Origin of the sequence: Thauera butanivorans NBRC 103042, assembly GCF_001591165.1 — a bacterium.
GTDB lineage: Bacteria > Pseudomonadota > Gammaproteobacteria > Burkholderiales > Rhodocyclaceae > Thauera > Thauera butanivorans.
In genome coordinates this window covers 1-55852 of record NZ_BCUG01000010.1, presented here as the reverse complement: position 1 = coordinate 55852, position 55852 = coordinate 1, and the positions used below count along the sequence as shown (strand labels likewise).

Below are 55852 nucleotides of genomic sequence, written 5' to 3'. Positions count from 1 at the left end.
GCGGACACTCGCCATCATGGATACCTCTGCCCCTCCCTCGCCCCATCCTTATCCGCTTGCCATCATCGGCGCCGGCGCGCTCGGCCTCGCGTTCGCGGCGCGCCTTGCCGACTCCGTTCCGGTGGCGGTGATCGCACGCGACAGCCAGCGCGCCGAAGCCCTGCGCCAGGGCGTCCCCGTCGGCGCCCGCCTGCGGCGGCTGGACGTGTTCGGGCCGAACGAAGCGCCCGCGGCGGACTGGGTGATCGTGCTGGTCAAGACGGGCGACACCGCCACGGCGGCGGCCACGGCGCTGGCGATGAAGCCCAGGGGCGTACTGTCGCTGCAGAACGGGCTGGTGGAAGACTTGCTGCCTGCCACCGGCCCGGCGCTGCTGGCCGGCCAGGGCGTGACCACCGAAGGCGCCTGGCGCGATGCGCATGGCGTGCACCCGGCCGGCGCCGGCGAGACGCTGTTGCCGCCCGGTTTCGAGCCGGTTGCCGAATTGCTGGTGGCCGCGGGCTTCGTCGCCCGCGTGGCGCCGGACATTGCCGCCGCGCGGCTGGCCAAGCTGCTGGTCAATGTCGCAATCAACCCGCTCGCGGCGCTGTTCCGCGTGCCCAACGGCGCGCTGCTGCAGCCGCCCCATCGCCTGCTGCTCGACACCCTGGTGTACGAGGCCTGGCCGGTGCTGCATGCGCAGGGGCTGGCACTGGACGAAGCCGCCGCCCATGCCCGCGTCCATGCGGTGGCGACGGCAACGGCCGGAAACCGCGCCAGCATGCTGCAGGACGTGCTGGCCGGACGGCGCACCGAGATCGACGCCATCACCGGCGTATTGCTGAAGCTGGCGGACGAAGCCGGCCTCGAACTGCCGGTCCATCGCGCCGTTTACACGCTGATCAGGACATTGGAAGGAACAGCCGCGTAAGCCCAAGGCGATGAACTCCGTATGGTGTACCGTATCGGAATACATGGCACAGCACACGGCGCGCTTGCGCTGCCATCCTCGCCCCGGGAATCTCCCCATGCCACTTGCCGCCCCCTCGCCCCGCTTCGACGCCGCCGCCTACCTCGACTGGGAAGCCCGCCAGACCGAAAAGCACGAATACCTCGACGGCGAGGTCTTCGCGATGGCGGGCGCCTCCAGGGCGCATGCAACCGTGGCCGGAAACATCTTCATGGCCCTGCGCAACCACCTGCGTGGCGGCCCCCGCAGTGTGTTCATTGCCGGCATGAAGCTGCACGTGCAGGCGGACAAGGCCTTCTACTACCCCGACGTACTCGTGACCTGCGCCGAGTCCGACCGCGCCCAGGACCAGTACATGAGCGCCCCCGTCCTGGTGGTGGAAGTCCTTTCCCCATCGACCAGCGCCTATGACCGGGGCGGCAAGTTCGCCTCGTACCGCAAGCTGCCCACGCTGCGCGAATACGTGCTGATCGACCCCGAGCGCCTCAGCGTCGACCTGTTTCGCCGCCACGAAGACGGCCACTGGGCACTCTACCCCGCCGAAGCCGGGCAGACCGTGGCCTTCGACAGCGTGGGCCTGAGCCTGCCCATCGAAGCCTTGTACGAGGACGTGGACCTGCAATCGGGGCAGGCGACGGGCCATCCATGAGGCAGGCTCGATTCTGCGGCGGCCGGCGTGAGCGTCATCGGACCTTGGAATGATCCTGTTGATACGAACGTCGTTTCTGAGCCACTGCGCCCATCACCCGAAGCCCACATCAGCGAGTTGAAGGACGTGCAGTCGCTGGAAACGCGTCATGCGGCCTTCACCGAGTCCTGAACCACGTTGCGGAACAAGGCTTCGAGCGTGTTCTGCGGCTGCACGTCCAGTATCACGCCATGGACATTCTCGATGGCAAGCAGAGCCCGGCCGAGTTCGGTGCGCGGGAACAAGCCTTTCCACACGCGGCCGGCGTCGTGCTCGAAGCCCGGCAGCCCCGTATCGCCGAGGTAACGCACCAGCATCGTGTCCTGGCTGGCCAACAGATCGGCCACGCCTTGCTGGGCGCGAACCTTGCCGCGATCGATCATCACGAAATGGTCGGCCAGGCGTTCAACGTCGTGCAGGATGTGGGAACAGAAGAACAGCGTTCCGCCCGCCTGGCGGTACTCCTGCATCAGATCGGCCACCTGACGCCGGCCGATGGGGTCCAGGCCGGACATCGGCTCGTCAAGCACCAGCAGCTTGGGCTGGATGGCAAAGGCATGGGCGAGCGTGGTGCGCTGCGTCATGCCCTTGGACAGATTGCGGATGCGCTTGTCGGCCGCGTAGGCGATACCCAGCTTGTCCAGCCAGAGCCCGGTGCGGCGGGTGTTTTCCGCGCCGCCGATGCCGTGCAGGCGCAGGCCGCTGCTGACGACCTCGCGCGGGGTGAGCTGCTCGTACAGATACGGGTTTTCTGGCACATAACCCACGCCCAGGCGCGACAACGGATCTTCCGCCGGCCTGCCCATCAGGCGTGCCTCGCCCGCGTCGGCGCGCAGGGCGCCGAACAGGATCTTGATCGTCGTGCTCTTGCCCGCGCCGTTCTGGCCGATGAAGCCGACCGACTGCCCCAGTTCCACCGCAAAGCTTACGCCGTCGAGCGCCCGCACGGGCTTGCCCTTGAGCTTGAAAGACTTGTCCAGGCCGCTGACTTCGATTGCCTTCATCGCTGTTTCTGCTTCGTCATGTGATCCGCCAATTGCGCCTGCCCGTCGGCATCCAGCGCATAGCCCGCGCCGAGGGGGTCGTCCGGCAGCGCCTGCAGCGTGCCGTGTCCGATCAACTGCTCGATCTGCCGGGGCGCACTACCGTTGCGGCGGCGGTAGTCGGCCACGGCCTCGCGCAGCGCCAGCAACCCTTGCAGGCGCCGGTAGCGTGCCGAAAGCAGGGCGCGGAAGTTTTCGTCGCGGCTATCCTCGAACATCTTTTCGAGGATTTCCATCGCCACGCGCGGATCGTCTCCACGTTCGTACCAGGCCGAGGCCATCGCGCGCAGCGCGGGTGCGTTGCGCGGATTGCGCGTGGCGGCGATTTCCGCCCACTGGCCGGCCTTCGCCATGTCGCGTTCGAAATACATGGCGTTGAAGGCATAGTAGAAGGCCGGCCACATGTCCCACTGACGGGCGTTGCTGGCGCGCAGCAGCACGTCCTGGCCGGCCTCTACCTGACCGTTCCACGGCAACATCGCTGCGGCCAGATAGTAGTTGTCTTCGTGCAGGGGGTTGAAGAAAGCAGCATCCATCTGGAGCTGACCCTGCACGCGGTAGGTTTCCGCCTCACGGACGCGCACATCCACCATCAGGCTGCGAAACACGTTGAGGTTTGCTGCAAGCCAAGGGTCGCCGACGGAATAGCTCAGTTGCACCAGCTGCGGCAGGCGGACCCTGAGCAGGTCTTCCTGGTCGAAACGGGGGTGGCTGCGCAGCTGCAGATTGGCCCACGAGAACAGGACCCAGCCCAGCAGACAGATGCACAGCAGGCGAAGCGTCTTCATCGCTGCCACTGTCAGGTGAAGTCCCGGCGCTGGAATAGAGTCACTGCCAGCGCCAGCATCCCCAGCACATAGGCCAGCGCCATGGCCGCCGCCCACAGCATGGGGGCGGCGGCAGGCGCCAGATCGTACAAGGTGAATACCCGCCAGTCGAGCCGTGACAGGTCGGGTAGCCACAGGTAGGCATGGTCGAGCAGGGGGCCGAGAATACGCGCCTGGTCCGCGCTGGCAACCTGGGTGCTGCGCAGATAATCGAAAGTCGTGCCCAGACCGCGCGCGGCGAGCGCAAAGGCCAGCCCCATCAACAGGGGCAGAAAAGGTGTGGTCGACAGGCTGCACAGCAGGATGGCAAAAGCCAGCACCACCAGCAGGTCGAGCCAGATGCCCAGCATCACCAGGGCGTAGCGGTAATCCAGTTGCGGCATGGTGGTCTGGACGTAGTCCCAGTTCGCCACGCGCAAGGCCAGCCACAAGGCCATGCCCAGCAACACGGTCGCGCCGGCACACAGCAGGGCCAGCGAAACGAAGCGGGACACGAGAAACTGGCCGCGAGTGTAGGGATAGGCCAGCATGAAATAGACTGTCTTGCGCTCTACGTCCTGGGCCAGCAGCAGTTGCACCCACATCAGCGCGAGCAGCAGTAACACTAGGCGCAGTCCGGAGAGGCCTACATCCAGACCCACCGTCATCGGCTGCCGCCCGGAGAAACCGGAAGCCAGCAGCGCAGAACCGGCGACAAGCAGTCCGAGCAGAAGCAGGGCGCGGGTGGCTTTGAGGCGCAGGCCGGTCAAGAGGCCATTACGGATGAGCTCAAGCATACATACCGAAACTTATTGCGAAAAGAGAAACGAAAACCCCCTCGCCAGGGAGGGGGTTAATGACGCCAGGCGCCTTGTTTAATTGGTATCCGTATCTTATTCCTTGCAACCGTTGGGCTCTTCGGGGTCAAACCGATCACTAAGAGCATCTGACAGCGCATCTTTCACTTTTGCTTCCGCAGCCGTCAGCGGATCGCCGCAGGAGGTCACGCTGCCGCCATTGCTATGTCCGGTGAAGACGTTGCGCCCATTGGTATTGGCGGTTCCGACACTCATCCAAGCCCCTTGATCTGTGTCTTCCCCGGCATTCATGATCACATTAGCCGATAGCGTAAACTCAAACTCGTTCTTGACAAAATCACGGTCCTCACGCGCGGCTGCAACCGTATACGTATACGCTTGAGCTTGAGCTTTACGCTCTGTAGCTGTGCCCGGCGCAAATTCGATCGGGTCAGCCATCACAGAATTAGTCATGGCGATCAATGCCACTGCGGTCAGAATCTTTTTCATTCTCTTTGCTCCGATCAATTATTGCGAATTGGCAATACCGGCGGTCAGAATATTGCGGTTGTCAGACTGTGCCGCCTTGTCGTGGCCCTTGGCCTGGTATTCGGTGAATTGCGGAATGGCGATAGCGGCCAGAATGCCGATGATCGCCACGACGATCATCAATTCGATCAGGGTGAAGCCCTTTTGCACCATTTTCATTTTGTGCTCCTGGTTGGTTGGAATGCCGAGGGTGTCCGGGCTGTAACGTGTCCGCCACCTTCTGGCTTTCCTTCCGCAACTGCCGTGCCAGCCCGCAAAAATCCAGAAAAGGCTTTTTTCCGTTAAATAGATCACGCGACGTCCAATCCCCTTCCCACTGACCCGGGACACGAGGGCGTGACACACCCGCTTGTGTCCCGGGTCAGTGTGACAGGCGCGACGGCTGTTTTCCCCCGGAGCCGTCTGCCATTACACTCGCGGGCAGATACGCGGGAGTGACGTGCCGGAAGCCGCACGGCCTTGCCCACCTCCTGATTCGACATCCGCCCGGAGCATTCACATGTCCTTCATCAGCCTCAATACCGCCGCGTCGCTGACGGGCCTGACCAAGCGCACCTTATGGCGCCGCATTGCCGCCGGTAACCTCATGGCATTCAAGGGGGGGGGGAGGGGGGGGTAGCCTCGAAATAACCCGTGTAAAGCTCTCCGAGGTCGCTCCATGGGCACGTTTCAAGCTGGAGGACGACGACCTCGATTGCGTGCGCGCGGCCGATGAGGGCGATATAGAAGCGCAGTGCGACCTCGGTTTGCTGCTGCTGTCGCACGGCATGGAGGCGGAGGCCTTCGGCTGGTTCCAGAAGGCCTCGCGGCACTTTCACCCCGAGGCCATGCAGTGGCAGGGCCGCTGCCTGATTTCCGGCTGGGGCGTGGCGCCCGACCGCGAGGCCGGCATCATGTGGCTGCGCCGCGCCGCCGCACGCGGCCATGCCACTGCCAGCCACATGGTGGCCTGGCTCGACGCCCACCCCGGCCCCGCGCTGGAAGGCGCGGAACTGGAGGCGGTGCTGGACAGGATCGAGCAGAAGGTGATTCTGGGGGCGCTGAGGGATACGGCGGAGTGAGGTGGGCGCAGCAGTACCTGCTCAGGCGTGCTGGCCGGACGTCGGACAGCGCACCGAAATCAACACCATCACCGGCGGCGCGGGAACTTCAACGGATGCCGCCCATGCACAGGTACTTGATCTCGACGAAGTCCTCGATGCCGTAGCGCGAGCCTTCGCGGCCGATGCCCGACTCCTTGATGCCGCCGAAGGGTGCGACCTCGGTCGAGATGATGCCTTCGTTGATGCCGACGATGCCGTATTCCAGCGCCTCGGCGACACGCCACACGCGGCCGATGTCGCGGGCGTAGAAGTACGCCGCGAGGCCGAACTCGGTGTCGTTGGCCATGCGGATCGCCTCTTCTTCGGCATGGAAGCGGAACAGCGGCGCCACCGGGCCGAAGATTTCCTCGCGCGCCACCCGCATCGCCGGCGTCACGTCGGCGACGATGGTGGGTTCGAAGAAGGTGCCGCCGAGCGCATGGCGCCTGCCGCCGCAGACCAGCCGCGCGCCCTTGTCGAGCGCATCGGCGAGCAGGGTTTCGACCTTGGCGACCGCGTCCTCGTTGATCAGCGGGCCTTGCTGGACATCGCCCGACAGTGCCGGGCCGACCTTCAGCTTCGCCACCGCTTCGGCCAGTTTGGCGGCGAAGGCGTCATGGATGCCGTCCTGCACGATCAGGCGGTTGGCGCAGACGCAGGTCTGGCCGGCGTTGCGGTACTTCGAGGCCATCGCGCCGGCGACAGCGGCATCCAGGTCGGCATCGTCGAAGACGATGAAGGGTGCATTGCCGCCAAGTTCGAGCGACACTTTCTTGACTGTGTCGGCGGACTGGCGCATCAGCAGCTTGCCGACTTCGGTCGAGCCGGTGAAGGAGATCTTGCGCACCAGCGGATTGGCGGTGAGTTCGCCGCCGACTTCGGCCGCCCTCGCGGTGGTGACGATGTTGAGCACGCCCCTGGGCAGGCCGGCGCGCTCACCGAGCTCGGCCAGCGCCAGCGCGCACAGCGGCGTGTCCTCGGCCGGCTTGATCACCATCGTGCAGCCGGCGGCCAGCGCCGGGCCGGCCTTGCGCGTGATCATCGCGATGGGGAAATTCCACGGCGTCACCGCCGCCACCACGCCGATCGGCTGCTTGACCACGACGATGCGCTTGTCCGCGCCGTGCGCGGGAATCACGTCGCCGTAGATGCGCTTGCCTTCCTCGGCGAACCATTCGAGGAAAGAGGCGCCATAGGCCACTTCGCCGCGCGCTTCGGGCAGCGGCTTGCCCTGCTCCGAGCTCATCAGCAGCGCCAGGTCTTCCTGGTGCGCGAGCATCAGTTCGAACCACTTGCGCAGCACGGCGGCGCGTTCCTTGGCGGTGCGCGCCCGCCAGGCCGGCAGGGCGGCGGCTGCGGCCTCGATCGCCTGCCGGGTCTCGGTGCGCCCCATGTCCGGCACGCTCGCCAGCACGCGGCCGTCGGCCGGATTGTTCACGTCGAAGCGGCTGCCGTCGGTCGCATCGCGCCAGGCGCCGTCGATATAGGCTTGGGTGCGCAGCAGCGCGGAATCGGTCAGTTGCATGGCACGGCCTCCGTTGATTGGTGTATCCAGTCGCTGATGCGGCTCAGCGCCTTACTCGTACCGGGTGGCGCGCTCCACGCGGCGCTGGCGCACGCCTTCGGCAAGCGTGTCGAGCACCTTCACGCTGTCCTCCCAGCCGATGCAGGCGTCGGTGATGCTCTTGCCGTATTCCAGCTCCTTGCCCGGCACCAGGTCCTGGCGCCCTTCGGTGAGATGGGATTCGACCATCACGCCGATGATGCGGTCCTCGCCGGTGGCGAGCTGGCGGGCGACGTCGTCGGCGACGTCGATCTGCAGACGATGCTGCTTGCGGCTGTTGGCGTGCGAGAAGTCGATCATGACCTTGCCCTGCACGCCGCTGGCGGCGAGTTCCTTGCATGCAACATCGACACTGGCGGCATCGTAGTTGGGTGCCTTGCCGCCGCGCAGGATGACGTGACAGTCCTCGTTGCCGCGGGTGGTGACGATGGCCGAATGGCCGGCCTTGGTCACCGACAGGAAGTGGTGGGGCGACTGCGCGGCCTTGATCGCATCGACCGCGATGCGCACGTTGCCGTCGGTGCCGTTCTTGAAGCCGACCGGACACGACAGGCCGGAGGCCAGCTCGCGATGCACCTGGCTTTCGGTGGTGCGTGCGCCGATCGCGCCCCAGGAGATGAGATCGGCAATGTACTGCGGCGTGATCATGTCGAGGAACTCGGTGCCGGCCGGCAGGCCGAGTTCGTTGATTTCCCACAGCAGCTTGCGCGCCAGGCGCACGCCGTCGTTGATGCGGTAGCTGTTGTCGAGGCCGGGGTCGTTGATCAGGCCCTTCCAGCCCACGGTGGTGCGCGGCTTCTCGAAATAGACACGCATGACGATCAGCAGATCGTCCTTCAGGCGGTCGGCCTCGGCCTTGAGCCGGCTGGCGTATTCCATCGCCGCCGCGGGATCGTGGATCGAACACGGGCCGATCACCACCAGCAGACGGTCGTCGGCACCGAACAGGATGCGATGGATGGACTGGCGCGCCTCGTAAGCGACGGTCGCCGCCCTGGGCGTGGCCGGGAACTCGCGCAGCACGTGCGCCGGCGGCACGAGCTCCTTGATTTCCTGGATGCGGACGTCGTCGATGTGGATCTTGGTGGAAGCGGGCATGGCAAAACTCGGCATCTCTGGCTGGAAACAGCTTGTGATTCTAGCTCGCATTTCCCGCAACAGGCGGAGCAGATACAGCGCCCGGTTTGCCCTGCCTATCCCAAATGCGTGATCTTTTCCATGAGTCGCCGTAGTTTGTTGCCGATCCGGCACATCGACATGTCACATACGTGACCTGTTGTGGGATCATCGCCGGTTCGATCGGGTAGGTGGAACTCATGGGTGAGAAATGGCGCTGACTGTGCTCGGACACCGGCCGAAATGCCGAGCCCTCTGTGTGGCGGGATTCGTGGCGTCATGCTGCATGCCGGTGCAGGCAGGCGCGAGCGAGGACGTGCTGCGCCTGCTGCCGCTGTCGCTGGAAGAACTCATCCAGACGCCGATCGTCACCGCCTCGCACCGCGTCGAGCGGCGCGACGACACGCCCGCCCACGTCATCGTGATCACCCGCGAGCAGATCAGGGCCCGCCGCTATCGCGACCTGGGCGAGTTGCTGAGCGATCTGCCCGGCGTCGATTTCATGGCGGGCAGCCGTTCGTCGATCTTCAACAACTTCAGCCTGCAGGGCTTCAACAGCAACAACCAGCTGCTGATCATGCTCGACGGCGTCCGCGTCGACGACCCAGCCGGCGGCAAGATCGCCGTGGCCCGCAACTTCTCGCTGTACATGGCACGCCAGGTCGAAGTGGTCTACGGGCCGGCGGCGGCGCTGTACGGTGCCGACGCGGTGGCCGGCGTCATCAACATCATCACCGACCAGGGCGGGCAGGCCGGCGACAATTGGGCTTCGGTGGGTGCGGGGCGCTTCGACAGCCGCGAAGCGCAGTTCCTGCTCAAGCTCAAGCCGGCCGAGGACGTGCGCTTCACCCTGGGCGGGCACAAGCAACGCAGCGACCGTGCGCCGCTCGATCATTATTACCCGGACGATTTTCCGGCGGCGGATGCGCAGGATTACGACGGCACGATCGTCGTGCCGGCGCAGGCCCGCCGCCGCCACGTCGATGGCATCGAAAGCCACAGCCTGTTCGCCCGCGCCGACCTCACCGAACATCTGACGCTGGGCTACTACCGCAACGGCTTCGGCCAGCCGACCAGCACGGGCGACCGTACCGACATGGCCCTGTACGACCGCCGTGCGCGCTGGGAAACGGTCTCCGAGACCCTGTACGCACGGGCACGCTTCCAGTTGACGGAGGACATCGAGGGCCGCCTGCTGATCGACCATGCGCGCCAGGAAGCCGACCCCCACTCCAACTACCTGAACAAATACACCGGCTTCGGCACCCGCGGCTACAACTATGCCAAGGCCACTCGTACGGGCATCCAGCCCACGCTGCACTGGCGCATCGACGCCGCGCACGACCTGCAGATCGGCATCGGCTACCAGGATTACGAGGGCATGCTGACGCCCAACCTGCCGCGCCCCTACCGGAGATCGCTGGGGACGCACGACCAGGGCCTGAACTACGCCAACACCGATCTGCCGATCCTGATCCCCTCGGCAAGCCACCACAACGAATTCGGCTACCTCCAATGGCAGGCGCAGTGGACACCGCAGTTCACCACCATGATCGGCGTGCGCCACGATCGCCACTCGGGCTACGGCAGCAGCCTCAACCCGCGCCTGGGCGCGGTGTGGCAGCCAGCGGACCGGCACGTCCTCAAGCTGTCCTACGGCGAAGCATTCCGCGCGCCTTCCTACGACGAATCGCTGTCGGCATACGGCGCCTTCAGCGGTGCCAAGGATGCCGAGGGACGCTATATCGGCAGGGGTTTCCGCGCACCGAACGAAAAGCTCGAAGCCGAACGCACACGCACGCTCGGCCTGACCTGGGACTGGCGTCCGACGCCGTCGCTGAACCTGGTCACCCACCTGTACCACAGCCACATCAACAACCTGATCGCCACGCTCAACGAGAAGGTGCCGACGCAGTACATCCCCGGCGCGGTGCTGAGCGAAACCACGATCAAGGGCAATGCCGGAAAGGGCCACCATACCGGCCTCGACATCAGCGGCCAGTGGCAATTCCGTACCGCCGGCGCCTGGCACGGCGAGGTCTGGGGCAGCCTGAGCTACATCGACGGCACCCTCCAGGCAGGCGACGACGACCGGAACTGGGATCTACCCTATGTCGCGAAGCACAAGCTCAAGCTCGGCAGCACCTGGCGCTACGGCGACACGCTGACGATCACGCCGCGCCTGACCTGGGTCGGCAAGACCACCACCGGACGCAGGAATCCCGCGCGGCCGGGCCGTCACCTGACAGCCGATGCCTGGTGGGCCGCCAGCCTGCACGTGGGCTGGCATCGCCTGCTGGACGGGCGTGCCACGCTGTGGCTGGACATCGACAACCTGTTCGACCGGCGCTACCACGTCGCCCACGGTGCCGCCGACAGCACCCTGCTGACGATGCCGCAGCAGCCGCGCAGCTGGATGGCGACGCTGGAGTATCGCTTCTAAATGTGGCGGCGATGCGCGCGCGTCCTCGCAGGCCTGCTTGCCGGGCTGTGCTGCGGCCTGGCCGCGGCACAGCCGCCGGCCCCCCATGCCGCCTCGGAACAGGCCCTGAAAGCCGTCCTGTTGTTCAAGCTGCCGCTGTTCGTCTATGAACCGCCGCTCGAAAACGCCCCCTCGCCGTCGATCTGCCATCTGGGGCGAAGCGGCCTGGAGGATGCGCTGGCCAAGTTGCAGCGCTCCGTCACCGATGAACGCACGTTCAGCGTGCGCTACCTGGACGATGCCGCCCAGGCCGTCGACTGCGACATGGTGTTCATCGGCAGCTCCGAACGGCATCGCCTGGGGGCCATCCTGTCACAATTGCACCGGCGCCCGCAGGTGACGGTGTCCGACATCAAGGGCTTCGCCCAGTCCGGTGGCATCGTCGAACTGCTCGTCCGGAGCGAGGGCACGGGCATCGACATCGTGATCAATCAGCGCGTGGCACGCGAACGGGGCGTCAGCTTCAGCGCCCAGTTGCTGCGCCTCGCCCGCCCTCCGGAAGACTAGCCGATGCGCCCGCAGCCGCGACATCGCACCGAGCGTCTGGCAGCCTGGCTGCCGGCCACCCTGGGCGGGCGCCTCAAGCTGCTCGGCACCGTCGCCCTGAGCGTGGCGACCCTGCTGGTGTTCACCCTGATGTCGTTCCAGCAGCAGCGCCTGCTGCAGACGGAATGGGTGGCCTCGCTTTCCGCCCAGGCCGCCCTGATCGCCAGCAACAGCCGTGCGGCCGTGGTCTTTGCCGACTACCGCGAGGCCGACGCCCTGCTGCAGGCACTGGCGGCCAACCCGCTGATCCTCGAAGCCCGGCTGATACTGCCCGACAACGGCCTGCTGGCGGCCTATGCGCGCAACGGCAGCCCTTCCGCCGACGCACGCGATGCGCCCGGCGAGGCGGCGGGCCACCGCTTCGGCGACGGCAGACTGACCGTCTGGGCCCCGGTGCTGGAAGGCCAGCGGCAGGCGGCCCGGCTCGAGCTGGTCGCCTCGCTGGATCATCTCGACAAGGTCTTCCGGCGCTCGGCGCTGGAGGCGGCCACGGTCCTGCTGCTGGTACTGGCCGTGACGCTGGCGTCGATGTCGCGCGTGATGCGCCGGCTGCTGGCGCCCGTCCATGCGCTGCGCGATCTGCTGAAGCGGCTGACCGACAACCCGGATCTCAGGGCACGCGCGCAACCCGGCGGGGGGACCGAAATCGCCGCGCTGGGGCGCGGCCTGAACGAGCTGATCGACACCGTGCAGGCGCGCGACGCCGAACTGGCTGCCTACCAGGACAATCTCGAACAACTGGTCGAGCAGCGCACCCACGCACTGGCGTCGGCGATGGCCGAAACGCACCGCGCCAACCAGGCGAAATCGGACTTCCTGGCGCGGATGAGCCACGAGATCCGCACCCCGATGAACGCCATCATCGGCCTGGGCGGGCTGCTGCGCCGCTCGACGCTGACGCGCCGGCAGCGCGACCAGCTCGACAAGATGCTGGCTTCGTCCGAAGCCTTGCTGGGCGTGATCAATGACGTGCTCGACTACTCCCGTATCGAGGCCGGCAAGCTGCCGCTGGAGTCGATTCCCTTCGACCTGCTGGACCTGTGCGAGCAGGCGCTCAGCGTGGTGGCGCTCAGGGCGGAAGAAAAGAACGTCGAGTTGCTGTTGCTGCCCGACGAAGACCTGCCGGCGCGGCTGGTCGGCGACCCGCTGCGCCTGCGCCAGATCCTGATCAACCTGCTGGCCAACGCGGTGAAGTTCACCGAACGGGGTGAAGTCATGCTGCACGTCGGCCTGCGCACCGGTGCGGCCCCGGCCGGCAAGGCGGCCTTGCGCCTGAGCGTGCACGACACCGGCATCGGCCTCACGGCCGCCCAGCAGGCCGTGCTGTTCCAGCCTTTCTCCCAGGGCGACGACTCCATCACCCGCCGTTTCGGCGGCACCGGGCTGGGGCTGTCGATCTGCGCACAACTGGTGCGCATGATGGGCGGACGCATCGACGTCGAGTCCGTTTCCGGCGAAGGCGCGCATTTCCACGTCGAGCTCGAGCTGCCCGTTGCCCCGGCCGATGAGGCGACCCCGGCCGAGACAGGCTTCCGCCATGCCCTGGTGGTCGCCGAAACTCCGTCCGTCCGCCACGTGCTGTCGACGCTGTGCACCCAGCAGGGGCTGCGCGCGCGTGCCTGCGCGGACGCCGGCCAGGCGATCGCGCTGCTGCAGGAAGGGCTCGACGCCGGCGACGCTTTCGACCTGATCCTGCTGGACCGGCGCATCGGCGGCAGCGACGGCCTGGCGCTGGCAAGGCAGCTGCGCAGCCGGTTCGGCAATGTTTTCGCCAGCACGGGCGTGCCCTTCCCGAAAGTCGTGCTGCAGACCGGCAACACCGGCTACGCCGGCATGGACGGGCAATTGCAGGTTCCCGGCATCGACGCCACGCTGGTCAAGCCTGCCCTGCCGCGAACCTTGCGGGCCGCACTGGACGAGGCGCGCGCCGAAACACCCCATGCCGATTCCGTTGCCCGGCTTCCGGACCCGGCCGCCCTGCCGGCCGGACTGGCATCCTTGCGCGGTGCCCGGGTGCTGGTCGTCGACGACATGGCGCTCAACCGTGAAATCGCGTGCGCCTTTCTGCAGGATGCCGGCCTGCAGGTCGCCGAGGCCGCCAATGGCGAGGAGGCGCTGGCCAGGCTCGCGGAGCAGCACTGCGACCTGGTGCTGATGGACGTGCAGATGCCGGTACTGGACGGCCTGGCGGCGGCGCGGCGCATCCGCGCCGGCTCGGGCTGCCCGGACATCCCGATCATCGCGATGACCGCCCATGCCCTGGAAGGCGACCGCCAGCGCAGCCTCGAGGCCGGCATGAACGATCATCTCACCAAGCCGATCGACGTCGGCATGCTGTACGCCGCGCTGCTGCGCTGGCTGCCGGCACGCGAAGCCGGCGCTTCTCCGGCCCACTCCGCATCGATCCCGGCTGCGGCAGCGGCGGACAGCCGGCCGGCAGGCCAGGCCGAGGCACCGGGCACGGCAGACTGGCCCGCCGAGCTGCCCGGCATCGACATGGTCCGCGGCCTGGCCAACCACCTTGGCCGCCCGGCCCTGTATCGCCGCATCCTCGATGAATTCGCAGCGGCTTTCGCCACGGGAAGCGCCAGGCTGCACCAGGCATTGGCACATGGGGATACCGAAACCGCTTACCGCTGGGTACACTCGCTGAAATCCGGCGCGGCGACCATCGGTGCAGCCGGACTGGCAGCGCAGGCGCGCGAACTGGAACACTGGCTGCGCGCTGGCCGGGCACCCGGCGAGACCGATCTGCAGGCGCTGGACGCAAGCCTGCATGCCGTATGTTCGGCACTGGCGGCCCTGCCCTGCACCCGAGCGCCCGAAGCAGGAGCGCCATCGGCGGTGGAGGCCGGGCGGCAAGTGAAAGAGGCGTTGCCGCTGATCGACGGAACGCTGGCGCTGCTGGCCTGTCGTGACGCTCGCGCCGAAGGCGAAATACGCAGGCTGGACAGCCTGCTGCAAGGCTCGATCTGGCAGACTCACGCGGAAGCGATACGCGCGCTGATCGAAGATGTCGAATACGAAACCGCCCTGCCACTGCTGGCCGCCCTGCGCGAGGACATGATCCAGGCACCGACATGAACGCCGACTCCATCATACTCGTCGTCGACGACGAAAAGCACAATCGCCAGTTGCTCACCGAACTGCTGCAGCACGAATGCCGCCTGCTCCTGGCCAAGAACGGGGAACAGGCGCTGACGCTGGCGCGCGAACTGCTGCCCGACCTGATCCTGCTCGATGTCGTGATGCCGGACATGAGCGGCCATGCGGTGATCCGCCAGCTCAAGGACGACGACCGCACGCGCGACACGCCGGTGATCTTCATCACCGCGCTGGACTCCTTCGATGACCAGAAGGTCGGCCTCGAACTGGGCGCCGTCGACTACATCACCAAACCCTTCCACCCGCCGATCGTCCGCGTCCGGGTCCGCAATCACCTGCGCCTGGTGGAACAGCGCCGCCTGCTCGAACAGTTCGCCATGCTCGACAATCTCACCGGCATCCCCAACCGGCGGCGCTTCGTCGAAACCCTGGAGCACGAATGGCGGCGCTGCCTGCGCCATGCGCTTCCGCTGTCGATGATCGTGGCGGACGTCGATCACTTCAAACGCATCAACGACACCTACGGCCATGCGGAAGGCGACGAAGCGCTGCGCAGCGTGGCACAGGCGCTGAAACGGGCGATACAGCGCCCCGGAGACTTCGTCTGCCGCTACGGTGGAGAGGAATTCGTGCTGCTGCTGCCGGGTGTCGATGAGGATGGCGCCGCCGAGTTCGCCGAAGCCCTGCGCCAGCGCATCGCCTCGATGCCGTTCCAGACCACCGACGGCAGGCCGCTGCAGCTCACGCTCAGCCTGGGAGGCGCAAGCCATGTGCCGACGACGCCCGAGGTGAGCAAGGAGCTGTTCCTCGCCGCCGATCGCGCCCTGTACGAGGCCAAGCACGCCGGCCGCAACCGCATCGTCTGGGCGCGCACTCCGCTGCGGCCCGGCGGGCACGGAGCCGTGAATGCGGCAACGGCTACCTCTTCCACGCCCCTGCTGAACCCATCGGCCGTTTCGACGGTCTATCCGGAACCGCCTCCGCCTGGATATCCCACATGCTGATCCGATCCACATCGGGCCCCGCCGACGTCCGCCCTGCCGAAATCACACCGCGCCCGCTGTTCGAGGAGCGGCGCCGCTTCCTGCTGCGCAGCGGGCTCGGAATCGCCGCCGGCGCAGCCTTGTGGCAGGGGCTGGGCGGGACGGCAAGGGCGGCATCGGAGCGCCTGGCCACGATCGCCTCGCCGCTGAGCACCACCGAAGCCATGACCGAGCGCAAGGCGGTGACGAGCTACAACAACTTCTATGAGTTCGGCACCGACAAGGGCGACCCGGCGCAGAACGCCGGACGCATGCTCACCCGGCCGTGGACCGTCGCGGTCGAAGGCCTGGCCGGCAAGCCGCGCCGCTTCGACATCGACGAGTTGCTGAAGCTGGCGCCGCTGGAAGAGCGCATCTACCGCCTGCGCTGCGTCGAGGGCTGGTCGATGGTCATCCCCTGGGTGGGGTTTCCGCTGGCCGCGCTGCTGAAGGCGGTCGAGCCGCTGGGCAGCGCGAAGTACGTCGAGTTCCTGAGCCATTACGACCCGGAAATCATGCTGCGCCGTCCGGTCCTGCAATGGCCCTACGCCGAGGGCCTGCGCCTGGACGAAGCCCTGCATCCGCTGACCATCCTGGCCGTGGGCCTGTACGGCGAAGTGCTGCCGAACCAGAACGGCGCGCCGATCCGCCTGGTGGTGCCGTGGAAATACGGCTTCAAGAGCATCAAGTCGATCACCACCATCCGCCTCACCGAACGGCAGCCGGCGACGTCGTGGCGCCGTGCGGCGCCGCACGAATACGGCTTCTACGCCAACGTCAATCCGGAAGTCTCGCACCCGCGCTGGAGCCAGGCCACGGAGCGCCGCATCGGCGAGATCCGCAAGCGGCCGACGCTGATGTTCAACGGCTATGCCGAACAGGTGGCCAGCCTGTACCAGGGCATGGACCTGCGCACGTATTACTGAGAGAAGCCCCCCGACATGCCGAATTTCCTGCGCGCGCCCTCGGGCACGCAGATCGCCCTGGTCAAGGCCACCGTCTTCCTGGCCTGTCTGGTTCCTGCCGCGCAACTCGCACTGGGCTGGCAGAACGACACTCTCGGCGCCAACCCCATCGAAACCATCACCCGTGCAAGCGGCGAATGGACGCTGCGCCTGCTGCTGATCACGCTCGCGGTCAGCCCGCTGCGGCGCTACACCGGGCTGCACTGGCTGATTCGGCTGCGGCGCATGCTCGGGCTGTTCGCCTTCGCCTACGCCGCCGCGCACTTCACCACCTATGTCTGGCTGGACCAGTTCTTCGACTGGCAGGCGATCGCCCGCGACATCCTCGACCGCCCCTTCATCACCGTCGGCTTCGCCGCCTTCGTGCTGCTGATCCCGCTCGCCGCCACCTCCAGCAATGCCGCCATCCGCCGCCTGGGCGGCCGGCGCTGGCAGTCGCTGCACCGCTCGATCTACGCCATCGCCATCCTCGCCGTGGCGCATTTCTGGTGGCTGGTGAAGGCCGATCTGCTCAAGCCCTTCATCTACGCGCTGATCCTCGCCGCCCTGCTCGGCCTGCGCGCCTGGTGGCGCGAACAGGAACGCCGGCGCCAGCTGTCGGTGCCGCCACCGGCGAAGCACCTGGAAAGGCCGGTGATCCGGATCGTGCAGAAGTAGTAGACGGACGGGCAGGCGGCCACCAGACGCCGAATCCCCCCCCCCCGGTACACCAGTCTCCATCGCAAGCTCAACGACAAAACCAGCAACCGGCTCTGGCTCGGCGGCGCATGCCCATGGAAGCAACATTGTCCCGAGATGAAGTTCCAGGGGGAGCCGATGAAGTGCGTCGATTTTTTTTACAGTTTCTTTACGCAGCAAACTTCGCCGCGCCGGGGCCATTTCTTACCTATATGAATTTGAAGAATTTTTCGTTTTTTTGAATTCATGGCCCGAGTATTGCTTTTTCTCCATTACCGGATGATTTTTCACACGAGACGCACACACCGCGTCTTACCATCCACGAGGAGACCCGCTATGAAATCACGCCCATCCCTGAAGGCGGTCACGGCATTACTGGTAGGTCTGGCAAGCGCTGCGACAGTGCAGGCAGCACCAGTGGTTACTGACTGGACCTATACCCTGACCGCTGTCTGGTCCGATTATCAGCCCTCCGGTGTTAACATCTCCGGCGACCAGAAAACCCTCTCGTGGGGCTCGGGCAGCTCCGGCCCATCGTCGCTGGTGATCACCGATCCCGCAGCTGACGGAACGGTGATCACCCAGATCAGCGGCGACAGCCCGCAGCCCGGCAGCACCGCAGCTGGCGTCACACTCACGCACAACAACCGTCCCATCACGGGCACCAGCCTGACCAGTGCAGTTCTGACCGCGACACTCAACCTCGCCGCAGCAGCTCCTGCGGATGCAGCCCTCGGGGGCCCGGGCGCACTGCCCCCCCTCGCCTACCAGATCCTGTTCACCGAGACGCCAAACACCGCGGGGACCTGTGCCGCAGCCAGCCCTCCCGGAAACCCCTGCAACGACATATTCGTGCAGCAGGGAGGGTTCCTCAACCAAACGCTGACGTACGACGATAACGAGTACTTCATCAACATTTTCCCGATCGCCGGCGGCGTCCTGCAGACGCTCTCGAATGCCGCATGTGCCGCAGCGGGAGCAGGAAACGGCTGCCTTGGCTTTACCACGATCGAAGGCGAATCGAACCAACTGGCGTTCGGCTTCACGATCTCCACCGAGCGTTTCATCCAGCAGGTTCCCGAGCCCGGAGTGCTCGCGCTGCTGGGTCTCGGCCTTGCCGCGGGCGCACTTGCAGGGCGTCGGCGTCGGGTTTGAACTGCGAGCCAGCGTTCTAGCCCGAATCGCTCACTCTCAGTACCGAAGGCAGGCCAGGCAACTGGCCTGCCTTTTTTAGCCGTGCCGCTTTGGGCCGAGTCTCCACAACGAAGTCACCTCCGCCGCCCGCGCCGCGTGCAGCGGATCGTCCGCATCCATGGCCTTGGCGTGCTGCGGGCGGATGTCTTCGCGGCCGAGCACCTGCAGGCCGGCATCGCCGATCCAGCCGAGCAATTCGGCACGGCTGCGCAGGCCGAGGTGTTCGGCGAGGTCGGACAGGATCAGCCAGCCCTCGCCACCCGGCTCCAGATGCGCCGCAAGGCCTTGCAGGAAACCGCGCAGCATGCGGCTGCCGGGGTCGTAGACGGCGTGCTCGACGGCGGAAGTGGGCTTGGCCGGCACCCAGGGCGGGTTGCACACCACCAGCGGCGCACGGCCGGCGGGGAAGAGGTCGGCTTCGGCCACCTCGACCTGCGCGGACAAGCCCAGCCGGGCGAGATTGCCGCGCGCGCAGCCGTGCGCGCGCGGCGACAGGTCGGTCGCCACCACGCGCTGTACGCCGCGGCGCGCCAGCAGCGCGGCGATGACGCCGGTGCCGGTGCCGATGTCGAAGGCGAGCGTCTTCGCCGGCAAGGGCACGCGGGCGACGAGGTCGAGGTACTCGCCGCGGATCGGCGAGAACACGCCGTACCAGGGATGGATGCGCTCGCCCAGCGCCGGCACCATGACGCCCTTGCGCCGCCATTCGTGCGCGCCGATCAGGCCGAGCAGTTCGCGCAGCGACAGCACGAAAGGGGCTTCCAGCAAGGCGGCGTGCTCGTCGCCGAAAGCTTCGGCCAGCGCGTCGCAAACGTCGGGGGCGCGGCGCAGCGCGATGCATCCACCAGCCTCGACCGGAATCAGCAGCATGCCCAGCGTCCGCGCGCGCTGCGCCTGCGCCATGCGGTGCAGGTGGAAGGCTTCCGCCGCCGAGCGCCGTTCGACGGCCTTGCCCTTGCCGCCCTTCGGCGCCGCGCCCTTGCGCGGCCGGTCGGCGCGGCGGGCCATGGCCTGCAACAACTGGCGGGCGTTGTGATAGTCGCCCCGCCACAGCAGCGCCGTGCCTTCGCAGGCCAGGCGCCAGGCGGTGTCGGCGCTCAGGCTGTCGTCGGCCACCACCACCCGCTTCGGCGGCGGTTGGCCGTTTTCCGAGCGCCAGTGTGCGCTGTGCGGCCGCTCGCCCTCGGTCCAGTGCAGCAGCAATCCTTGTTCGCTCATCCCGTCCGGCTCACTCTGCCCGCCTCGATTCGCACCGATCGTTTCCCCCGGAACCCGCTTCAGACCACTTTCGGCCGGATGGCGTTCTTCGGCCGGAATACCTTGATTACCGACTCGTCGGTTTCGACGTAAGGGCCGCCGATGAGGTCGATGCAATAAGGCACGGCGGCGAAGATGCCGACGTGGCGCACCGCGCCGTCGGTATCGCGCACGCCTTCGAGGGTTTCGCGGATCGACTTGGGCTGGCCCGGCAGGTTGATGATCAGGCAGCGGCCGCGGATCACCGCGACCTGGCGTGACAGGATGGCGGTGGGCACGAAGTTGAGGCTGATGCGGCGCATTTCCTCGCCGAAGCCGGGCATTTCCTTGTCGCCGACGGCCAGCGTGGCTTCGGGCGTGACGTCGCGCGGCGAGGGACCGGTGCCGCCGGTGGTCAGCACCAGGCTGCAGCCGGCGTGGTCGGCGAGTTCGGCCAGCGTGCGTTCGATCAGCGGCCGTTCGTCGGGAATCAGCCGCGTTTCGGCGCTCCAGGGCGAAGCCAGCGCCCTGCCCAGCCAGTCCTGCAGCGCAGGAATGCCCAGGTCTTCATAAGTACCGTCGGAAGCGCGGTCGCTGATCGACACCAGGCCGACGCGGAGGGGTTCGCTCATGGGAATCGTCTCGCTATGCGTGGAAGCCGGATGCGGGGGTGCGGAGCACGCTTCGCGCATCAGGCGCGTACATCGTCACCGTCATCCCGGCCGCCCTCGTTTTCGCCGTCATGCGCAGCTTCGGCGCGGCCGGCTTCGGCCGCCTCGTCCTGTGCCTCCTGCAATTCGCGCAGCACGCGGAAGATTTCGCGGAAGGCCTTGGGCGGCTTGCCGGCCTCACGTTCCTTCAGCGCGTTGCGGCGCAGCGTGCGCAGGTATTGCAAGTCGGCGTCGGGCCAGCTCTCGGCGATGGCGCCGATGGCCTGGTCGTCTTCCAGCAGGCGCTCGCGCAGGCGTTCGAGACGGTGCATCTTCGCCACTTCGGCGGCCGAGTTGCCGTTGAAGATGTCGAGCTGAGCCTGGATCGGCGCCGGGTCGATCTTGCGCATCAGTTTGCCGATGTATTGCATCTGGCGGCGGCGGGCTTCCATCTTGAAACCCTGCGCGGCACGCACGGCTTCGTACAGCACGTCGGGCAGCGGCACCTTCTTGAGGCGCTCGGGCGACAGTGCGACGAGCTGCTCGCCGAGGCCCTGCAAGGCGTGCATCTCGCGCTTGAGGCTGCTCTTGCTGGGCGGCTCGACGAAATCGTCTTCATCGTGGCCGGGATGGCCGGAAGGGCGCGAATCTGAACGCATTGCGGGTGGCTCGGGGCTTGGACGGGTTAAGATTATAGCCTTTGCCCGACAGCAGCCCGCCCATGTCCGACCAAGGCTTCTCCTTCTCCCAGGCGCATCTGCGCGAAATCGCCACCGACATCCTCAAGTACGCGAAGAAGCGCGGCGCCAGCGCCTGCGAGACCGACGTGTCGGAGGGCTTCGGCCAGTCCGTGGGGGTGCGCAAGGCGGAAGTCGAGACGATCGAGTACAACCGCGACAAGGGTGTCGGCGTCACCGTCTATATCGGCCAGCAGCGCGGCTATGCGAGCACTTCGGATTTCTCGAAGAAAGCGCTGAAGGCCACGGTCGATGCCGCGCTGTCGATCGCCCGCTTCACCGCGCCCGACCCCTGCGCCGGCCTGGCCGACGCCGCGCTGATGGCGCGCGAGAAGGACATGCCCGAGCTGGATCTGTTCCACCCTTGGGCGATCGGCGTCGACGAGGCGATCGCACTGGCCCGCCGCTGCGAGGAGGCTGCGTTCGCGGTCGGCCCGAAGATCAGCAACTCCGAAGGCGCCAGCACCTCGATCCAGCAATCGCATTTCGTCTCGGCCAACAGCCACGGCTTCATCGGCGGCTACGCCAGCACCCGCCACGGCCTGTCGTGCTCGGTGATCGCCGGCGAGGGCGACGGCATGCAGCGCGAATACTGGTACGACTCGCGGCGCGATCCGGCCGAGCTGATGAGCGCGGAGGACATCGGCCGCATCGCCGGCGAACGCGCGCTGGCGCGCCTGGGCGGCAAGCAGGTGCGTACCTGCGAAGTGCCGGTGCTGTTCGAGGCGCCGCTGGCGGTCGGCCTGATCGGCAGCTTCGTGCAGGCGGTCAGCGGCGGTGCGCTCTACCGCAAGGCGAGCTTCCTGCTCGACAGCCTGGGCCAGCAGGTATTCTCGCCCGTGGTCGGCATCTCGGAACGGCCGCACCTGAAGAAAGCCTTCGGCTCCAGCCCCTTCGACAGCGACGGCGTCGCCACCCGCGACCGCGAAGTCGTCACCGACGGCGTGCTGAACGGCTATTTCCTGTCCACCTATTCCGCTCGCAAGCTCGGCATGCAGACCACCGGCAACGCCGGCGGCTCGCACAACCTGGTCGTCAGGCCAGGCGAGCAGGATCTGGCCGGCCTGATCCGGCAGATGGATCGCGGCCTGCTGGTCACCGAACTGCTCGGCCATGGCGTGAACTACGTCACCGGCGACTACTCGCGCGGCGCGGCGGGCTTCTGGGTGGAGAAAGGCAGGATCAAGCACGCGGTGGAAGAAGTCACCATCGCGGGCAACCTGCGCGACATGTTCCGCAACATCGTCGCCATCGGCAACGACGCGCTGCCGCGCGGCGCCAAGCACTGCGGCTCGGTCCTGATCGAGCGCATGAAGGTGGCGGGCCGCTGACGCAGGCCCGCCGTATACACAGATTCTTCAACCCCTGCCCTGAAGGAGTTCAAGTGGAACGTCGTTCATTTCTGAAAAAGGCCGGCGCCGGCGCTGCGGCTGGCGCCGCCCTCGGCCTCGCGGCCTGCGGCAAGTCCGAACAACAAGCAGCCCCCGCCGCACCGGCCGTTCAGACCGGCCTACCGTCGATCCAGTGGCGCATGACCTCGAGCTTTCCGAAGAGCGTCGACACCTTGTTCGGCAGCGCCGAAATGCTCGCCAACCGCCTGCGCGAAATCACCGACGGCAAGTTCGACATCCGCATCTTCCCGGCCGGCGAAATCGTCCCCGGCCTGCAGGCGCTCGACGCCGTGCAGCAGGGCACGGTCGAGATGTGCCACACCTGCTCGTACTACTACGTCGGCAAGGACAAGACCTTCGCCTTCGGCACCGCCGTGCCCTTCGGCCTGAACGCACGCCAGATGGACGCCTGGATCATCGCCGGCGGCGGCCAGGAACTACTGGACGAGTTCTACAGCAACTACAACATCTATTCCTTCCTCGGCGGCAACACCGGCGTGCAGATGGGCGGCTGGTACCGCAAGCAGATCAACTCGCTCGAAGACATCAAGGGCCTGAAGATCCGCATCGCCGGCATCGCCGGTGAAGTCCTCGCGCGCATGGGCGCCATCCCGCAGCAGCTCGCCGGCCCCGACGTCTACCCCGCGCTGGAAAAGGGCACGATCGATGCCGCCGAATGGGTCGCGCCCTATGACGACGAGAAGCTGGGCTTCCACAAGGTCGCGCCCAACTACTACGCGCCGGGCTGGTGGGAGCCGGGCCCGGTAGTTCACTTCTATGTGAACAAGACCGAGTGGGACAAGCTGCCGAAGGAATACCAGGCCGCGTTCCGCACCGCTTCGCGCGAGGCCCACATCCTGATGACGGCAAGCTACGACCACAAGAACCCGCAGGCGCTGGCCCGCCTGCTGTCGCAGGGCGTGAAGCTGCAGACTTTCTCGAACGAGATCATGAAGCGCGGCTACGAAGTGTCGCAGGAACTGTACGCCGAGGAGGCCGCGAAGAATCCGGCCTGGGCCAAGATCTATGCCGAGTTCGAAAAATACCGCAAGTCCCAGAACGCCTGGTTCAGCGTCGCGGAAGGCAGCTACGACCGCTTCATGCAGTCGATCCGCTGAGCGAAAGAGCTCGGGCCCGGCCTCGAGCCGGGCGGAACGAGAGCAATGAAATGGCCCGCGCATCGAAGCGCGGGCCATTTCGTTTGTGCGGATCCATCCGCTCCCGTCGTCAGTTGCCCTGCAACTGGCGCAGCAGGTCGGAACCGGCATCGTCCGCCGGCGAAGCCCCGCCGCCGCCCAGCAGCTCGTCGAGCTTCAGTTCCTGCTGCTCTCCCGCTTTCGGACTGCCGTCGCCATAGGACACCAGGCCGGGGAAGGCGATGATCAGGCCGACCATGCAGAGCTGGATGATCACAAAAGGCACGGCACCCCAGTAGATCGAGGACGACTTCACCTTCTCCGATGCCACCGAGCGCAGGAAGAACAGCGCGAAGCCGAAGGGCGGATGCAGGAAGGAGGTCTGCATGTTGACCGCGAGCAGCACGCCGAACCAGATCAGGTCGATGCCCAGCTTGTCCGCCACCGGCGCGAGCAGCGGCACGATGATGAAGGCCAGTTCGAAATAGTCGAGGAAGAAGGCAAGCAGGAACACCAGTACATTCACCGCGATCAGGAAACCGATTTCGCCGCCGGGCAGCGAAGTCATCAGATGCTCGACCCACAGGTCGCCATTGACGCCGCGGAAGGTCAGACCGAACACGCTCGAACCGATCAGGATGAAGATCACGAAGCACGACAGCTTGGTCGTCGAATCCATCGCCTGCTTCAGCAGCGTCATCGACAGGCGCCTGCGCGACACCGCCATCAGCAGCGCACCGACCGCGCCCATCGCACCGCCTTCGGTCGGCGTCGCAACGCCGATGAAGATCGTGCCGAGCACCAGGAAGACCAGGCCCAGCGGCGGAATCAGCACGAAGGTCACGCGCTCGGCCATGCGCGACAGCAGGCCGAGGCCGAACAGGCGGTTGATCATCGCGACGACGAAGGCGATGCCGATCGACACCATCGCCGACACCACGACCACTTCGTCGCGCGGCGCGCCTTCGCCATAGAACCAGCCGGCAAACAACCACGCGCAACCCGCCGACAAGGCCGTCAGAACGGCGAGCGAACGCAAGCCGCTCGAGCCGTCATCCTCGCGCAAGGTGCGCGCCTCGAGCGGCATCGCCGGCGCATGAGAGGGGCGGACGATCGCCACGACGGCGACGTAGGCCGCATACATGCCGGTGAGCATCAGCCCCGGCACCAGCGCGCCCTGGTACATGTCACCGACCGAACGGCCGAGCTGGTCGGCCATGACGATCAGCACCAGCGAGGGCGGGATGATCTGCGCCAGCGTGCCCGAGGCGGCAATCACGCCGCTCGCCAAGCGATGGTCGTAGCCGTAGCGCAGCATGATGGGCAGCGAGATCAGGCCCATCGAGATCACCGAAGCCGCCACCACGCCGGTGGTCGCCGCCAGCAGCGCGCCGACGAAGATCACCGCGAAGGCGAGGCCGCCGCGGATCGGACCGAACAGTTGGCCGATGGTGTCGAGCAGATCCTCGGCCATGCCGCTGCGTTCGAGGATCAGGCCCATGAAGGTGAAGAAGGGCACGGCCAGCAAGGTGTCGTTGGCCATGATGCCGAACACCCGCTCGGGCAGCGCCTGGAACAGCGCACCATGCAGCAGGCCGAGCTCGATGCCGATGAGGCCGAACAGGATGCCGTTGGCCGCGAGCGCGAACGCCACCGGGAAACCGAACAGCAGGAACAGGATCATGGACGCGAACATCAGCGGCGCCATGTTGGCGATGATGAACTCGGTCATTTCGCGCGCCCCTGCTCATCGATCTTGACACTGTTCGCCTTGATCGCAGCGACCAGTTCCTCCGTTCCTGCACCGGCGGATTTCTTCACCAGCGGATTCGGTCCGTGCCCAGTCAGGAAAGCGATGCGCTTGATCAGTTCGGAGAGGGCCTGCAGCACCAGCAGGCCCAGGCCCAGAGGCAGCAGCAGCTTGACCGGCCAGCGGATCAGGCCGCCGTAGTTCTGCGACATCTCGCCCGACTGGATCGAGGTCATCACGATCGGCAGCGACAGCCACAGAATCAGCACCGCCATCGGCAGCATGAAGAACAGGATGCCGATCACGTCGACGATGTTCTGTCCTCGCGGCGACAGCCGGCTGGTGAGGATGTCGATACGCACGTGCTCGTTGCGCAGGAAGGTGTAACCTGCCGCCAGCATGAAGATTGCGGCGAACAGGTACCACTGGATTTCCAGCAGTGCGTTCGAACTCGTGTTGAACAGTTTGCGGGCAAGCGCGTTGCCTGCGCTGATCACCACGGCGATCAGCACCAGCCACATCACGCTACGCCCGACCCGTTCGTTGATCCAGTCGATCAAGCGGGCAATTCGCAGCAATAAGGACACGGGGAAAACTCCAGAAACGCGCGGCGACACGATGAACGAACCGCCGCGCCTGCGCACATGCGCGCAAGCAAGCCCATCGAAAGCCCGGCATTATTTCACAGCCTCCATTTCTCGCGCCTACACCCTCATCAAAACGTCTTATATGGAAAACTCATCGATACCGCCGGAAACATGCCGCCTTTGCCTCGTCCGCCATGGCGAAACGGCCTGGAACACCGAACGCCGCCTGCAGGGGCATCTCGACATTCCGCTCAATGAAACCGGGCTGGCCCAGGCCGCGGCCACGGCGCAGCGGCTGCAGGCGCTCGGACACGGTTTCGCCGCACTGTACTGCAGCGACCTGATGCGCACGCGCCAAACCGCTGCAGCCATCGCCCGTCAGCAGACCTTGGAGGTGGTCCACGACGAACGCCTGCGCGAACGCCACTACGGCCTGTTCCAGGGCCTGACCTATGACGAAGCCGAGCATCGGCACCCCGAGCTCTATCGGCGCTTCAAGGCGCGGGAGCCCGATTTCGGCTTTCCGGGACACGGTGAAAGCCTGATCGGCTTCGCCTCGCGCGTCCATGCAGCGCTTGAAGACATCACCGGGCGCCACGCCGGCCAGGCCGTGCTGGTGGTCACCCACGGCGGCGTGCTGGACATCGCCCACCGGCTTGCGAGCAGCGCGCCGCTGGAGGCAGCACGCAACTTTCCCATCCCCAATGCCGCACTGAACTGGATCGAGCGCACCGGCGAACGCTGGCGCCTCCTTGCCTGGGCCGACGAAGGCCACCTTGGCGGCGGTGCGCTGGACGAACTGCCGAACATATGACGAGCGCAGCAAAATCAGCGATTCCGTGAAATATTAGGGTTTTCCGTGGTTTCCGGACGTTGAATAATTGCACCTATAATCAGATACAAATTTTCGATATTCAACAGAGGAGACGCACATGGAACGCCGCAAATTCCTGCAAGGCGCCGGCATGGCCGGCATTCTGGCCGCCGGTACGGCACCGGCCATCGTCCATGCCCAGCAGCAGATCCGCTGGCGGCTGGCATCGAGCTTCCCCAAATCGCTCGAAACCGTCTATGGCGCCAGCGAAGCCTTCGCCAAGTACGTCTCGGACGCCACCGGCGGCAAGTTCGTGATCTCGGTCCACCCGGGTGGCGAACTCGTTCCCGCCTTCGGCGTCGTCGATGCGGTCCAACAAGGCACGATCGACTGCGCACATACCGCGCCGTACTACTTCTTCGGCAAGGACGAGACCTTCGCGCTCGACTGCTGCATCCCGTTCGGCATGAGTTCGCGCGCCATGACCGCGTGGATGTTCGAGGGCAACGGCACCAAGCTGCTGCGCGAGTTCTACGCCCAGTTCAACATCGTCAACTTCCCGATGGGCAACTCGGGGGCGCAGATGGGCGGCTGGTACCGCAAGGAGATCAAGTCGGTCAAGGATTTCGACGGCCTGAAGTTCCGCGTCGGCGGCTTCGGCGGCCGCGTGCTGGCCAAGCTCGGCGTGGTGCCGCAGAACATTCCGGCCGGCGAAATCTACCAGGCGCTGGAGAAAGGCACCATCGACGCGGCCGAATGGATTGGCCCCTACGACGACCTGCGCCTGGGCCTGCACAAGGTCGCCAAGAACTACTATTACCCGGCATGGTGGGAAGGCAGCACGCAGTTCTCGCTCTACATCAACGACAAGCAGTGGAACGGCCTGTCGGCCGAGTACAAGGCCATCATCGAACAGGCCTCGCGTGCCGCCCACCTGAACTGCCAGGCCCGCTACGACGCCCGCAACCCCGGTGCACTGAAGCAGTTGGTCGCCGAAGGCGCCAAGCTGTCGCGCTTCCCGAAGGATTTCATGGACGCCGCGTTCAAGGCCTCGCGCGAAGTCTACGCCGATCTCGAAAAGAACCCCAACTGGCAGAAGATCTACCCCGACTACAGCCGCTTCCTCGCCGACCAGGTCCAGTGGGAGGCCGTCGCGGAGAGCAACTACTCGCAGTACATGGCCGCACAGAAACTGTAATTCCTGCGCTGCCGGAGACGCTCGCCGCGTCTCCGGCAAACCGGGGATCACGCGGCATCCTCAGCTTCCCGCCGGGCGCACCCTCCGCCCTGCGGGGCTTTTTCGTGCTCCACAGGTTCCACACACGCCATGGAAATCCTCCTTCGCCTGTCCGGCGTCATCGATGCGGTGAACCGGCTATTCGGCAAATTCGTGATATGGCTGATCCTCGCCGCGACGATCATCAGCGCCGCCAATGCAATCGCCCGCAAGGCCTTCAACATCGGCTCGAATGCCTTTCTCGAAATCCAGTGGTACCTGTTCGGCGCCGTGTTCCTGCTCGGCGCGGGCTACACCTTCCTGCAGAACGCCCACGTGCGCATCGACGTGCTGGCGAGCAGGCTGTCGATGCGCACGCGCATGTACATCGACATCGTCGGCATCCTCGTCTTCCTGCTGCCGATGTGCTGGTTCATGATCGATTTCGCCTGGCCGGTCGTGATGGCAGCCTATGTCTCGGGCGAAGTGTCGTCCAACGCCGGCGGCCTGATCCGCTGGCCGGTCTATGCGCTGGTGCCGGCCGGCTTCCTGCTGCTCGGCCTGCAGGCGATCTCGGAACTGATCAAACGCCTTGCCTTCCTGCAGGGCAAGGGGCCCAACCCGCTGCTGCAGGGCGCCCACGACGGACAGGATGACATCCACGGCGAAGAGGCACAAAAATGATCGAATTCTTCTCCGCCCACGCACCCGAGCTGATGTTCGGCTCGCTGATGCTGTTCCTGCTCACCGGCTTTCCGGTCGCCTTCTCGCTTGCCGCCTGCGGCCTGCTGTTCGGCTTCCTCGGCATGGAAGCGGGCCTGTTGCCGCCGAGTTTGTTCCAGGCGCTGCCGCTGCGCGTGTTCGGCATCATCCAGAACGACACCCTGCTGGCCATCCCCTTCTTCACGCTGATGGGCCTGATCCTCGAACGCAGCGGCATGGCCGAGGACCTGCTCGACACCATCGGCCAGCTGTTCGGCCCGATCCGCGGCGGCCTCGCGCTTGCCGTGATCTTCGTCGGCGCGCTGCTGGCGGCGACCACCGGCGTGGTGGCGGCCTCGGTGATCTCGATGGGCCTGATCTCGCTGCCCATCATGCTGCGCTACGGCTACAGCCCGGCTGTCGCCAGCGGTGCGATCGTCGCCTCGGGCACGCTGGCACAGATCGTGCCGCCCTCGCTGGTGCTGATCGTCATCGCCGACCAGCTCGGCCGCTCGGTCGGCGACCTGTACAAGGGCGCCTTCATCCCGGCCTTCACGCTGATCGGCCTCTACGCGCTTTTCATCATCGCGCTGGCGATCTTCAAGCCCAAGCTCGTACCGGCCCTGCCGCCGGAAGCGCGCAGCTACCGTGAAGCCGACGGTTCGAGCGGCATGCGCTCGCTCGCCATCTTCGGCCTGCTCGTCACCATCGTCGCGGTGGCCTTCGGCATGTACTACGGCGAGATCCTCAGCGCGTTCAAGGGCGAGGAAATCGACCCGGCACTGGACGAGACCATCGTCGTCGCCCTGACCGCAGGCTCGGCGCTCGCCTTCATCGCCGCCCAGATCAACCGGTTGCTCGGACTGGGTCTGCTGTCGCGCATCACCGAACGCGTGACCTTCGTGCTGATTCCGCCGCTGGCCCTGATCTTCCTCGTGCTCGGCACGATCTTCCTGGGCGTCGCGACACCGACCGAAGGCGGCGCGATGGGTGCCGTCGGCGGCATCGTGATGGCGCTGATGCGCGGCAAGCTCGACATGCCGTTGCTGAAGCACGCGCTGGAGTCGACCTCGCGCCTGTCCTGCTTCGTGCTCTTCATCCTGATCGGCTCGACGATCTTCAGCTTCACCTTCACCGCAGTCGACGGCCAGATCTGGGTCGAGCACCTGTTCGACAGGCTGCCCGGCGGCGAGATCGGCTTCCTGCTCTTCGTCAACACGGTGATCTTCGTCCTCGGCTTCTTCATCGACTTCTTCGAGATCGCCTTCATCCTGATTCCGCTGCTGGCGCCGGTGGCGGACAAGATGGGGATCGACCTCGTCTGGTTCGGCGTACTGGTGGCGATGAACCTGCAAACCTCCTTCCTGACGCCGCCGTTCGGCTTCGCACTGTTCTACCTGCGCAGCGTGGCGCCGGCCAAGGACTTCGTCGACCGCATCACCAGCAAGCGGATCGCCGGCGTGAAGACCATGGACATCTACCGCGGCGCGATCCCCTTCGTGCTGATGCAGCTCATCATGGTCGTGGCGCTGATCCTGTTCCCCGGCCTGGTCACGAGCGTGTTCAACAAGGCGGTCGCGGTGGATCTCGACACCATCGAGATCAACGTCAACGACGGCAGCGGCGGCAGCTGGGGCAGCGACGAAGACAGCGGCAGCAGCGGGTGGTGAAGGCCGCCGGCCGGGGCAGGCATATCCGCATGCCCCGGCCGGCAGCCCGTGCGCTGCAGCGGGACGCGTGCCAACAGGCGCGTGGTAACATCCGCTTTTAACGCCACTCCTTTTACCGGTTCCGTCCATGTTCTCTTCGCAAGACACTCTCGCCAAAGTCGATCCCGAGCTGTGGGCCGCCATCCAGGCCGAAAACAAGCGTCAGGAAGACCACATCGAACTGATCGCTTCGGAAAACTACGTTTCCCGGGCGGTGATGGAAGCCCAGGGCTCCCAGCTCACCAACAAGTACGCCGAGGGTTACCCCGGCAAGCGCTACTACGGCGGCTGCGAGCATGTCGACGTGGTTGAGCAGTTGGCCATCGACCGCCTGAAAGCGCTGTTCGGCGCCGAAGCCGCCAACGTGCAGCCGAACTCCGGCTCGCAGGCCAACCAGGCGGTGCTGATGGCTTTCGCCAAGCCTGGCGACACGATCATGGGCATGAGTCTGGCCGAAGGCGGCCACCTCACCCACGGCATGTCGCTGAACATGTCGGGCAAATGGTTCAACGTCGTCGCCTACGGCCTGAACGACAAGGAAGAGATCGACTACGGCAAGATGGAAGCGCTGGCGCGCGAGACCAAGCCGCGCATCATCATCGCCGGCGCCTCGGCCTATTCGCTGCGCATCGACTTCGAGCGCTTCGCCAAAATCGCCAAGGAAGTCGGTGCCATCTTCTGGGTGGACATGGCCCACTACGCCGGCCTGATCGCCGCCGGCTTCTATCCCAACCCGGTGCCGCACGCCGACGTCGTCACCTCGACCACGCACAAGACCCTGCGCGGCCCGCGCGGCGGCATCATCCTGATGAAGGCCGAGCACGAGAAGGCGCTGAACTCGGCGATCTTCCCCGGCCTGCAGGGTGGCCCGCTGGAACACGTCATTGCCGCCAAGGCGGTCGCCTTCAAGGAAGCCGCCACACCGGCCTTCCGCAACTATCAGGAGCAGGTGATCGCCAACGCCCGCGTGATGGCCCGCGTGCTGGGCGAGGAACGCGGCCTGCGCATCGTCTCCGGGCGTACCGAAAGCCACGTCTTCCTGGTCGATCTGCGCAACAAGAAGATCACCGGCAAGGAAGCCGAGGCAGTGCTGGGCAGCGCCCACATCACGGTCAACAAGAACTCGATCCCGAACGACCCCGAGAAGCCCTTCGTCACCTCCGGCATCCGCATCGGCTCGCCGGCGATGACGACCCGCGGCTTCACCGAGATCGAGGCCGAACAGGTCGCCCACCTGATCGCCGACGTGCTGGATGCCCCGCACGACCAGACGGTGATCGGCCGCACGCGCGACAAGGTCGCCGCGCTGTGCGCCAGGTTCCCGGTGTACGGCAAGTAAGCCCGAACGCGGGGCGAGCCGACCACGCCCGCCCCGCAGCGCCTTCCGGCCATGAAATGCCCTTTCTGCGCTGACCCCAACACCCAGGTCACCGACACGCGCGAGAACGAGGATGGCGACGTCGTCAGGCGCCGCCGCCGCTGTCCGAAATGCGACAAGCGCTTCACCACTTACGAGCGCATCGATCTCAAGATGCCGCACATCGTCAAGCGCAACGGCAGCCGCACCGAGTTCGACCACGACAAGCTGGCCGGCAGCATGAAGCTGGCGCTGCGCAAGCGCCCCGTCACCATCGATGCCGTCGACGCCGCAGTGGACCGCATCGAAGCCCGCCTGCTGTCGCTGGGCGAGCAGGAAGTGCCGAGCGAGAAGATCGGCGAACTGGTGATGAAGGAGCTGAAGAAGCTCGACAAGGTCGCCTACATCCGCTTCGCTTCGGTCTATCGCAACTTCGCCGACGTGGATGAGTTCTCCGAGCTGATCCGCGAAGTGCAGCCCCGCTCCCGCCGCAGCAAGCCTGCCAAGCCCGAACAGGAATCCGGCCATGACCTTTTCGGCGGCTGATCATGCCGCCATGGCGCGCGCGCTCCAGCTTGCCGCCCACGGCCTGAACACGACTTCGCCCAATCCACGCGTAGGTTGCGTGCTGATGCGCGACGGTGCCATCGTCGGCGAAGGCTGGCATCACCGCGCCGGCGAGCCTCATGCCGAAATCCACGCGCTGCGGCAGGCGGGCGGTGCCGCGCGCGGCGCCACCGTCTACGTCACGCTCGAACCCTGCTCGCACCATGGCCGCACGCCGCCCTGCGCCGATGCCCTGGTCGAGGCCGGCGTCGCCCGGGTCGTCGTCGCCATGGACGATCCCAACCCGCTCGTCGCCGGACGCGGCCTGGCGCGCCTGCGCGCCGCCGGCATCGCCACCGAACACGGCCTGCTGGAAGCGGAAGCGCGCGAACTGAACCTCGGCTTCGTCTCGCGCATGACCCGCGGCCGCCCGTGGCTGCGGCTCAAGGCGGCAGCCACGCTGGACGGCAAGACAGCATTGGAAAACGGCATCAGCCAGTGGATCACCGGCCCCGAGGCCCGTCGCGACGGCCACGCCTGGCGCGCGCGCGCCTGCGCGGTGCTGACCGGCATCGGCACCGTGAAGGAAGACGACCCGCAGCTCAGCGTGCGCGACGTCGCCTGCGAACGCCAGCCGCTGCGCATCCTGATCGATGCCCGGCTGGACGTCTCGCCCGGCGCCCGCATCCTGCAGGGCGAACCAATCCTGATCGCCACTGCCAGCGAGGACAGCGCGCGCATCGCCAGCCTGTCGGCCGCCGGGCACCGGCTGATCGTGCTGCCGAACGCCGCCGGCAAGGTCGACCTGCCGCAGCTGATGAGCGAACTCGGCATGCTCGGCCTCAACGAAGTCCACGCCGAAGCCGGCTTCAAGCTCAATGGCTCGCTGCTGCGTGAAGGCTGCGTGGATGAGCTGCTGCTGTATCTGGCGCCGATGCTGGCCGGCGACGCCGCCCACGGCCTGTTCAATCTCGCCGCGCTGACAAGGCTGGAAGACACCGCCCGGCTCGACATCCGCGACCTGCGCCAGGTCGGCCGCGACATCCGCATCCTCGCGCGCTTCGCGGCCGATCTGCCGGCGAAGCGATAAGCACATCGCGCGGCCTCGCCGTGCTGCCTGCGGCCCCGGCCCGCGTAGGATGGGTATCGGCGCTGCGCGCCTTCAACCCATCCTACGCCCGTTCAACCCGCGCCGCCGCAGACGGCACAGCCGGGATCACGGCCGAAGCCGATGCTGCGCCACTCCATCGCCAGGCCGTCGAGCAGCAGCAGGCGCCCGACCAGCGGCGTGCCGCAGCCAATGATCAGCTTGAGCGCTTCGGCGGCCTGTGTCGTACCGATCAGGCCGACGATCGGCGCGAACACCCCCATCACCGCGCAACGTACTTCTTCGATATCCTCGCCTTCCGGGAACAGGCAGTGATAGCAGGCCGCCTCGGGCCGCCGCAGGTCGAATACCGACACCTGCCCGTCGAAGCGGATGGCGGCACCGGACACCAGCGGCTTGCGCAGTTTCACGCAAGCGCGGTTGACCGCATGGCGGGTGGCGAAATTGTCGCAGCAATCCAGCACGACGTCGGCCGCCGCCACCTGCTCGTCCAGCGCGTCGCCATCGAGCCGCGCCTGCAGCGGCACGACCCTGGCGAGCGGGTTGAGGCGCTGCAGGCTGATTCGCGCCGATTCGACCTTGGGCCGGCCGACCGTCTCGGCCGAATGCAGGATCTGGCGCTGCAGGTTGGTGAGGTCGACGTCGTCGTCGTCGGCGATCACCAGCGAACCGACGCCGGCCGCGGCGAGATACATCGCTGCCGGGGAGCCGAGGCCGCCGGCACCGACGATGAGGACTTTCGCGCCGAGCAGCGCCTCCTGTCCCTCGACGCCGATTTCGGGCAACAGGATGTGGCGGCTGTAGCGCAGCAACTGATCGTCGTTCATGCGGCGGAGAATATGCGTGAAATGGGCGGGAATTCGCGCAGTCTATGCGGCGACCGGATGCCCGCCCGAGAAGGCGGGCACCCGGTACATTCCCACCGGAATCAGGGGCGCCCGGCTCAGGGGTACCCGGTCAGGGCTTCGGCTCGGACGCCTTCTTGCCCTGGACGATCTGCAGGCCCTTGAGCAGGTTGATCGCCTGCTGCAGCTGATGGTCGTCCTTGCCGGCAAGCTCGAAGCGCACCGGCTCGGCCTCGTCGGCGCCGCCGTCTCCCTTCCCGGCCTCCCGCGCCCTGATCTCGGCCTCGGGATCCTTGTCGTTGCCCAGGTGGCCCTGCAGATCGGCTTCGCGGACCCGGCGGTTCGAGCCGTTGGCGCTTTCCTCGACGACGATGTCGGGTTCGATGCCCTTGGCCTGGATCGAGCGGCCGTTCGGCGTGTAGTAGCGTGCCGTGGTCAGCTTGATCGCGGTGCTGTTGTTGAGCGGCAGAATGGTCTGCACCGAACCCTTGCCGAAAGTCTGCGTGCCCATCACGACGGCGCGCTTGTGGTCCTGCAGCGCGCCGGCGACGATCTCGGACGCCGAAGCCGAACCGGCATTGACCAGTACGACCATCGGCACATCCTTGGCCCCCGCGGGCAGGCGGTCGAGGAAATCGTCACGCGTGCCGCGCAGGTAGTCCTCCGGCATCGCGCGGTATTCGCGCTTGGCGTCCTCGGTGCGGCCATCGGTGGACACCACCATCGCCCCCAGCGGCAGGAAGGCCGCGGACACGCCCACCGCGCCATGCAGCAGGCCGCCCGGATCGTTGCGCAGGTCGAGCACCAAGCCGCGCAGCGCCCCTTCGGCATTCAGCTTGTTCAAGTGCTGGACCACCGATGCCGCGGTGTTCTCCTGGAACTGCGCGACGCGCAGATAGCCGTAGCCCGGCTCGACGAGCTTGGACTTGACGCTCTGCACCTTGATGACCTCGCGCGTCAGCTTGAGCACGATCGGCCGCGATTCGCCCTTGCGCATGATCGTCAGCTCGATGGCGGTGTTGGGCTTGCCGCGCATGCGCTTGACCGCATCGTTCAGGCTCATGCCCTTCACCGGCGTGTCGTCGAGCTTGACGATCAGGTCGCCGGCCTGGACACCGGCGCGGAAGGCCGGCGTGTCCTCGATCGGCGAAATCACCTTGACGAAGCCGTCTTCCATGCCGACCTCGATGCCCAGCCCGCCGAACTCGCCCTGCGTGCCGACCTGGAGCTCCTTGAAGGCTTCGCTGTCCAGGTAGGCCGAATGCGGATCGAGTCCCGACAGCATGCCGCTGATCGAATCGACGATCAGCTTCTTGTCCTCGACCGGCTCGACGTAGCCCTGCTTGATCGCATTGAACACGTCGGCATAGGCGCGCAATTCCTCGACCGGCAGCGGCATCTGGGTCGTGCGGTCGGCATTGGCGGAAAAATTGAGACTGAGCGCCACGCCGGCGAACACGCCGGTCATGACGAGGCCGAGCTGTTTCAGCTTGCTGCGCATGAGAACTCCATCGGGGAAGCGGCTCCTGCCCTTCGCACCGTTTGATCTAGTTGAGTCGCACCCACTGCATCGGGTCGAGCGGGCGGCCCTGATGGCGGAGTTCGAAGTATAAACCCGATTCTCCGCCCCCTCCGCTGGTGCCCACGCTGGCGATCGCGTCGCCGCCGGACACCGCATCGCCCACTTCCTTCAGCAAGGTGTCGTTGTTGCCATACACGGTGAGGTAGTCGCCGCCGTGATCGATGATGATCAGATTGCCGTAGCCGCGCAACCAGTCCGAATACACGACTTCGCCCGTTGCGACCGCCTTGACGTCCGCTCCGGTGCCCGCCCGGATGAACACGCCCTTCCACGTCGTGCCGCCTTCCGCCCTTGGAGCGCCGAAGCGGCCGACGAGTTCGCCACGCACCGGAAAACGCAACTGGCCGCGAAGCTGGGCGAAGCGCACGCCGGTCGGCGTCGCCCCTGCGCTGCTGCGCGCTTCACCGACGACCGGCTCGGCGCGCCGCGCCGGCGGGCGGACCGCAGCCGACGGCGGCGCGGCATTCCCGGCCGCCTTCGCCTGGGCTGCCGCGGCGGCGGCACGCGCCTCGGTCGCGCGCTGTTCCGCCAGCTTCCTTGCTGCCTCGCGTGCGGCCGCTTCGCGGGCACGCTTGACCAGGGTGTCGATCACCTTCGCCAGACGCTGCTCGTCCTCGCGCAAGGTCGCCACTTCGCGCTTCTGACTCTGCAGCTGCTTCGAGATTTCGGCCAGCGCGGCCTTGCGCTGGAGCAGGCTGGCTTCGAGCTGCTTGCGCTGCTCGTGCTGCCGGGCTTCGAGCTCGGCCACGCGGTCCCGCCGGCGGCCGATTTCCTGCGCGCGCAGTTCGGTCTCGCGCAGATCGGCGCGCATGCGCTCGATCAGGCCCAGACGGGCACGGCCGAGCTGTTCGAGATAATAAGCATCGCGCGCGATCTGGTTCGGATCGCGCGCCGACAGCAAGGGCGCCACGCCATCCGCCGCACCATGCATGTAGTGCCGGCGCAGCCACTCGGCCAGCTCTCCGCGGCGGGCATCGATGCGCGCGCCCGCCTGCTGCTGCTCCCGCTCCAGTTCGGCCAGCCGCGCATCGGCCTCGGCGCGCTCGCGCTGCAGTTGCAATACCCGGCGCTGCGCGCGCGACACTTCGCGCTCCGACTCGGTCAGCGCCTTTGCCGCATCGGAACGGTTCGCCTCGGTACGCGACATTTCCTGCTGCAGGTCGCGGATGCGCTTCTTGAGGTCGTCGAGGTCCGAGCGCTTGTCGGCGATGTCGCCCGTGGCCTGCGCGCGGACGGCATTCGGCGCCACTGCCGACGCCAGCATGCAGCCAAGGACGAAAGCAGCCAGATAGCCACGGCCAGCGATACGCATGAAGCGAGAATTCCGATTCAAGGGAATGAGCGAGGTTGCAGGAAGAAAGCCGAACGAGGCCAGCGGGCACGAACGAAGACCGGATCCGCGCCCTGCGGCGACCCGCCACCTTCCCGAGCGCGCAAGACAGAGGCGCCTATTTTATACTAGCGCTTTGCCCCGTCGGCCCTATCGTGAACAAAGACGACATCTTCACGCTCATCGACAAGAACGAGCACATAGAAACCGCCGCGCGCGCGCTCAAGGCAATCGCCCATCCGCTGCGCCTGAAGATTCTGTGCGTGCTCGGCGACGGCGAGGTCTGCGTGCAGGACATCGTCGATGCGGTGGGCACTTCGCAGAGCAACATCTCGCAGCATCTCGCCATCCTGCGCGACAAGGACGTGCTGCAGACGCGCAAGGATGCCAACCGCGTCTATTACCGCGTCGGCGATCCGCGCACGCTGCAGCTCATCGCGCTGATGCGCGAAGTGTTCTGCGGCGTCGATGACGAGCAAGGCTGATTTCCCTTCCCCTTACCGGAGCACCGTTTTTCGTGGAATTCCTGCAACAGAACTGGTATTGGGCGGCGCTGGCCGCCGCAAGCGGCAGCTGGCTGCTCGTCGATCTGGCACGCGGCCGGGGCGGCAACGGCCAGCTTTCCCCCGTCGAAGCCACGATGCTGATCAACCGTGAAGACGCCGTCGTCATCGACGTGCGCGACCAGGGCGAATACGCCCAGGGCCACATTCCCAACGCCCGCCACATTCCCGCCGGCGACCTCGAGCGCCGCAGCGGCGAACTGGACAAGTGGAAGCACCATCCGCTGATCCTGTGCTGCGCCACCGGCACACGCTCGACCTCGGCCGCCACGCAGTTGCGCAAGGCCGGCTTCGAGAAGATCTATAACCTGCGCGGCGGCATGATGGAATGGCAGAAGGCCGGCCAGCCGGTCAGCCGCAAGAGGAAATGAGCATGCCCGCCGCGATCCGCATGTATGCCACGGCGACCTGCCCCTACTGCATCCGCGCCGAACAGCTGCTGCGCAGCAGGGGCGTGACGGAAATCGACAAGATCCGCACCGATCTCGACCCCGCCCAGCGCGGGCGCATGATCGAGGAAACCGGGCGCCGCACGGTTCCGCAGATCTTCATTGACGGCTACCATGTCGGCGGCTGTGATGACCTGATGGCGCTCGACCGCGCCGGCAAGCTCGAACCGATGCTGCGCGGCGAACCTGCCTGAGCCTTCCTTTTCGTGGTCCTCTTTCCTGCAATCCAATCCTCACTCACCGGATACCCATCCCATGTCTGAAAACGCCCAACCCGTCTTCTCGATCGAAAAACTGTACGTCAAGGACCTGTCGGTCGAAGTGCCGGGTGCCCCGCAGATCTACCTCGAACGCGAGGCGCCGCAAGTCAATGTCCAGCTCCGTACCGAAGGCAAGAACATCGACGACGGCGTCTACGAGATCGCCCTCACCGTCACCGTCTCCGCCACCATCGGCGAAGACCGCACGCTGTTCCTGGTCGAAGTGGCCCAGGCCGGCATCTTCCAGATCCGCAACGTGCCCGAAGCCGACCTCGAACCTGTGATGATGATCGGCTGCCCCAACATCCTGTTCCCCTATGCCCGCGAAGCCGTGTCGGACGCCGTCACCCGCGCCGGCTTCCAGCCCGTGCTGCTGTCGCCGGTCAACTTCGAGGCGCTGTACCAGTCGCAGCGCCAGCAGGCCACCGTGCAGCAGGGCGAAACGCCGATCCAGTGACGAGGCCTGCCGCCATGACACACCTGCGCCGCTCCATGCTGCCCCGCCTGATCACGATGCTCGCCTTGCTCGCCGGCGTGGTGGCGGGGCCGGTGCTGGCGCAGGCGATCGAGTTCCGCTCGCTGACCGAGCAGGCAATCCTGTACGACACCCCTTCGGAGCAGGGCAAGCGCCTTTTCATCCTGCGCTCCGCCACCCCGGTCGAAGTCGTCGTCAGGCTCGACAAGTGGGTCAAGGTGCGCGAGCCCGGCGGCTCCCTGAACTGGCTGGAAAGCCGTGTGCTCTCCAACCGCCGCACCGTGCTCGTCACCGCGGAACGCGCCGTCATCCGGCGTGAAGCCCGCGACGACGCGGCACCCAGCTTCGAGGCGATCCGCAACGTCGTGCTCGACCTGGTCGAAGCGCCTTCGCTCGGCTGGGCCAAGGTGCGCCATCGGGACGGCGACGAAGGCTACATCCGCATCAACGAGGTCTGGGGGCTGTGACCGCCACGCCCGACAAGCAGCACAGCAGACGCCGCCGCATCGCCGTCTTCGGCGCGGGCGCATGGGGCACCGCGCTGGCCCAGGCCTTCAGCGCCGCCCATGAGGTATGCCTGTGGGGGCGGGATGCGGAACACCTGCGGGCGCTCGCCCTGACGCACGAGAACCGCCGCTATCTGCCCGACATCCGCCTCAGCAACGCACTGCACTTCGAAACCGATTTCTCGCATGCGGCACGAGGCGCCGATCTCCACCTGGTGGTCACGCCGCTGGCCGGCCTGCGGGACGCCGCGCGCGCGCTCCACCGCCTGCAGCCCGGCACGCCCTTGCTGTGGGCCTGCAAGGGGCTCGAAGCCGGAAGCGGGCGGCTGCCGCACGAAATCGTCGCCGAAGAGCTCGGCGACGCGGCCGCCAGCGGCGTGCTGACCGGCCCCAGCTTCGCCGCCGAAGTCGCGCGCGGCCTGCCGACCGCGATCACCCTCGCCGCCGCCGATGCGGCCTTCGCCCACCACTGGGTGGCGGCCCTGCACCAGCCGCGCCTGCGCATCTACGCCAATACCGACGTCGTCGGCTGCGAGATCGGTGGTGCGGTCAAGAACGTCATGGCCATCGCCGCCGGCGTCTCGGACGGCATGGGCTTCGGCCTCAACGCCCGCGCCGCGCTGATCACCCGCGGCCTGGCCGAAATCTCCCGCCTCGCCATTGCACTCGGCGGCAGCAGCGAAACACTGATGGGCCTGACCGGCATGGGCGACCTGATCCTCACCTGCACCGGCAACCTCTCGCGCAACCGCCGCGTCGGCCTGGAGCTCGCCAAGGGCAGCACGCTGGCCGACATCCTGCGCGACCTCGGCCACGTTGCCGAAGGCGTCTCCACCGCGCGCGAAGTCGTCGGTCTGGCCCGGCTCCATGGCGTCGAGATGCCGATCTGCGAAGCCGTCGATGCCTTGCTGCATCACGGCCTCGATGCGCGCGGCGCGGTCGAGAAACTGCTGGCGCGCGACCCGCGCCACGAATGAGACGCCTGCCTTGGACGGCCCCGCCCAAGGCGGTCCCGCCTAAGGCAGCCCCGCCTGGACTGCGCCGGCGAATCCTTGCTGGCGCCAGGCCTCATAGACCACCACCGCCACCGCATTCGACAGATTGACGCTGCGGTTGGTCGGCCGCATCGGGATGCGGATGCGCGCCTCGGGCTCGAAAGCTGCCAGCAACTCCGCCGGCAGGCCGCGGCTCTCCGGCCCGAACACGAACACGTCGCCGTCGCGGTAAGCCACAGCGTCGTGCCGCCGTGTGCCCCGGGTCGACAGCGCGAAGAAGCGCCGCCCTGCCAGCGCCGCGTGGCACTGCGCCCAATCCGGATGCACGGTGACGCAGGTCAGGTCGTGATAGTCCAGCCCCGCGCGTGCCAGTTGCTTGTCGGACAGGTCGAAGCCCAGCGGCTCGATCAGGTGGAGGCGGCTGCCGGTATTGGCGGCGAGGCGAATGACGTTGCCGGTGTTGGGCGGAATCTCGGGCTGATAGAGGACGATCTCGAACATCGGGACGGAAGTGGCAGACAGCGCCTTGCGCGCGAAGCCGGCACTGTAGCTCAGGCCGGCGCCGGCGTGCGGGCGACGACCAGATTCGTGACCCGTGCCGCGCCCTGCGCCTTCAGGCAGCGCGCCAGTTCGCCCAGCGTCGCCCCCGTGGTCATCACGTCATCGACCACCAGCACGTGCAGGCCATCCAGTGCGCGATCGCAGCAGAAGGCACCGGCCGGACTCAGCAGGCGCTCGTCGCGGCTCAGCGAAGCCTGCGGCGGCGTGTCGCGCAGCTTGCGCGCACAGGCCAGCTCCATCGGCAAGGCTTGCTCGCGCGCCAGCGGACGCGCAAGCTCCACCGCCTGGTTGAAGCCGCGCTCGGCCAGCCTGCGTGCATGCAAGGGCATCGGCAGGATGAAGTCGACATCGGCCGCGAGCGGTCCGCCGAGCTCACGCAGCTCGGCAGCGAGGAAAGTGGCCACGCTCAACTGGTGCCGATACTTGAGCGCGAGCACCAGCACATCGACCGGGAACACGTAGTCGAACAAGGCCAGTGTCGCATCATAGGCCGGCGGCTCGCGCAGGCATTGCCCGCAGGGTCCGCCATCCAGCCCCGGCAGGGCGCAAACCGGACACGCGCAGGGCGGCCGCCTCGGCATTTCGGCCAGGCAGGCCGCACAAACACCGCACGCCTCTGCCGCCTCGCCGCAGACGAGGCAATCCTGCGGCATCAGGGCATCCAGCACGCGGGCCAGCAGACGGCGCAGGCTTCGGACTCGGTTTGACAAGATTTTGATCAATGGCAGAACATTCAGGGTTCGCCATTACAGCCCCCCGCGCCAAAAATGACAATGACTTTGATCAACACCGACCAACGCGACACGGCCACAGCCCGCGCCGGCAAGGTCGCGGACTTTTCCCGTCACCGGAGTGCGCGATGAGCGAAACGGGCGGCAGCGACGCGGACTTCGCGCTCGACCACGGCCTGTTGCGCCGCCGCTTCGCCCGCGCCGCGGCGACGGCCGACGGTGCCGACGTCCTGGTACGCGAAATCGCACGCCGGATGGACGAGCGCCTCGACTACATCCGCATCGAGCCGAAGCGCGTGCTCGACCTCGGCTGCGGCACCGGCGCCGACCTGCCCCGCCTGGCGCAACGCTTCCCCCAGGCCTGTGTGCTGGCGGCCGATTTCGCCATGCCGATGCTGGCCCGCGCCGGCCAGCGCCTGCGCGACGGCGCACCCGCTCCCGGCTTGCTGCGCCGCCTGCTCGGCGGCAAGGCTGCGCCCCTGCCCCACGTCGCCGCCGACGCCCGCCGCCTGCCCTTCGCCCGCGGCAGCCTCGGCCTGGTGTGGTCCAACCTGATGCTGCCGGCACTGGACGATCCCTTGCCGGCCTTGCAGGAAATCCACCGCACGCTGGAAGTCGGCGGCCTGCTGATGTTTTCCACCCTCGGCCCCGATTCGCTGCGCGAACTGCGCGACGCCCTTCCCCGCACGGCGGGCGAGCGCGTGCACCACTTCATCGACATGCACGATCTGGGCGATGCCCTCGTCAAGGCCGGCTTCGCCGACCCGGTGATGGACATGGAGATGCTGACGCTGACCTACTCCGAACTCGATGGCCTGCTGTCCGACCTGCGCGCCACCGGCGCCGCCAATGCCGCCGTCGGCCGCCCGCGCGGCCTGTCCGGCCGTACCGGCTGGGCACAGGCGCGCGCCGCCTACGAAGCCCTGCGCCGGGACGGACGGCTGCCCGCCACCTTCGAGATCATCCAGGGCCATGCCTGGAAAGCCGCGCCGAAGACCACCGAGGACGGCCGCAGCATCGTCCGCTTCCAGCCCCGGCCCACGCCACGCTGAACCGACGCCACCATGCCCAACCGCACCGTCTGGCTGTTCGACCTCGACAACACGCTGCACAACGCCAGCCCGCACATCTTTCCGCACATCAACCGCAGCATGACGGCTTATCTCGAACAGCACCTGTCGCTGTCCCCCGAGGACGCCAATGCCCTGCGGATGAACTACTGGCGCCGCTACGGCGCCACCCTGCTCGGCATGATGCGCCACCACGGCACCGACCCGGCGCATTTCCTGGTCGAGACGCATCGCTTCGACCGCCTGCACGAGATGATGGTGTTCGACCGTGCGCTGCGCGGCATGCTGCGCAAGCTGCCCGGCCGCCGCTTCGTATTCTCGAACGCGCCGCGCCACTACGCCATGGCCGTGCTGGGGCTGATGGGCATCCACGAGCTGTTCGAGGACGTGATCGCCATCGAGGATCTGGATTACCACCCCAAGCCCGGCATCCGCGGCTACCGCAAGCTGCTGTCCTCGCGGCGCCTGGACCCGGCCCGCTGCGTGATGCTGGAAGATTCGGCCGTCAATCTGCGCACCGCGAAACGGCTGGGAATGCGCACCGTGCTGGTGAGCCGCAACCTGCGCACGCCGGCCTATGTGGATATGAAGCTGGCTTCCATCCTGGACCTTCGCCGCCAGTTCGGCCGGCTGCTCGGCGGACGGCTGGCGGGCTAATCCCGCACGGCAAGGCTGCGCCGCATGAACACCGCACCGGCGCCGTAGCCGTCGGGCAGGGTCAGCGTCCGGGACGCGAAGCCGAGCCCGCGCCAGTAGGCCACCGCATCGGCCAGCGCCACCAGCGTCAACGCGCGGTGTCCGGCCTGCTCCGACCAGACTCGAACCTTGTCGAACAGGGCGCTGCCCACGCCCATGCCGCGGGCGCGCGGCGACACCGCGAGATCGTGCAGGAAGCCGTGGTCCGCCCGTTCCGGCAGGCATTCGACCAGCGCGTGCAGTTGCGGTGCGCCGGCCTGCCATGGATGGGCGAAGACATAGCCGAGCGCCTCACCGTCACGCTCGGCCAGCCAGCAGGCCTCGGGCGCGAGGCTCAGCTTGCGTCCAAGGACATGGGCGGACTCCTGGTAAGCGTCGCCGTAGGCTTCGCGCTGGATGCGAAGCACCTCATCGAGGTCCCCCCCCCGCATCGCCCTCAGCCCCACAGCGCGCGAAGCCGGAACGCCCGGCACGATCACGCGCCGGCCTTCAGCCAGCGTGCGGCTTCCAGCGCGTAATAAGTCAGGATGCCATCGGCGCCGGCACGCTTGAACGACAGCAAGGCTTCCAGCGCGCAGGCCCGGTCGTCGAGCCAGCCGTTGGCCGCGGCCGCCTTCAGCATCGCGTACTCGCCGCTGACCTGGTAGGCGTAGGTCGGCACCTGGAGTTCGTGCTTCACGCGGCGCACGATGTCGAGATAGGGCAGGCCGGGCTTGACCATGAACATGTCCGCCCCTTCGGCGATGTCGAGCGCCACTTCGCGCAAGGCCTCGTCGCTGTTCGCCGGGTCCATCTGGTAGGAATATTTGTTGCCCTTGCCCAGGTTGCCCGCCGAGCCGACCGCGCTGCGGAAGGGGCCGTAGAAGCTGCTGGCGTACTTGGCGCTGTAGGCGAGGATGCGGGTGTGGATGAAACCGGCATCCTCGAGCGCGGCGCGGATGGTGCCGATGCGGCCGTCCATCATGTCGCTGGGCGACACCACGTCGGCACCCGCCGCGGCATGCGACAGCGACTGTCTGACCAGCGCATCGACGGTTTCGTCGTTGAGGATGTAGCCGCTGTCGTCGGGCAAGCCGTCCTGGCCGTGAGTGGTGTAGGGGTCGAGGGCGATGTCGGTGATGACGCCCAGCTCGGGAAAGCGCGCCTTCAATGCACGGATCGCGCGCTGGACGATGCCGTCCTCGTTCCACGCAGCGGCGCCGTCCGCGGTCTTTGCCGCCGGGTCGGGGACACCGAACAGATCGACCGCCGGCACGCCGAGCTCCAGCGCCTGCTCGGCCACCTTCAGCAGTTCGTCGATCGACAGCCGCTCCACGCCGGGCATCGCCGCCACCGCCTCGCGGCCGGGCTTGTCATGCACGAACACCGGATAGATCAGGTCGTTGGCCGTCAACACATTCTCGCGCATCAGGCGGCGGGAAAAATCGTCACGGCGCATGCGGCGCATGCGGGTGGAAGGGAAAGCTCCGGTCGGTCGCATCTGTGGATCTCGCTTGTCGGTTTCGAAACGGCCCTAGCCGGCGTGTCCGCACACGCCGGAAACACATGAAGTAACGCATTGGCAGCGGAACTTCCGGGCAAAGTGTCTTATCTTAGCAAGCAGACGGTGGCACGCTCGCGTGCTGCTTCGTCTCCCGCTTCACCTCCCTGAGCGGGTGCCTCGCGCCAGCGGGGCATTTTTCACCCCCGGCTACTCCCCTGGTCGGGGGTTTTTATTTGCCCCTCCTCCGCCCGGTCCCCGGACGGGGCCGCCAGCCCGGCATCCGCCCCGGCCAGACCGAGCCAGCCGCCGATGACGCGTTCGGCATCCTCGACCCCCGTTTTCTTCAGGCTGGAGAAGAGCTGGACCGTCACCTGCGGTCCCAGCGGCGCGAGCTGGCGCCGCACGTCCTGCAGCACCGCGCTGGCCGCGCCGCGCGACAGCTTGTCGCTCTTGGTCAGCAACACGTGCATCGGCCGCCCCGACGGCGCGAACCAGTCGATCATCTGGCGGTCGAGCGGCGTCAAGGGATGACGCGAATCCATGATCAGCACCAGGCCGATCAGGCTTTCCCGCTTGCGCAGATAGTGCTCGATCAGGCCCTGCCACTCGCGCCGGACCTTCTCGGGAACCGCGGCATAACCGTAGCCCGGCAGGTCGACCAGCAAGGCGCCGCTGTTGAGGCGGAAGAAGTTGATCAACTGGGTTCGCCCCGGCGTCTTCGACACGAAAGCCAGCCGGACATGCCCGGCCAGCGTGTTGATCGCGCTCGACTTGCCCGCATTGGAGCGCCCCGCAAAGGCGATTTCCGCCCCGGAAGGCGGCGGCAGGCCGGACGGCTTGGCGATCGATATCTCGAATTGTGCGTTGCGGAAGATGGGCATGAAAAAAGAGGACAAAAGACCGGGCGGATGCGCCACAAAGCCCACATCGCGTCGCGCAAGGCGGGTTTCCTGTTATAGAATACCGCGTTTGAAACAATCACTCACGGCTTTCCGAGGACATCATGACCAAGCGTTCCCTGCTGCTCTCGTCCCTGCTGCTCGTCACCGGTGGCCTGCAGGCCCAGGAACAGGCTCCGGACCTCGCCAAGGCGAAACAGACTGTCGAAACCCTCTGCGTCGCCTGTCACGGCACGGATGGCAACAGCCAGCTGTCAGCCAACCCGAAGATCGCGGGGCAGCATGAGGACTACCTCTACAAGCAGCTGCGCGAGTTCAAGGGCTGGAACGGCGAGCCCCCGGCACGCGAAAACGCGGTCATGACGGCAATGGTGGACAGCCTCGAAGAAGCCGACATGCGCGCGCTGGCCCAGTATTTCGCCTCCTTCGAACTGCAACCCGAGCCGGCGAAGAGCCTCGACACCATCGAACTCGGCCAGAGCATCTGGCGCGGCGGCATCGCGTCCAAGGGCGTTCCTGCCTGTGCCGCCTGTCACGGTCCTGCCGGTGCCGGCCTGCCGGCGCAATATCCGCGCATCGCCGGCCAGTTCGCCGAATACACCGAAGCCCAGCTCAAGGCCTTCCGCGACGGTGGCCGCGAGAACGACCCGAACCGCATGATGCGCATGATCGCGCTGAAGATGACCGACGCCGAAATGAAGGCCGTTGCGGACTTCGCCGCCGGCCTGCGCTGAGCGCTGCCGGCTGTCGATGCCGACAGGGACGAGGGGTGGAGCGATCCACCCCTTTTTTCATCACCGGGCCGTCCCAAGATGAAAAACGCCCCCTTGGGAGGCAGCGACCTCACGCAACGGGGGAGCGTGGAGGCCGTTTTTCATGTGCCCTCCCCTTGTGTGAAAATGGCAGCCGTGCCGGTCTGCCCCGGCAACTTCCAGTTTCCCCTGGCTCGCAGCAGATGACTCATCCCCCCCCCAGCAGCACGGCGCAGGACGTATTGAAGGCCGCCGACGCGCGCCGGCTGATCCTCGACAGCCTGTCTCCGGTCACAGGCGGCGAACGCGTCGAGCTGCATGCCGCCCTCGGGCGCGTGCTGGCGCAGGACGTGATCGCCCCGCTCGACGTGCCGATGCACGACAACTCGGCGATGGACGGCTATGCGGTGCGCGCCGAAGACCTGGACAGCGGCGCCGGCAGCGAAACCAGGCTGACGGTAGTCGGCAGTGCCCTGGCCGGCCATCCTTTCGCCGGACGCCTCCGCCCGGGCGAGGCGGTGCGGATCATGACCGGCGCGGTCATCCCGGACGGCGCCGACACGGTCGTCATGCAGGAAATCGTTCGCCGCGAGGACGACAGGATCTTCATCCCCGCCGGCCAGCAGAAAGGCCGCAACCTGCGGCGCGCCGGGGAGGATCTCGCTGCCGGCAGCGTCGCCCTGCCCGCCGGCAGACGCTGCGGCCCTGCCGAACTCGGGCTGATCGCCTCGCTCGGCATCGGCGAGGTCGCGGTGCGCCGCCGCCTGCGCGTCGCTTTCTTCTCGACCGGCGACGAGCTGACCCCGATCGGCCAGCCGCTGAAACCCGGCGCGATCCACGACAGCAACCGCCACACCCTGGCCGGCGCGCTGGCGCGGCTGGGCTGCGAGCTGCTCGACCTGGGCATCGTGCCCGACCGGCCCGCCGCGCTCGAAGCCGCTTTCGCCGAAGCGGCCGGCACAGCCGATGTCGTCATCACCAGCGGCGGCGTCTCGGTCGGCGACGCCGACTTCATTCGCGAGCTGATGGCACGCATGGGCGAGGTTTCGTTCTGGAAGCTGGCGATCAAGCCCGGGCGGCCGATGGCCTTCGGCCGCATCGGCGATGCCGTGCTGTTCGGCCTGCCCGGCAACCCGGTGGCGACGATGGTGAGCTTCTACCAGTTCGTCCAGGATGCCCTGCTGAGCCTGATGGGCGTGACGCCGCTGCCTCCGGCCGCACGCTTCGCCGCCCGCGCCGACTTCGCCCTGCGCAAGCCGGCAGGCCGCGTCGAATATCTGCGCGGGCGCCTGCTGCGGGACGGCGCAGCGCTCGGCGTCACGCTGGCCGGCGCACAGGGCTCGGGCATGCTGCACTCGATGTCCGAAGCCGACTGCTTCATCGTGCTGCCGGAAGACTGCACTTCGGTGCAGGCCGGCGACACCGTTTTCATCCAACCTTTCCACGGCCTGGTCTGATGACCGGGAAACGATCATGACCCAGGACGAACTCAAGAAAGCCGCCGCGCTCGCCGCCCTCGACTACATCGAGGACGGCAGCATCGTCGGCGTCGGCACCGGCTCCACGGTGAACCACTTCATCGACGGCCTCGCCGGCATGCGCGAGCGCATCCGCGGCGCGGTCTCCAGTTCCGAATCCAGCTCGAAGCGGCTCGCCGCGCACGGCATTCCGGTGTTCGATCTCAACGACATCGACAGCATTCCGGTCTATGTCGACGGCGCCGACGAGATCGACGGCAGCTTCGCCATGATCAAGGGCGGCGGCGGCGCGCTGACGCGCGAGAAGATCGTCGCCGCGGTCGCCCGGCGCTTCATCTGCATCTGCGACGCCAGCAAGCGCGTGCAGACGCTGGGCCGCTTCCCGCTGCCGGTCGAAGTGATCCCGATGGCGCGCAGCCACGTCGCCCGCGAACTCGCCCGCCTGGGCGGAGAGCCGCGCCTGCGCGAAGGCTTCGTCACCGACAACGGCAACCTGATCCTCGACGTGCACGGCCTGGCGATCGACGATCCCACCGGCACCGAACAAGGCATCAACCAGATCGTCGGCGTGGTCACCAACGGCCTGTTCGCCGCCCGCGGCGCCGATCTGCTGCTGCTGGCCGGAGCCGCCGGCGTGGAACGCCTGCAGCGCGCCTGAGCGCCCGGAACCGATCGTCGGCCGCCGTGTGACATGCAACAAAACCGTAATCTGCGGGTGCTAGCCTGCGTGCTTCCATCGACAGGATCACGGCGAAGATGACGGAACACACCTACAAGCAGTTCAGCACCGAACTGGAAGAAATCCGCAGCGGCGTGCTGCGCATGGGCGGACTGGTCGAAGCGCAGGCCGCTGACGCGCTCGAAGGCCTGCGCACCGGCAACCTCTCCCTGCTCAACCAGGTCATCGAAGGCGACCAGCGCATCAACCTGATGCAGAAGCAGCTCGATGACGCCTGCAACCACATCGTCGCCCTGCGCCAGCCGACCGCGGCGGACATGCGCCTGGTGATGACGGTGATCAGATCGGTGGCCGATCTCGAGCGCATCGGTGACGAAGCCAAGAAGATCGCCAAGTCGGCCAAGCGCCTGCACTCGGCCGAACTGAGCTTCGCCCCCCGCATCGACCTGTCGCCGTCGGCCCGGGCCGCGCTGGCGATGCTGCATTCGGCGCTCGACGCCTTTGCCCGTGCCGACGCCTCCGCCGCGCCGCGCATCGAGCGCGAGGACGCCGAGGTCGATGCCAGCTTCAAGGCGATCATGCGCCAGTTGATCACCTACATGATGGAAGATCCGCGCACGATCACCAGCAGCCTCGAGCTGCTGTTCAACGCCAAGGCGATCGAGCGCATCGGCGACCATGCGATGAACATCGCCGAGTACGTGGTCTTCCTGGCCCAGGGCGAGGATGTGCGCTACAGCAAGTCGGAAGAGGCCCAGCGCAGCGGCAACTGAGCATCCGGAGGGCCGCTCCACATGAAAAAGGATGGCCAGGCCATCCTTTTTCGTATGTGCCGCTTCGCTGCACTCGATGAGTTTCGCTACGCGCCGGCTACGCGACCCGACCCATCGGCCACCGTACCGCTGGGAGCTGCTTTGGCCGGGGGGCGCCGAGCCGCGAATACGGCCTTGCTGCCGCCCAAGGGGCGGCTTTCGCGGCTAAAGAAACCTACAGGAAAGCTGCGTCACTGCGCGGGCGGCACATAGCCGCTCACCTGGTCCGCGCCGCCCTCGAAGAAATGCTTCTCCATCTGTTCGGCCAGATATTTGCGCGCGCGGGCGTCCATCAGGTTCAGGCGGTTCTCGTTGATCAGCATGGTCTGGTACTTGACCCATTGCTGCCACGCTTCCTTCGACACGTTGTCGAAGATGCGCTTGCCCAGCGCGCCCGGCACCGGCGGGAAATCCAGCCCTTCCGCCTCACGGCCGAGTTTCACGCAATTCACCATGCGAGCCATGTTCAATCCTCTCTGCTAACGGGTTCATCGGAGCTCGAAGCCGGCATTCTAGCGGATTCACCCCCGCCTCTCGCCGACAGGCTCCAACGATTGCGTCCTTCCGCCTTCGAGCGGTACATCGCCTCGTCGGCGGCCGCCATCAGGCTTTCCTCGTCACAGCCATGCTCGGGAAACAGGGCGATGCCGATGCTTGCCGTGACGCCCGTCCTGCGTCCATCGAACTCGAACACCAGATTGCCGATCGACTCGCACAGGCGATTGGCCAGTTCGGCCAGCGCCGCTGCCTTCGTGTCGGGGACCAGGATGGAGAACTCGTCGCCGCCGACCCGGAAGAACATTTCATTACGGCGCACCACGCCGCCGACCCGCTCGACGAGCTTCACCAGCACCTCGTCGCCCGCCTGATGGCCGAAGGCGTCGTTGATCGGCTTGAAGCCGTCGAGGTCGATGCCGAGCAAGCCGACCGAAGTGCCGCGCCGTGCCGCATCGGCCAGCATGCGCTCCAGTTCCTCGTGGAAGCGGCGCCGGTTGAAGATGTTGGTCAGCGGGTCACGCTCCGCCATCGAGATCAGCTGTGCCGAAATGCGCCGGGCCTCGGTCACGTCCTCGTAGATCCAGACCCGGCCGATGCGCTGATCCTTGCCCGCCCCGGCCACCACCGCGGAGCGGTCCGTGATCACGCGGCCATCGGCGAAACGGAATTCGTACTCGTCGCTCATCGGCTGCTTGGCGTCCAGCACTTCGGCGACGTGGGCGAAATAGGCCTGGGCATCTTCCAGCAGGGTTGCCGCCTTGCTCTGCAGTGTGCTCTCGCGCATGCCGATCAGGTGCGTATCCTCCGGATAGCCCCAGATTTCGAGCATCGCCCGGTTGTAGTACAGCACCCGCCGTTCCTGGTCCATGAACAGGATGCCCAGCCGGATCAGGTTGAGCAGCGCGGCGAGGCGCTGGCGCTCGTCGTTGCTTCTCAGCAGGTAGTGCTCGCGCAGCGCCTGGGCGCGGCGAAGCTCGGTGACCGTCTCGAGCAGCTTGTATTCGGTTTCCTTGCGCGACTGGATGTCCTCGGCCGACAGGCGCAGGGCGGCCAGCCCCGGCGCGGCATCCGGCACCGCCCGCCAGTGGGAGGCGACCCAGGCCGCCTCGCCATCCCGCCGCCTGAGCCGCAGTTCGAAATCCTGCGCCACGCCGTCCACCACCATCTGCGTGATCATGCGGCGGCAATAGGCACGGTCCGATTCGTGCACCAGCAAGTCGAGGGCGTCCTCGGCCTCCATGCACTCCCGCGGCTCCAGCCCGGTGACGCGCTCGATCGAGGGGCTGATCCACAACAGACGCAGATTGCGATCGAACACCGCTTCGATACCGTGGACACCCTCTGCCACCTGTCGCAGGAGCGCCAGTTCGACATCGGCCTGCCGCCGCATCGCACGTCTGGGCCAGAGGATCATAAGAGCTTCACGAATACCTTCGAGCGCCGCTGCAGGTTGTACAACTCACGCTTCTTGCGCGGCAGGGCTTCGGGGCCGATCTCGCTGAAACCCCGTTCACGGAACCAGTGCGCGGTGCGCGTCGTCAGCACGAACAGCCGCTCCAGCCGCTGCACGCGGGCACGGCGCTCGATGCGCTTCAGCAACTGGTCGCCCAGGCCGGCGCGACGGTATTCCGGCGTCACCGCGAGACAGGCGAGTTCGGCGGCGTTGTCCTCCGAGAACGGGTACAGCGCAGCACAGCCGACCAGCACGCCATCGTGCTCGACCACGGTGAAGCGTTCGATTTCCTGTTCGAGCAGCTCGCGGCCGCGGCGCACCAGCGTGCCGTCGGCCTCCATCGGCGTGATCAGCGAGACGAGCGCGGCGACGTCGTCGACCGTCGCCTCGCGCAGGCGGAACAAGGGGTCGCGCGACACCACGGTGCCGACGCCGGCGTGGGTGAAGAACTCGAGCAGCAGCCCGCCGTCCTTGTCGTGATCGATCAGGTGGCAGCGCGCCACGCCGCGGCGTACCGCGCGGATCGCACACGGCAGGAAGAGTCCCAGATCTTCGGTCAGGCCATCCCCACTCGCGAGCCTGGCTTGCGCCTCGTCCGCCGTCACCGATTCGATCAAGCCGCCGTCGGCATCCAGCAGTCCCGGCGCATCGCACAGGTAGATCAGCTTTTCCGCCTTCACCGCCACCGCCACGGCCTCGGCGACCTCTTCCATCGCCAGATTGAAGATTTCCCCCGCGGGCGAAACGCCGAGCGGCGTGATCAGGACCACGTTGTGCTGGTCGAGGTCGGCGTTGATCTCCTCGGCGACGATCTTGCGCACCGCGCCGGTGTATTGGTAATCGACGCCATCGACGACGCCGACCGGACGCGCGGTGATGAAGTTGCCGCCGGTCACGCGCATGTAGCTGCCCGCCATCGGCGTATTCGGCAAACCCTGCGACAGCAGCGCCTCGACTTCGAAGCGGGTCACTGCCATTGCCGCCTTCACGCACTCCAGCGCCTCGGCATCGGTCACCCGCAGGCCATGGTGGAAACGCGGCGCCAGCCCACGGCGCGCCAGCTCGACATCGATCTGCGGCCGCGCCCCATGCACCAGCACCAGGCGGATGCCGAGCGCGGCGAGCAGGTTGCAGTCGTAGGCCAGGCGCTGCGCGCGGTCGCCCGCCGCCACTTCGCCACCGAAGCCGACGACGAAAGTCTTGCCGCGAAAGGCGTGAATGTAAGGCGCGGCGCCACGCACCCAGGCGACGAACTGGGAAGTGGGGTCGTCGGGCGCCGGTACGGCAGAGGTCGATTCAGCGTTCACGCAGTCACCGCGGCAGGAGCCGGACCAGCGGTAGCCGATGCCACCCGGGCCGACGGAATTTCGGATGGCGGGATTCTAGCGGATGCGTGCGCGCGGCGACATCGCCGCGCACAAATCAGGTCAACGCCGCTTCGATGCGTTCACAAATCGTGCGCAATACCTTGATCCGTGCAAAATATTTGTTCTCTGCCTCGACCAATGTCCAGGGCGCGCGCTCGGTACTGGTGCGATCGACCATGTCGCACACGGCACGGACATAGTCGTCCCACTTCTCGCGATTGCGCCAGTCTTCCGCGGTGATCTTGAAGCGCTTGTGCGGCTCGGCCTCGCGCGCTTCGAAACGCGCCAGCTGTTCTTCCTTGCCGATCGCCAGCCAGAACTTGATCACGATGATGCCGGCGTCGGCGAGTTGGTCCTCGAAGTCGTTGATCTCGGCGTAGGCCCGCATCCAGTCGGCCTCCGAGCAGAAGCCCTCGACCCGCTCGACCAGCACCCGGCCATACCACGAACGATCGAACACGACGGTCTTGCCGCGCGCCGGCAGGTGGCGCCAGAAGCGCCACAGATAGGGCTGCGCGCGCTCCTCCTCGGTCGGCGCCGAAACCGGCACCACGCTGTACTGGCGGATGTCCAGCGCCGCGGTGACACGGCGGATGGCGCCGCCCTTGCCGGCAGCGTCCACGCCCTCGAACACGAGCGCCAGCGAATGCTTGCCGCGGAACGCCGCCTCGCGCGTCAGCAACGCCAGCCGCCCCTGCAGGCTTTCGAGCGCCTCCTCGTATTCCTTCTTGCCCATTTCATGGCGCAGCGCCAGGCTGTCGAGCAGGTTGCGCCGGGCGATCGGCGGCAGCGGCGGCGCCAATTGGCGCGGCGCGTGCTTGCGACGGGCGGCTTCGAGGCGCTTCTGCAGCGCCGCGAGCAGCGTCCGGCCGACGAAGAGCGCGCGGAAGTACGGATCGCTGCCATCGACGATCATCCACGGTGCGTTGCCGGTACTGGTCTGGCGCAGCGCATGTGCGGCGACGTCGCGGTAGCGCGCGTACTGCTCGTAGAAATGCCAGTCGCGCTCGGTGACGCGCCAGCGCGTGCGCGGATCCTTTTCCAGTTCGCGCAGGCGCTTCTTCTGCCCGCTCTTCGACAGGTGGAACCAGAACTTGACCAGCAGCACGCCTTCCTGCACCAGCATGTCCTCGAAGCGGCGGATCTCGCCGAGGCGCTGCTCGAAGCGGGCCTTGCTGCCGATGCGCTCGACCCGGTCGCGGATCGGCTGCGAATACCAGTTGTTGAACATCACGCCGATCTTGCCGCGCGGCGGCAGCGCGCGCCAGAAGCGCCACATGAACGGACGCTCGCTTTCCTCGGTGGTCGGCTGGTCGAAGGCCCAGCCTTCGATGTGGCGCGAATCCATCCACTCGTCGAGCAGATTCATGGTCTCGCCCTTGCCCGCACCGTCGATGCCGTTGATCAGCACGGCGACGGCGAACTGCTTCAGCTCGAGGATTTCGTACTGTGCATCGAGCAAGGCCGTGCGCAGCGGCGGCACGGCGGCGTCGTACTCTTCCTTGTCGGTCCTGTGGCCGAGCTCCGCGGATTCGAACATCCCATCCTCCCGTCCTTGCAGCACCGCATGGTCCAGTCAGAAATCTCCCCAGCGCGCCTGCAGTACCGCCAGCGCCGCCAGTCCCGCGGTTTCGGTCCGCAGCACCCGCGGCCCCAGCGTCATCCGCCGCACGCCTGCCGCATCGCAGGCGGCAAGCTCGCCCTCGGTCCAGCCGCCTTCGGGGCCGACCAGCACATGCACGACGCCCTCCGGCCGCTCGCCTGCCGGCAAGCCGTCGCCGCCGCCCGGCGCCAGCACCCAGGCAGCCTGCCCGCGCGCGGCAGCGAGCCATTGCAGCAGCGGCTGGATCGGCGCCACTTCCGGAATGCGGTTGCGCCCGCTCTGCTCGCAGGCGGACACCGCCACCTGCTGCCAGTGTGCGCGCCGCTTGTCCGCGCGCTCGCCCGCCAGGCGCAGCACCGAACGCTCGGCCTGCACCGGCTGGATCGCCGCCACCCCCAGTTCCACCGCCTTCTGCACCACCCAGTCCATCTTGTCGCCTGCCGCCAGCGCCTGCACCAGCACCGCACGCAAGGGAGATTCGCGATCGAACGGGCGCCGCTCGCCGAGCACGGCAAAACCGGCCTTGCCGCGCACCGCCAGGCGGGCCTCGACTTCGCCGCCTTCGCCGTCGAACAGCACCAGCGGCTCGCCGTCGCGCAGGCGCAGCACGCGCAGCGCGTGATGGGCGAGATCGTCGGGCAGCGCGACTTCGCCGCCATCGGGCAGGCGGCCCGGGAAATGGAAACGTGAAATCATCGTAAGATTATAGGCCTCGCATCAAGCAGCCGACCGGCCAGGAGCCCGCATGCCCACCGCAGCCCAACGCCTCGCCCGTGCCAGAGCCCTCGAATCGCTGGTACGCGACATCGCGCGCGACGAAATCCTGCCCCGCTACCTGAAGTCGGCGCGCAACCGCAAGCCGGACGGCTCGCTGTTCACCGAAGCCGACCTGGCCTCGCAGCGCTGCTTCAGCGAAGCCTTGCCGAAGTTCCTCGCCGGCGAGGTGCTCGGCGAGGAAATGACCGCCACCGAACAGGCCCACCTGTGGAACGAAGGCGGGCGCGGCCTGTGGTGCATCGACCCGATCGACGGCACGACCAACTTCGCCAACGGCATTCCGCTGTTCGCCGTGTCGATCGCCTACCTGATCGAGCACGAACCGGTGCTGGGCGTGGTCTATAACCCGATCACCGACGAATCCTTCTATGCCGCGCGCGGCGCCGGCGCCTTTCTCAACGGCACCGAACTGCCGCTGCGCGAAGGTGCGTTCCAGCCTGCGCGATGCGGTGGCCGGCGTCGA

Annotated in this window: 55 protein-coding genes and 2 pseudogenes; 32 read left to right on the top strand and 25 right to left on the bottom strand. The window is 66.9% G+C overall.

The genetic code is table 11. The features are described 5' to 3' along the window. Window positions 1–16: 16 nt before the first annotated feature. Window positions 17–910 (top strand): ketopantoate reductase family protein, encoded by an 894-nt coding sequence (locus TBU01S_RS05405; RefSeq protein WP_068635617.1) that lies wholly within the window; start codon window positions 17–19, stop codon window positions 908–910. 97 nt (window positions 911–1007) lie between these two features. Then, window positions 1008–1598 carry a Uma2 family endonuclease gene (locus tag TBU01S_RS05400; RefSeq protein WP_068635616.1) on the top strand — a complete coding sequence of 197 codons (591 nt, stop codon included), beginning with the start codon at window positions 1008–1010 and terminating at the stop codon, window positions 1596–1598. Between the two features lie 146 nt (window positions 1599–1744). On the opposite strand, the gene TBU01S_RS05395 is transcribed toward TBU01S_RS05400, so the two are convergent. The 5 genes and pseudogenes from TBU01S_RS05395 to TBU01S_RS24715 form a co-directional block, all read right to left on the bottom strand. Further along, window positions 1745–2641 (bottom strand): ABC transporter ATP-binding protein, encoded by an 897-nt coding sequence (locus tag TBU01S_RS05395; protein ID WP_068635615.1) that lies wholly within the window; start codon window positions 2639–2641, stop codon window positions 1745–1747. Continuing rightward, window positions 2638–3468 carry a tetratricopeptide repeat protein gene (locus tag TBU01S_RS05390; RefSeq protein ID WP_068635614.1) on the bottom strand — a complete coding sequence of 277 codons (831 nt, stop codon included), beginning with the start codon at window positions 3466–3468 and terminating at the stop codon, window positions 2638–2640. The genes TBU01S_RS05395 and TBU01S_RS05390 overlap by 4 nt, the downstream gene beginning before the upstream one ends. A gap of 11 nt (window positions 3469–3479) precedes the next feature. Further along, window positions 3480–4283 (bottom strand): hypothetical protein, encoded by an 804-nt coding sequence (locus TBU01S_RS05385; protein ID WP_157659097.1) that lies wholly within the window; start codon window positions 4281–4283, stop codon window positions 3480–3482. A 96-nt stretch (window positions 4284–4379) separates the two neighbouring features. After that, window positions 4380–4793, bottom strand: coding sequence for a hypothetical protein (locus TBU01S_RS23765; RefSeq protein ID WP_157659096.1), 414 nt, complete (start codon window positions 4791–4793; stop codon window positions 4380–4382). A gap of 95 nt (window positions 4794–4888) precedes the next feature. Beyond that, window positions 4889–4991, bottom strand: a pseudogene (locus TBU01S_RS24715) (prepilin-type N-terminal cleavage/methylation domain-containing protein); the annotation flags it as partial. Window positions 4992–5530: 539 nt separating this feature from the next. On the opposite strand from TBU01S_RS24715, the gene TBU01S_RS05375 reads away from it, so the two are divergent. After that, window positions 5531–5893: a tetratricopeptide repeat protein gene (locus TBU01S_RS05375; protein WP_068635611.1), complete on the top strand. Its 363-nt coding sequence runs from the start codon at window positions 5531–5533 to the stop codon at window positions 5891–5893. 88 nt (window positions 5894–5981) lie between these two features. Here the strand turns inward: TBU01S_RS05375 and gabD are convergent, their stop codons facing one another. Next, window positions 5982–7439: an NADP-dependent succinate-semialdehyde dehydrogenase gene (gene gabD, locus TBU01S_RS05370; protein WP_068635610.1), complete on the bottom strand. Its 1458-nt coding sequence runs from the start codon at window positions 7437–7439 to the stop codon at window positions 5982–5984. A gap of 51 nt (window positions 7440–7490) precedes the next feature. Then, window positions 7491–8576 (bottom strand): 3-deoxy-7-phosphoheptulonate synthase AroG, encoded by a 1086-nt coding sequence (aroG, locus tag TBU01S_RS05365; protein WP_068635632.1) that lies wholly within the window; start codon window positions 8574–8576, stop codon window positions 7491–7493. 304 nt (window positions 8577–8880) lie between these two features. On the opposite strand from aroG, the gene TBU01S_RS05360 reads away from it, so the two are divergent. The 7 genes from TBU01S_RS05360 (at window position 8881) to TBU01S_RS05330 (ending at window position 18547) form a co-directional block, all read left to right on the top strand. Further along, complete coding sequence (locus TBU01S_RS05360) at window positions 8881–11037, top strand: TonB-dependent receptor plug domain-containing protein (protein ID WP_088178835.1); 2157 nt, start codon at window positions 8881–8883, stop codon at window positions 11035–11037. After that, window positions 11038–11583 carry a YfiR family protein gene (locus tag TBU01S_RS05355; protein WP_068635608.1) on the top strand — a complete coding sequence of 182 codons (546 nt, stop codon included), beginning with the start codon at window positions 11038–11040 and terminating at the stop codon, window positions 11581–11583. A 3-nt stretch (window positions 11584–11586) separates the two neighbouring features. Next, window positions 11587–14706: a response regulator gene (locus TBU01S_RS05350; protein WP_068635607.1), complete on the top strand. Its 3120-nt coding sequence runs from the start codon at window positions 11587–11589 to the stop codon at window positions 14704–14706. Next, complete coding sequence (locus tag TBU01S_RS05345) at window positions 14703–15731, top strand: GGDEF domain-containing response regulator (RefSeq protein WP_083953475.1); 1029 nt, start codon at window positions 14703–14705, stop codon at window positions 15729–15731. The genes TBU01S_RS05350 and TBU01S_RS05345 overlap by 4 nt, the downstream gene beginning before the upstream one ends. Next, on the top strand, window positions 15725–16675 hold the full coding sequence (msrP, locus tag TBU01S_RS05340) for a protein-methionine-sulfoxide reductase catalytic subunit MsrP (RefSeq protein WP_068635606.1): 951 nt from the start codon (window positions 15725–15727) through the stop codon (window positions 16673–16675). Before TBU01S_RS05345 ends, msrP begins: the two co-directional genes overlap by 7 nt. 15 nt (window positions 16676–16690) lie before the next feature. Further along, on the top strand, window positions 16691–17371 hold the full coding sequence (msrQ, locus tag TBU01S_RS05335; RefSeq protein WP_068635605.1) for a protein-methionine-sulfoxide reductase heme-binding subunit MsrQ: 681 nt from the start codon (window positions 16691–16693) through the stop codon (window positions 17369–17371). Between the two features lie 357 nt (window positions 17372–17728). Next, entirely contained in the window at window positions 17729–18547 is an 819-nt protein-coding gene (locus TBU01S_RS05330) for a THxN family PEP-CTERM protein (RefSeq protein WP_157659095.1), read from the top strand. Window positions 18548–18622: 75 nt separating this feature from the next. Here the strand turns inward: TBU01S_RS05330 and TBU01S_RS05325 are convergent, their stop codons facing one another. The 3 genes from TBU01S_RS05325 to yjgA are packed head-to-tail and all read right to left on the bottom strand — an operon-like array spanning window position 18623 to window position 21131. Next, window positions 18623–19804, bottom strand: a complete 1182-nt coding sequence (locus TBU01S_RS05325) for a methyltransferase (protein WP_068635603.1) — start codon at window positions 19802–19804, stop codon at window positions 18623–18625. A gap of 59 nt (window positions 19805–19863) precedes the next feature. Next, window positions 19864–20454: a molybdopterin adenylyltransferase gene (gene mog / locus TBU01S_RS05320; RefSeq protein WP_068635602.1), complete on the bottom strand. Its 591-nt coding sequence runs from the start codon at window positions 20452–20454 to the stop codon at window positions 19864–19866. A gap of 59 nt (window positions 20455–20513) precedes the next feature. Beyond that, window positions 20514–21131 (bottom strand): ribosome biogenesis factor YjgA, encoded by a 618-nt coding sequence (gene yjgA, locus TBU01S_RS05315; RefSeq protein ID WP_068635601.1) that lies wholly within the window; start codon window positions 21129–21131, stop codon window positions 20514–20516. 62 nt (window positions 21132–21193) lie between these two features. Between yjgA and pmbA the strand changes: the two genes are divergently transcribed. Together pmbA and TBU01S_RS05305 are read left to right on the top strand one after the other, a co-directional pair. Then, the gene (pmbA, locus tag TBU01S_RS05310) at window positions 21194–22540 is read left to right on the top strand and encodes a metalloprotease PmbA (protein ID WP_068635600.1); all 1347 of its coding nucleotides are present in this window, start codon (window positions 21194–21196) and stop codon (window positions 22538–22540) included. A gap of 53 nt (window positions 22541–22593) precedes the next feature. After that, a complete protein-coding gene (locus TBU01S_RS05305) occupies window positions 22594–23718 on the top strand; it encodes a TRAP transporter substrate-binding protein (RefSeq protein ID WP_068635599.1) in 1125 nt (374 codons plus the stop codon). Window positions 23719–23827: 109 nt separating this feature from the next. Here TBU01S_RS05305 and TBU01S_RS05300 read toward each other — a convergent pair whose 3' ends face one another. Both TBU01S_RS05300 and TBU01S_RS05295 read right to left on the bottom strand, forming a co-directional pair. Further along, window positions 23828–25468, bottom strand: coding sequence for a TRAP transporter large permease (locus TBU01S_RS05300; protein ID WP_068635598.1), 1641 nt, complete (start codon window positions 25466–25468; stop codon window positions 23828–23830). Further along, window positions 25465–26073: a TRAP transporter small permease subunit gene (locus tag TBU01S_RS05295; RefSeq protein WP_169802952.1), complete on the bottom strand. Its 609-nt coding sequence runs from the start codon at window positions 26071–26073 to the stop codon at window positions 25465–25467. The genes TBU01S_RS05300 and TBU01S_RS05295 overlap by 4 nt, the downstream gene beginning before the upstream one ends. 142 nt (window positions 26074–26215) lie before the next feature. Between TBU01S_RS05295 and TBU01S_RS05290 the strand changes: the two genes are divergently transcribed. The 7 genes from TBU01S_RS05290 to ribD all read left to right on the top strand — a co-directional run bounded on the left by TBU01S_RS05290 (window position 26216) and on the right by ribD (window position 33507). Continuing rightward, the gene (locus TBU01S_RS05290; protein ID WP_068635597.1) at window positions 26216–26887 is read left to right on the top strand and encodes a histidine phosphatase family protein; all 672 of its coding nucleotides are present in this window, start codon (window positions 26216–26218) and stop codon (window positions 26885–26887) included. A 118-nt stretch (window positions 26888–27005) separates the two neighbouring features. Then, window positions 27006–28085, top strand: coding sequence for a TRAP transporter substrate-binding protein (locus TBU01S_RS05285; RefSeq protein ID WP_068635596.1), 1080 nt, complete (start codon window positions 27006–27008; stop codon window positions 28083–28085). Window positions 28086–28214: 129 nt separating this feature from the next. Further along, entirely contained in the window at window positions 28215–28787 is a 573-nt protein-coding gene (locus tag TBU01S_RS05280) for a TRAP transporter small permease subunit (protein ID WP_068635595.1), read from the top strand. Continuing rightward, window positions 28784–30475 carry a TRAP transporter large permease gene (locus TBU01S_RS05275; RefSeq protein WP_068635594.1) on the top strand — a complete coding sequence of 564 codons (1692 nt, stop codon included), beginning with the start codon at window positions 28784–28786 and terminating at the stop codon, window positions 30473–30475. The genes TBU01S_RS05280 and TBU01S_RS05275 overlap by 4 nt, the downstream gene beginning before the upstream one ends. 127 nt (window positions 30476–30602) lie before the next feature. After that, the gene (gene glyA / locus TBU01S_RS05270) at window positions 30603–31853 is read left to right on the top strand and encodes a serine hydroxymethyltransferase (RefSeq protein WP_068635593.1); all 1251 of its coding nucleotides are present in this window, start codon (window positions 30603–30605) and stop codon (window positions 31851–31853) included. Window positions 31854–31904: 51 nt separating this feature from the next. Then, window positions 31905–32417, top strand: a complete 513-nt coding sequence (gene nrdR, locus TBU01S_RS05265) for a transcriptional regulator NrdR (RefSeq protein ID WP_068635592.1) — start codon at window positions 31905–31907, stop codon at window positions 32415–32417. Beyond that, window positions 32398–33507 carry a bifunctional diaminohydroxyphosphoribosylaminopyrimidine deaminase/5-amino-6-(5-phosphoribosylamino)uracil reductase RibD gene (gene ribD, locus TBU01S_RS05260; RefSeq protein WP_068635591.1) on the top strand — a complete coding sequence of 370 codons (1110 nt, stop codon included), beginning with the start codon at window positions 32398–32400 and terminating at the stop codon, window positions 33505–33507. Before nrdR ends, ribD begins: the two co-directional genes overlap by 20 nt. Window positions 33508–33599: 92 nt before the next feature. On the opposite strand, the gene TBU01S_RS05255 is transcribed toward ribD, so the two are convergent. The 3 genes from TBU01S_RS05255 to TBU01S_RS05245 all read right to left on the bottom strand — a co-directional run bounded on the left by TBU01S_RS05255 (window position 33600) and on the right by TBU01S_RS05245 (window position 37264). Then, complete coding sequence (locus TBU01S_RS05255) at window positions 33600–34352, bottom strand: HesA/MoeB/ThiF family protein (RefSeq protein WP_068635590.1); 753 nt, start codon at window positions 34350–34352, stop codon at window positions 33600–33602. Between the two features lie 130 nt (window positions 34353–34482). Then, entirely contained in the window at window positions 34483–35871 is a 1389-nt protein-coding gene (locus tag TBU01S_RS05250; RefSeq protein ID WP_068635589.1) for a S41 family peptidase, read from the bottom strand. A gap of 46 nt (window positions 35872–35917) precedes the next feature. Beyond that, window positions 35918–37264: a murein hydrolase activator EnvC family protein gene (locus TBU01S_RS05245; protein ID WP_068635588.1), complete on the bottom strand. Its 1347-nt coding sequence runs from the start codon at window positions 37262–37264 to the stop codon at window positions 35918–35920. Window positions 37265–37437: 173 nt separating this feature from the next. Between TBU01S_RS05245 and TBU01S_RS05240 the strand changes: the two genes are divergently transcribed. From TBU01S_RS05240 to TBU01S_RS05215, 6 genes are all read left to right on the top strand, one after another. After that, window positions 37438–37767 carry an ArsR/SmtB family transcription factor gene (locus TBU01S_RS05240; protein ID WP_068635587.1) on the top strand — a complete coding sequence of 110 codons (330 nt, stop codon included), beginning with the start codon at window positions 37438–37440 and terminating at the stop codon, window positions 37765–37767. A gap of 32 nt (window positions 37768–37799) precedes the next feature. Next, a complete protein-coding gene (locus TBU01S_RS05235) occupies window positions 37800–38216 on the top strand; it encodes a rhodanese-like domain-containing protein (protein WP_068635586.1) in 417 nt (138 codons plus the stop codon). 2 nt (window positions 38217–38218) lie between these two features. Then, entirely contained in the window at window positions 38219–38488 is a 270-nt protein-coding gene (grxC, locus tag TBU01S_RS05230) for a glutaredoxin 3 (protein WP_174524507.1), read from the top strand. Between the two features lie 61 nt (window positions 38489–38549). Then, a complete protein-coding gene (gene secB, locus TBU01S_RS05225; protein WP_068635585.1) occupies window positions 38550–39011 on the top strand; it encodes a protein-export chaperone SecB in 462 nt (153 codons plus the stop codon). Between the two features lie 14 nt (window positions 39012–39025). Beyond that, window positions 39026–39496 carry an SH3 domain-containing protein gene (locus TBU01S_RS05220; RefSeq protein ID WP_068635584.1) on the top strand — a complete coding sequence of 157 codons (471 nt, stop codon included), beginning with the start codon at window positions 39026–39028 and terminating at the stop codon, window positions 39494–39496. After that, window positions 39493–40512 carry an NAD(P)H-dependent glycerol-3-phosphate dehydrogenase gene (locus tag TBU01S_RS05215; protein WP_068635583.1) on the top strand — a complete coding sequence of 340 codons (1020 nt, stop codon included), beginning with the start codon at window positions 39493–39495 and terminating at the stop codon, window positions 40510–40512. The genes TBU01S_RS05220 and TBU01S_RS05215 overlap by 4 nt, the downstream gene beginning before the upstream one ends. A 39-nt stretch (window positions 40513–40551) precedes the next feature. On the opposite strand, the gene TBU01S_RS05210 is transcribed toward TBU01S_RS05215, so the two are convergent. Both TBU01S_RS05210 and TBU01S_RS05205 read right to left on the bottom strand, forming a co-directional pair. Further along, on the bottom strand, window positions 40552–41031 hold the full coding sequence (locus TBU01S_RS05210) for a tRNA (cytidine(34)-2'-O)-methyltransferase (RefSeq protein WP_068635582.1): 480 nt from the start codon (window positions 41029–41031) through the stop codon (window positions 40552–40554). 50 nt (window positions 41032–41081) lie between these two features. Beyond that, the gene (locus TBU01S_RS05205; RefSeq protein WP_068635629.1) at window positions 41082–41801 is read right to left on the bottom strand and encodes a ComF family protein; all 720 of its coding nucleotides are present in this window, start codon (window positions 41799–41801) and stop codon (window positions 41082–41084) included. Window positions 41802–41950: 149 nt separating this feature from the next. On the opposite strand from TBU01S_RS05205, the gene TBU01S_RS05200 reads away from it, so the two are divergent. Together TBU01S_RS05200 and TBU01S_RS05195 are read left to right on the top strand one after the other, a co-directional pair. Next, complete coding sequence (locus TBU01S_RS05200) at window positions 41951–42874, top strand: methyltransferase domain-containing protein (RefSeq protein ID WP_068635581.1); 924 nt, start codon at window positions 41951–41953, stop codon at window positions 42872–42874. A gap of 12 nt (window positions 42875–42886) precedes the next feature. Then, the gene (locus TBU01S_RS05195) at window positions 42887–43549 is read left to right on the top strand and encodes a pyrimidine 5'-nucleotidase (protein WP_068635580.1); all 663 of its coding nucleotides are present in this window, start codon (window positions 42887–42889) and stop codon (window positions 43547–43549) included. On the opposite strand, the gene TBU01S_RS05190 is transcribed toward TBU01S_RS05195, so the two are convergent. From TBU01S_RS05190 to yihA, 3 genes are all read right to left on the bottom strand, one after another. Next, window positions 43546–43995, bottom strand: coding sequence for a GNAT family N-acetyltransferase (locus tag TBU01S_RS05190; protein ID WP_369404195.1), 450 nt, complete (start codon window positions 43993–43995; stop codon window positions 43546–43548). The genes TBU01S_RS05195 and TBU01S_RS05190 overlap by 4 nt on opposite strands. 68 nt (window positions 43996–44063) lie before the next feature. Beyond that, complete coding sequence (gene hemB / locus TBU01S_RS05185; protein ID WP_068635579.1) at window positions 44064–45068, bottom strand: porphobilinogen synthase; 1005 nt, start codon at window positions 45066–45068, stop codon at window positions 44064–44066. Window positions 45069–45268: 200 nt separating this feature from the next. Then, entirely contained in the window at window positions 45269–45952 is a 684-nt protein-coding gene (gene yihA, locus TBU01S_RS05180; RefSeq protein WP_068635627.1) for a ribosome biogenesis GTP-binding protein YihA/YsxC, read from the bottom strand. A gap of 122 nt (window positions 45953–46074) precedes the next feature. Here yihA and TBU01S_RS05175 point away from each other — a divergent pair, with 122 nt between their 5' ends. The 4 genes from TBU01S_RS05175 (at window position 46075) to phoU (ending at window position 49652) form a co-directional block, all read left to right on the top strand. Then, on the top strand, window positions 46075–46704 hold the full coding sequence (locus TBU01S_RS05175) for a c-type cytochrome (protein ID WP_068635578.1): 630 nt from the start codon (window positions 46075–46077) through the stop codon (window positions 46702–46704). A 221-nt stretch (window positions 46705–46925) separates the two neighbouring features. Next, on the top strand, window positions 46926–48179 hold the full coding sequence (moeA, locus tag TBU01S_RS05170; RefSeq protein WP_068635577.1) for a molybdopterin molybdotransferase MoeA: 1254 nt from the start codon (window positions 46926–46928) through the stop codon (window positions 48177–48179). A 16-nt stretch (window positions 48180–48195) separates the two neighbouring features. Then, window positions 48196–48858, top strand: a complete 663-nt coding sequence (gene rpiA, locus TBU01S_RS05165; protein ID WP_068635576.1) for a ribose-5-phosphate isomerase RpiA — start codon at window positions 48196–48198, stop codon at window positions 48856–48858. Window positions 48859–48956: 98 nt separating this feature from the next. Next, window positions 48957–49652, top strand: a complete 696-nt coding sequence (phoU, locus tag TBU01S_RS05160) for a phosphate signaling complex protein PhoU (protein ID WP_068635575.1) — start codon at window positions 48957–48959, stop codon at window positions 49650–49652. A gap of 230 nt (window positions 49653–49882) precedes the next feature. On the opposite strand, the gene TBU01S_RS05155 is transcribed toward phoU, so the two are convergent. The 5 genes from TBU01S_RS05155 to TBU01S_RS05135 form a co-directional block, all read right to left on the bottom strand. Then, window positions 49883–50155 (bottom strand): oxidative damage protection protein, encoded by a 273-nt coding sequence (locus tag TBU01S_RS05155; protein WP_068635574.1) that lies wholly within the window; start codon window positions 50153–50155, stop codon window positions 49883–49885. 2 nt (window positions 50156–50157) lie between these two features. Continuing rightward, window positions 50158–51603, bottom strand: a complete 1446-nt coding sequence (locus TBU01S_RS05150; RefSeq protein ID WP_068635573.1) for a diguanylate cyclase domain-containing protein — start codon at window positions 51601–51603, stop codon at window positions 50158–50160. Beyond that, on the bottom strand, window positions 51600–52949 hold the full coding sequence (argA, locus tag TBU01S_RS05145; protein WP_068635572.1) for an amino-acid N-acetyltransferase: 1350 nt from the start codon (window positions 52947–52949) through the stop codon (window positions 51600–51602). The genes TBU01S_RS05150 and argA overlap by 4 nt, the downstream gene beginning before the upstream one ends. Before the next feature lie 115 nt (window positions 52950–53064). Then, entirely contained in the window at window positions 53065–54549 is a 1485-nt protein-coding gene (gene pap / locus TBU01S_RS05140) for a polyphosphate:AMP phosphotransferase (protein ID WP_068635571.1), read from the bottom strand. A gap of 36 nt (window positions 54550–54585) precedes the next feature. Further along, on the bottom strand, window positions 54586–55308 hold the full coding sequence (locus tag TBU01S_RS05135; protein WP_068635570.1) for a 16S rRNA (uracil(1498)-N(3))-methyltransferase: 723 nt from the start codon (window positions 55306–55308) through the stop codon (window positions 54586–54588). Window positions 55309–55357: 49 nt separating this feature from the next. Here TBU01S_RS05135 and TBU01S_RS05130 point away from each other — a divergent pair. Beyond that, window positions 55358–55852: pseudogene (locus TBU01S_RS05130) on the top strand (inositol monophosphatase family protein); the annotation flags it as partial.

Coding starts and splice junctions, on each gene's coding strand:
- TBU01S_RS05405 (WP_068635617.1), top strand. CDS start 17: ATGGATACCTCTGCCCCTCCCTCGCCCCATCCTTATCCGCTTGCCATC.
- TBU01S_RS05400 (WP_068635616.1), top strand. CDS start 1,008: ATGCCACTTGCCGCCCCCTCGCCCCGCTTCGACGCCGCCGCCTACCTC.
- TBU01S_RS05395 (WP_068635615.1), bottom strand. CDS start 2,641: ATGAAGGCAATCGAAGTCAGCGGCCTGGACAAGTCTTTCAAGCTCAAG.
- TBU01S_RS05390 (WP_068635614.1), bottom strand. CDS start 3,468: ATGAAGACGCTTCGCCTGCTGTGCATCTGTCTGCTGGGCTGGGTCCTG.
- TBU01S_RS05385 (WP_157659097.1), bottom strand. CDS start 4,283: ATGCTTGAGCTCATCCGTAATGGCCTCTTGACCGGCCTGCGCCTCAAA.
- TBU01S_RS23765 (WP_157659096.1), bottom strand. CDS start 4,793: ATGAAAAAGATTCTGACCGCAGTGGCATTGATCGCCATGACTAATTCT.
- gabD (WP_068635610.1), bottom strand. CDS start 7,439: ATGCAACTGACCGATTCCGCGCTGCTGCGCACCCAAGCCTATATCGAC.
- aroG (WP_068635632.1), bottom strand. CDS start 8,576: ATGCCCGCTTCCACCAAGATCCACATCGACGACGTCCGCATCCAGGAA.
- TBU01S_RS05360 (WP_088178835.1), top strand. CDS start 8,881: ATGCCGGTGCAGGCAGGCGCGAGCGAGGACGTGCTGCGCCTGCTGCCG.
- TBU01S_RS05355 (WP_068635608.1), top strand. CDS start 11,038: ATGTGGCGGCGATGCGCGCGCGTCCTCGCAGGCCTGCTTGCCGGGCTG.
- TBU01S_RS05350 (WP_068635607.1), top strand. CDS start 11,587: ATGCGCCCGCAGCCGCGACATCGCACCGAGCGTCTGGCAGCCTGGCTG.
- TBU01S_RS05345 (WP_083953475.1), top strand. CDS start 14,703: ATGAACGCCGACTCCATCATACTCGTCGTCGACGACGAAAAGCACAAT.
- msrP (WP_068635606.1), top strand. CDS start 15,725: ATGCTGATCCGATCCACATCGGGCCCCGCCGACGTCCGCCCTGCCGAA.
- msrQ (WP_068635605.1), top strand. CDS start 16,691: ATGCCGAATTTCCTGCGCGCGCCCTCGGGCACGCAGATCGCCCTGGTC.
- TBU01S_RS05330 (WP_157659095.1), top strand. CDS start 17,729: ATGAAATCACGCCCATCCCTGAAGGCGGTCACGGCATTACTGGTAGGT.
- TBU01S_RS05325 (WP_068635603.1), bottom strand. CDS start 19,804: ATGAGCGAACAAGGATTGCTGCTGCACTGGACCGAGGGCGAGCGGCCG.
- mog (WP_068635602.1), bottom strand. CDS start 20,454: ATGAGCGAACCCCTCCGCGTCGGCCTGGTGTCGATCAGCGACCGCGCT.
- yjgA (WP_068635601.1), bottom strand. CDS start 21,131: ATGCGTTCAGATTCGCGCCCTTCCGGCCATCCCGGCCACGATGAAGAC.
- pmbA (WP_068635600.1), top strand. CDS start 21,194: ATGTCCGACCAAGGCTTCTCCTTCTCCCAGGCGCATCTGCGCGAAATC.
- TBU01S_RS05300 (WP_068635598.1), bottom strand. CDS start 25,468: ATGACCGAGTTCATCATCGCCAACATGGCGCCGCTGATGTTCGCGTCC.
- TBU01S_RS05290 (WP_068635597.1), top strand. CDS start 26,216: ATGGAAAACTCATCGATACCGCCGGAAACATGCCGCCTTTGCCTCGTC.
- TBU01S_RS05285 (WP_068635596.1), top strand. CDS start 27,006: ATGGAACGCCGCAAATTCCTGCAAGGCGCCGGCATGGCCGGCATTCTG.
- TBU01S_RS05280 (WP_068635595.1), top strand. CDS start 28,215: ATGGAAATCCTCCTTCGCCTGTCCGGCGTCATCGATGCGGTGAACCGG.
- TBU01S_RS05275 (WP_068635594.1), top strand. CDS start 28,784: ATGATCGAATTCTTCTCCGCCCACGCACCCGAGCTGATGTTCGGCTCG.
- glyA (WP_068635593.1), top strand. CDS start 30,603: ATGTTCTCTTCGCAAGACACTCTCGCCAAAGTCGATCCCGAGCTGTGG.
- nrdR (WP_068635592.1), top strand. CDS start 31,905: ATGAAATGCCCTTTCTGCGCTGACCCCAACACCCAGGTCACCGACACG.
- ribD (WP_068635591.1), top strand. CDS start 32,398: ATGACCTTTTCGGCGGCTGATCATGCCGCCATGGCGCGCGCGCTCCAG.
- TBU01S_RS05255 (WP_068635590.1), bottom strand. CDS start 34,352: ATGAACGACGATCAGTTGCTGCGCTACAGCCGCCACATCCTGTTGCCC.
- TBU01S_RS05250 (WP_068635589.1), bottom strand. CDS start 35,871: ATGCGCAGCAAGCTGAAACAGCTCGGCCTCGTCATGACCGGCGTGTTC.
- TBU01S_RS05245 (WP_068635588.1), bottom strand. CDS start 37,264: ATGCGTATCGCTGGCCGTGGCTATCTGGCTGCTTTCGTCCTTGGCTGC.
- grxC (WP_174524507.1), top strand. CDS start 38,219: ATGCCCGCCGCGATCCGCATGTATGCCACGGCGACCTGCCCCTACTGC.
- secB (WP_068635585.1), top strand. CDS start 38,550: ATGTCTGAAAACGCCCAACCCGTCTTCTCGATCGAAAAACTGTACGTC.
- TBU01S_RS05220 (WP_068635584.1), top strand. CDS start 39,026: ATGACACACCTGCGCCGCTCCATGCTGCCCCGCCTGATCACGATGCTC.
- TBU01S_RS05210 (WP_068635582.1), bottom strand. CDS start 41,031: ATGTTCGAGATCGTCCTCTATCAGCCCGAGATTCCGCCCAACACCGGC.
- TBU01S_RS05200 (WP_068635581.1), top strand. CDS start 41,951: ATGAGCGAAACGGGCGGCAGCGACGCGGACTTCGCGCTCGACCACGGC.
- TBU01S_RS05195 (WP_068635580.1), top strand. CDS start 42,887: ATGCCCAACCGCACCGTCTGGCTGTTCGACCTCGACAACACGCTGCAC.
- hemB (WP_068635579.1), bottom strand. CDS start 45,068: ATGCGACCGACCGGAGCTTTCCCTTCCACCCGCATGCGCCGCATGCGC.
- yihA (WP_068635627.1), bottom strand. CDS start 45,952: ATGCCCATCTTCCGCAACGCACAATTCGAGATATCGATCGCCAAGCCG.
- TBU01S_RS05175 (WP_068635578.1), top strand. CDS start 46,075: ATGACCAAGCGTTCCCTGCTGCTCTCGTCCCTGCTGCTCGTCACCGGT.
- moeA (WP_068635577.1), top strand. CDS start 46,926: ATGACTCATCCCCCCCCCAGCAGCACGGCGCAGGACGTATTGAAGGCC.
- rpiA (WP_068635576.1), top strand. CDS start 48,196: ATGACCCAGGACGAACTCAAGAAAGCCGCCGCGCTCGCCGCCCTCGAC.
- phoU (WP_068635575.1), top strand. CDS start 48,957: ATGACGGAACACACCTACAAGCAGTTCAGCACCGAACTGGAAGAAATC.
- TBU01S_RS05155 (WP_068635574.1), bottom strand. CDS start 50,155: ATGGCTCGCATGGTGAATTGCGTGAAACTCGGCCGTGAGGCGGAAGGG.
- TBU01S_RS05150 (WP_068635573.1), bottom strand. CDS start 51,603: ATGATCCTCTGGCCCAGACGTGCGATGCGGCGGCAGGCCGATGTCGAA.
- pap (WP_068635571.1), bottom strand. CDS start 54,549: ATGTTCGAATCCGCGGAGCTCGGCCACAGGACCGACAAGGAAGAGTAC.
- TBU01S_RS05135 (WP_068635570.1), bottom strand. CDS start 55,308: ATGATTTCACGTTTCCATTTCCCGGGCCGCCTGCCCGATGGCGGCGAA.